The 57671-nt window shown below is 46.3% G+C and carries 45 protein-coding genes (2 of these 45 cut by a window edge); 28 read left to right on the top strand and 17 right to left on the bottom strand.

Going from position 1 to position 57671, the window contains the following annotated elements:
- On the top strand, positions 1-1213 hold the 3' portion of the coding sequence (locus ACYVGO_RS11065; protein WP_142771514.1) for a TolC family protein. 176 nt of this gene lie to the left of the window's left edge; 1213 of the gene's 1389 nt are visible here — the last part of the coding sequence; its start codon lies beyond the left edge, outside the window; it ends in the stop codon at positions 1211-1213.
- A 78-nt stretch (positions 1214-1291) separates the two neighbouring features.
- Here the strand turns inward: ACYVGO_RS11065 and ACYVGO_RS11060 are convergent, their stop codons facing one another.
- Positions 1292-2359, bottom strand: coding sequence for a DNA topoisomerase IB (locus tag ACYVGO_RS11060; protein WP_460969314.1), 1068 nt, complete (start codon positions 2357-2359; stop codon positions 1292-1294).
- Positions 2360-2475: 116 nt separating this feature from the next.
- Positions 2476-3066: a DUF6962 family protein gene (locus ACYVGO_RS11055; RefSeq protein WP_460969313.1), complete on the bottom strand. Its 591-nt coding sequence runs from the start codon at positions 3064-3066 to the stop codon at positions 2476-2478.
- Between the two features lie 144 nt (positions 3067-3210).
- On the opposite strand from ACYVGO_RS11055, the gene sucD reads away from it, so the two are divergent.
- The 9 genes from sucD (at position 3211) to ACYVGO_RS11010 (ending at position 13520) form a co-directional block, all read left to right on the top strand.
- Positions 3211-4089: a succinate--CoA ligase subunit alpha gene (sucD, locus tag ACYVGO_RS11050; protein ID WP_142771517.1), complete on the top strand. Its 879-nt coding sequence runs from the start codon at positions 3211-3213 to the stop codon at positions 4087-4089.
- A gap of 15 nt (positions 4090-4104) precedes the next feature.
- Positions 4105-5367 (top strand): DUF4271 domain-containing protein, encoded by a 1263-nt coding sequence (locus tag ACYVGO_RS11045; protein WP_460969312.1) that lies wholly within the window; start codon positions 4105-4107, stop codon positions 5365-5367.
- A gap of 109 nt (positions 5368-5476) precedes the next feature.
- A complete protein-coding gene (locus ACYVGO_RS11040) occupies positions 5477-6259 on the top strand; it encodes a uroporphyrinogen-III synthase (protein ID WP_142771519.1) in 783 nt (260 codons plus the stop codon).
- A 183-nt stretch (positions 6260-6442) separates the two neighbouring features.
- Positions 6443-7417, top strand: coding sequence for a PorP/SprF family type IX secretion system membrane protein (locus tag ACYVGO_RS11035; protein WP_460969311.1), 975 nt, complete (start codon positions 6443-6445; stop codon positions 7415-7417).
- Positions 7418-7671: 254 nt separating this feature from the next.
- The gene (gene porK, locus ACYVGO_RS11030) at positions 7672-8805 is read left to right on the top strand and encodes a T9SS ring complex lipoprotein PorK/GldK (RefSeq protein WP_460969310.1); all 1134 of its coding nucleotides are present in this window, start codon (positions 7672-7674) and stop codon (positions 8803-8805) included.
- Positions 8806-8844: 39 nt separating this feature from the next.
- Positions 8845-9657 (top strand): type IX secretion system motor protein PorL/GldL, encoded by an 813-nt coding sequence (porL, locus tag ACYVGO_RS11025; protein WP_142771522.1) that lies wholly within the window; start codon positions 8845-8847, stop codon positions 9655-9657.
- A 137-nt stretch (positions 9658-9794) separates the two neighbouring features.
- Positions 9795-11381 (top strand): type IX secretion system motor protein PorM/GldM, encoded by a 1587-nt coding sequence (porM, locus tag ACYVGO_RS11020; protein WP_142771523.1) that lies wholly within the window; start codon positions 9795-9797, stop codon positions 11379-11381.
- Between the two features lie 56 nt (positions 11382-11437).
- Entirely contained in the window at positions 11438-12487 is a 1050-nt protein-coding gene (gene porN / locus ACYVGO_RS11015) for a type IX secretion system ring subunit PorN/GldN (protein WP_142771524.1), read from the top strand.
- A gap of 196 nt (positions 12488-12683) precedes the next feature.
- Entirely contained in the window at positions 12684-13520 is an 837-nt protein-coding gene (locus ACYVGO_RS11010) for a universal stress protein (RefSeq protein WP_460969309.1), read from the top strand.
- A 223-nt stretch (positions 13521-13743) separates the two neighbouring features.
- Here ACYVGO_RS11010 and uvrC read toward each other — a convergent pair whose 3' ends face one another.
- The 3 genes from uvrC to porW all read right to left on the bottom strand — a co-directional run bounded on the left by uvrC (position 13744) and on the right by porW (position 20396).
- A complete protein-coding gene (gene uvrC / locus ACYVGO_RS11005; protein ID WP_460969308.1) occupies positions 13744-15555 on the bottom strand; it encodes an excinuclease ABC subunit UvrC in 1812 nt (603 codons plus the stop codon).
- A 141-nt stretch (positions 15556-15696) separates the two neighbouring features.
- Positions 15697-18054, bottom strand: coding sequence for a penicillin-binding protein 1A (locus ACYVGO_RS11000; protein WP_460969307.1), 2358 nt, complete (start codon positions 18052-18054; stop codon positions 15697-15699).
- Between the two features lie 92 nt (positions 18055-18146).
- Positions 18147-20396: a type IX secretion system periplasmic lipoprotein PorW/SprE gene (gene porW / locus ACYVGO_RS10995; protein ID WP_460969306.1), complete on the bottom strand. Its 2250-nt coding sequence runs from the start codon at positions 20394-20396 to the stop codon at positions 18147-18149.
- A 115-nt stretch (positions 20397-20511) separates the two neighbouring features.
- Here porW and ACYVGO_RS10990 point away from each other — a divergent pair, with 115 nt between their 5' ends.
- From ACYVGO_RS10990 to atpH, 5 genes are all read left to right on the top strand, one after another.
- Positions 20512-20787 carry an AtpZ/AtpI family protein gene (locus ACYVGO_RS10990; RefSeq protein WP_460969305.1) on the top strand — a complete coding sequence of 92 codons (276 nt, stop codon included), beginning with the start codon at positions 20512-20514 and terminating at the stop codon, positions 20785-20787.
- 472 nt (positions 20788-21259) lie between these two features.
- Positions 21260-22375, top strand: a complete 1116-nt coding sequence (gene atpB / locus ACYVGO_RS10985; RefSeq protein ID WP_460969304.1) for a F0F1 ATP synthase subunit A — start codon at positions 21260-21262, stop codon at positions 22373-22375.
- A 122-nt stretch (positions 22376-22497) separates the two neighbouring features.
- Positions 22498-22755 carry an ATP synthase F0 subunit C gene (gene atpE / locus ACYVGO_RS10980; protein WP_082111625.1) on the top strand — a complete coding sequence of 86 codons (258 nt, stop codon included), beginning with the start codon at positions 22498-22500 and terminating at the stop codon, positions 22753-22755.
- Positions 22756-22932: 177 nt separating this feature from the next.
- Entirely contained in the window at positions 22933-23427 is a 495-nt protein-coding gene (atpF, locus tag ACYVGO_RS10975; protein WP_111342721.1) for a F0F1 ATP synthase subunit B, read from the top strand.
- Positions 23428-23434: 7 nt separating this feature from the next.
- Positions 23435-23974, top strand: a complete 540-nt coding sequence (gene atpH / locus ACYVGO_RS10970; protein WP_142771532.1) for an ATP synthase F1 subunit delta — start codon at positions 23435-23437, stop codon at positions 23972-23974.
- Between the two features lie 77 nt (positions 23975-24051).
- Here atpH and ACYVGO_RS10965 read toward each other — a convergent pair whose 3' ends face one another.
- The 3 genes from ACYVGO_RS10965 to ACYVGO_RS10955 form a co-directional block, all read right to left on the bottom strand.
- Positions 24052-24633, bottom strand: a complete 582-nt coding sequence (locus tag ACYVGO_RS10965; protein ID WP_460969303.1) for a Uma2 family endonuclease — start codon at positions 24631-24633, stop codon at positions 24052-24054.
- Between the two features lie 65 nt (positions 24634-24698).
- Complete coding sequence (locus ACYVGO_RS10960) at positions 24699-25613, bottom strand: serine hydrolase (RefSeq protein WP_460969302.1); 915 nt, start codon at positions 25611-25613, stop codon at positions 24699-24701.
- Complete coding sequence (locus ACYVGO_RS10955) at positions 25613-26074, bottom strand: GNAT family N-acetyltransferase (RefSeq protein WP_460969301.1); 462 nt, start codon at positions 26072-26074, stop codon at positions 25613-25615. The genes ACYVGO_RS10960 and ACYVGO_RS10955 overlap by 1 nt, the downstream gene beginning before the upstream one ends.
- Positions 26075-26152: 78 nt before the next feature.
- On the opposite strand from ACYVGO_RS10955, the gene ACYVGO_RS10950 reads away from it, so the two are divergent.
- Positions 26153-27376, top strand: a complete 1224-nt coding sequence (locus tag ACYVGO_RS10950; RefSeq protein WP_460969300.1) for a DUF6786 family protein — start codon at positions 26153-26155, stop codon at positions 27374-27376.
- Positions 27377-27515: 139 nt separating this feature from the next.
- Positions 27516-27860, top strand: coding sequence for a hypothetical protein (locus tag ACYVGO_RS10945; protein WP_142771537.1), 345 nt, complete (start codon positions 27516-27518; stop codon positions 27858-27860).
- A gap of 19 nt (positions 27861-27879) precedes the next feature.
- On the opposite strand, the gene ACYVGO_RS10940 is transcribed toward ACYVGO_RS10945, so the two are convergent.
- The gene (locus ACYVGO_RS10940) at positions 27880-28530 is read right to left on the bottom strand and encodes an oxidoreductase (RefSeq protein ID WP_460969299.1); all 651 of its coding nucleotides are present in this window, start codon (positions 28528-28530) and stop codon (positions 27880-27882) included.
- Between the two features lie 75 nt (positions 28531-28605).
- Here ACYVGO_RS10940 and ACYVGO_RS10935 point away from each other — a divergent pair, with 75 nt between their 5' ends.
- Positions 28606-31107, top strand: a complete 2502-nt coding sequence (locus ACYVGO_RS10935; protein ID WP_460969298.1) for a TonB-dependent receptor plug domain-containing protein — start codon at positions 28606-28608, stop codon at positions 31105-31107.
- A 55-nt stretch (positions 31108-31162) separates the two neighbouring features.
- Here ACYVGO_RS10935 and ACYVGO_RS10930 read toward each other — a convergent pair whose 3' ends face one another.
- Together ACYVGO_RS10930 and ACYVGO_RS10925 are read right to left on the bottom strand one after the other, a co-directional pair.
- Positions 31163-32587, bottom strand: a complete 1425-nt coding sequence (locus ACYVGO_RS10930) for a Gfo/Idh/MocA family protein (protein ID WP_460969297.1) — start codon at positions 32585-32587, stop codon at positions 31163-31165.
- 56 nt (positions 32588-32643) lie between these two features.
- Positions 32644-33084, bottom strand: a complete 441-nt coding sequence (locus ACYVGO_RS10925; protein ID WP_142771541.1) for a DUF5990 family protein — start codon at positions 33082-33084, stop codon at positions 32644-32646.
- 146 nt (positions 33085-33230) lie between these two features.
- Between ACYVGO_RS10925 and ACYVGO_RS10920 the strand changes: the two genes are divergently transcribed.
- The 4 genes from ACYVGO_RS10920 to ACYVGO_RS10905 all read left to right on the top strand — a co-directional run bounded on the left by ACYVGO_RS10920 (position 33231) and on the right by ACYVGO_RS10905 (position 39340).
- A complete protein-coding gene (locus tag ACYVGO_RS10920) occupies positions 33231-34274 on the top strand; it encodes an SMP-30/gluconolactonase/LRE family protein (RefSeq protein ID WP_460969296.1) in 1044 nt (347 codons plus the stop codon).
- Positions 34275-34432: 158 nt separating this feature from the next.
- Positions 34433-36385, top strand: a complete 1953-nt coding sequence (locus ACYVGO_RS10915; RefSeq protein WP_142771543.1) for a penicillin-binding transpeptidase domain-containing protein — start codon at positions 34433-34435, stop codon at positions 36383-36385.
- Between the two features lie 123 nt (positions 36386-36508).
- Positions 36509-37789: a rod shape-determining protein RodA gene (gene rodA, locus ACYVGO_RS10910; RefSeq protein WP_142771544.1), complete on the top strand. Its 1281-nt coding sequence runs from the start codon at positions 36509-36511 to the stop codon at positions 37787-37789.
- Positions 37790-37984: 195 nt separating this feature from the next.
- Entirely contained in the window at positions 37985-39340 is a 1356-nt protein-coding gene (locus ACYVGO_RS10905; RefSeq protein WP_460969295.1) for a DUF418 domain-containing protein, read from the top strand.
- Here ACYVGO_RS10905 and ACYVGO_RS10900 read toward each other — a convergent pair.
- The 4 genes from ACYVGO_RS10900 to ACYVGO_RS10885 form a co-directional block, all read right to left on the bottom strand.
- On the bottom strand, positions 39329-39814 hold the full coding sequence (locus ACYVGO_RS10900) for a DUF1440 domain-containing protein (protein WP_460969294.1): 486 nt from the start codon (positions 39812-39814) through the stop codon (positions 39329-39331). The genes ACYVGO_RS10905 and ACYVGO_RS10900 overlap by 12 nt on opposite strands.
- 181 nt (positions 39815-39995) lie before the next feature.
- The gene (locus ACYVGO_RS10895; protein ID WP_460969293.1) at positions 39996-40466 is read right to left on the bottom strand and encodes a lipocalin family protein; all 471 of its coding nucleotides are present in this window, start codon (positions 40464-40466) and stop codon (positions 39996-39998) included.
- A gap of 138 nt (positions 40467-40604) precedes the next feature.
- Complete coding sequence (locus tag ACYVGO_RS10890; RefSeq protein WP_460969292.1) at positions 40605-42890, bottom strand: NADP-dependent malic enzyme; 2286 nt, start codon at positions 42888-42890, stop codon at positions 40605-40607.
- A 159-nt stretch (positions 42891-43049) separates the two neighbouring features.
- Positions 43050-43277, bottom strand: a complete 228-nt coding sequence (locus tag ACYVGO_RS10885; RefSeq protein WP_460969291.1) for a hypothetical protein — start codon at positions 43275-43277, stop codon at positions 43050-43052.
- Between the two features lie 636 nt (positions 43278-43913).
- Here ACYVGO_RS10885 and ACYVGO_RS10880 point away from each other — a divergent pair.
- Positions 43914-46733 (top strand): hybrid sensor histidine kinase/response regulator transcription factor, encoded by a 2820-nt coding sequence (locus tag ACYVGO_RS10880; RefSeq protein ID WP_460969290.1) that lies wholly within the window; start codon positions 43914-43916, stop codon positions 46731-46733.
- Between the two features lie 167 nt (positions 46734-46900).
- Here the strand turns inward: ACYVGO_RS10880 and ACYVGO_RS10875 are convergent, their stop codons facing one another.
- A complete protein-coding gene (locus ACYVGO_RS10875) occupies positions 46901-48949 on the bottom strand; it encodes an alpha/beta hydrolase domain-containing protein (RefSeq protein ID WP_460969289.1) in 2049 nt (682 codons plus the stop codon).
- Between the two features lie 186 nt (positions 48950-49135).
- Entirely contained in the window at positions 49136-50380 is a 1245-nt protein-coding gene (gene fabF / locus ACYVGO_RS10870; protein ID WP_460969288.1) for a beta-ketoacyl-ACP synthase II, read from the bottom strand.
- A 120-nt stretch (positions 50381-50500) separates the two neighbouring features.
- Here fabF and ACYVGO_RS10865 point away from each other — a divergent pair, with 120 nt between their 5' ends.
- From ACYVGO_RS10865 to ACYVGO_RS10845, 5 genes are all read left to right on the top strand, one after another.
- The gene (locus ACYVGO_RS10865) at positions 50501-51103 is read left to right on the top strand and encodes a TetR/AcrR family transcriptional regulator (RefSeq protein ID WP_460969287.1); all 603 of its coding nucleotides are present in this window, start codon (positions 50501-50503) and stop codon (positions 51101-51103) included.
- Between the two features lie 118 nt (positions 51104-51221).
- Positions 51222-51959, top strand: a complete 738-nt coding sequence (locus ACYVGO_RS10860; protein ID WP_460969286.1) for an SDR family oxidoreductase — start codon at positions 51222-51224, stop codon at positions 51957-51959.
- A gap of 237 nt (positions 51960-52196) precedes the next feature.
- Positions 52197-56204: a hybrid sensor histidine kinase/response regulator transcription factor gene (locus ACYVGO_RS10855; protein WP_460969285.1), complete on the top strand. Its 4008-nt coding sequence runs from the start codon at positions 52197-52199 to the stop codon at positions 56202-56204.
- Between the two features lie 280 nt (positions 56205-56484).
- Positions 56485-56700: a S1 domain-containing protein gene (locus ACYVGO_RS10850; protein ID WP_460969284.1), complete on the top strand. Its 216-nt coding sequence runs from the start codon at positions 56485-56487 to the stop codon at positions 56698-56700.
- A gap of 382 nt (positions 56701-57082) precedes the next feature.
- Positions 57083-57671, top strand: partial view of a GMC oxidoreductase gene (locus ACYVGO_RS10845; RefSeq protein ID WP_460969283.1) — the beginning only. It continues 1754 nt past the right edge of the window; 589 of the gene's 2343 nt are visible here — the first part of the coding sequence; it begins with the start codon at positions 57083-57085; its stop codon lies beyond the right edge, outside the window.

Genomic DNA, 57671 nt, shown 5'->3' with positions numbered 1-57671 from the left:
TCAAATCCATATTAACCGTTCGCTGGAGGAGATTGCCAAAAACAACTACACAAAAGGTAACGCAGGGTATTTGCCTTCCTTAACATTTAATGGTAATTCAAATGGCGGGGTTCAAAATTTTCGGCAAACATTCATTGGAGGATCGCCAGCGCCCAGAGAGGGGCGAGGTATTTTTAACCGTACGTCTAATTTGGGCCTAAACCTAAATTACACCATCTTCAATGGCTATTCTCGCCGGACAGTCTATACGCAGCTTCAACAGTTGCTACAGATAAGTACTGTGAATACCCGCGCGAACATAGAAGCTACCTTGGCCAGTGTAGCAACCAGCTATTATGATGTTGTTCGCCAATTGCAACGGCTGATAGCCTTTAGCCAGGCACTCGATATTTCACGTGAACGGCTGGAACTGGCCAAGGCGAATTACGAAGTTGGTACACGCTCGAAAGTTGATTTTTTGAGTGCTCAAGTTGATTATAATACCGATAGTGCGGCTCTACTTTCGCAGGAACAGGCGTTACGAAACGCAAAGATTGTTCTAAATAATGTGCTGATTCGTGATCCACAAACGGAGTTTGCCGTTCGGGACACAATCATTGCCCGGCCAAACTTGCAATTGCTTCCACTTCAACAATCGCTAACAACAAATAACCCATTACTTGCAGCGGCTGTCCTTAACCGCACAGTGGTTGGTCTTAATGTAGAATTAGCCAATGCAGCACAATTACCGCTCGTTACAGCCACGGCAGGATATAGTTACCAGTTTCAGGATAACCAGGGAGGATTTGGGGTGGAAACTGGCCGAACTAGTGCGCTTAACTATAACATAGTTGCCTCAATTCCGATTTTTAATGGCTATAACCTGAAACGCCAGATTCAGAATGCTCGTGTTAATACAATTATTGCTCAGGATCAGGAAGCCAACCAGCGACTCCAACTTCAAACGGCTCTGAGTCAGACCTATCAGGCTTATCAGAATAGTTTACAGCTGTTAAACCTGGAACTATTGAATAACCAATTAGCAAATCAGAACGTCGAGATTGCCTATGACCGTTACCGCATAGGCAATTCCACTTTTGTTGAGTTTCGCGATGTGCAACGTAATGCCATCAACGCACAAACCCGTCTGATTGAGGCCGAATTCAGTGCAAAAGCTGCTGAAATTGAATTGCTCCGTCTTAGTAGTACTATTACCCAGGATCTTGGACAGTAAGTAAGTGAAATGGGTGAACTAAGTGAAGTAGTTGCTAGACGTGAACGCTATCTACTTCACTTAGTTCACCCACTTCACTTACTTCACCAGCTTAATCTGGTCTTTCAGAAATTTCAGGAGCAATTTTTCAACGCCGTCAAGTCCAAAAGGGCTGCTTTGGCGGAATCTGGTTTTTTGTTTGATGTACGGATTCAAATCCTGGCATTCGTAGGCTTCCATAATTTGCGGATGTACATAATGCTTTCGGCAAACAGTACGAGTGTTTCCTAATTGGTGGGCTACTTCGTCCAGCACCGTGTTTACATTTTTCTTCAGATCTTTCTCCGTATCGCAAGGCTCCAGCTCAACTAGAAGCCGTAACGCGTTCACGGTTCCGGCCCATGTACGGAAATCTTTTGCCGAAAAATCATCGCCCATCGTATCGTGTAAATAATCATTCACCATACCCGAGTCGATAGAGTGGCGATCGCCGTTTGGATCAATATATTGAAATAACTCTTTTCCTGGAAGGTCTCTACAGGCTTTCACCAAGCGCGATAATCGCCGATCGTGGAGGGTAATGTCGTGGTAAATACCTTTTTTGCCTTTAAAGCTAAAGCGAGCCTCATTGCCCTCGAGCTTCACATGCCGGTTTTTAAGCGTTGTCAGGCCATAAGACCCATATTCTTTTTCGTAGGCGGCATTTCCTACCCTGATCAATGTTTGTTCCATCACGCTGAGCGCAATAGCAATTACTTTCTCCCGAGAAAGTGTACTGGTTTTCAGGTCTTTGGCCAATCGCTCTCGAAGCAGCGGCAGTGCTTCACCAAAGGCCACCATTCGGAAAAATTTTGTTTCACTCCGAATGGCGTTCCACTTTGTATGGTAGCGGTATTGCTTCCGATTTTTGGTGTCGATGCCCGTAGCCTGTAAATGCCCATTGGCTTTGGGGCTGATCCAGACGCTTTCCCAAGCCGGTGGCAAGGTCATGCTTCGGATACGGGCTAATGTTGTTTCATCCTCAAGCAGGTTGCCTTTGGGATCGACGTAAGTAAAATGATTACCCACGCGCTGACGATGAATACCCGGCATTGTGTCGCTCATGTACACAAGCCGGGCGGCTCGGGCGGTCTGGACCGGATCGTGTGCTAATTCCAATAAATTCACGTTCGTTGAGTAATTAATCGCTTCTTTTTTTTCCTATATGGAAAAGATAGAGTGAGTAACTGATTGCGGAAAGGATTGGTTAGGATAACGCTCCTTTTTTTCGGTGTAATGATAAGTTACACGATGCCAACGCGCCAGTCTGATGCTTTTCCGAAAAACCAGAGGGCAACTGTTGTAGCGTAATGGTAAAAATCGGTGGGATGAATAAGTGAGCTAAAGGCATCTGCTTTCGTAGCTAAGCCCATCATCATTGTCGCCATGACTACCCAGAGGCCACGTTTGTTACGTTGAAGTAAGGAAAATACGGCCATCAGCATCAGAACTAAAATACCTAATGAAGGAACAATAGGTGTAAAAACACGTACGTCGGGTAGTAATAGACTGATAAATAAACACAGCCCAATAAGTATAGTCGTTGTGAACGTTGTCAGGGAAAGTTTTCGCTGATTCAGGAGGGCGTATACGGCGGTTACGACGCACACAACTCCCAGACTATCAGACAGTATAATCATAGATTGATGGAGCGGTTCGAGCGATTCATTACCAGCGAAATAAATTACTCCAATCAAAGCTGCCAGCGATGTTAATAGCAAAAAGAAACCCCATAACAGGCGGTTGAATAAGGAAATGCGTCCGAAAAAGTGCCAGAACACGCCGACGCCCGCCCCGGCCAGAATGGAGCCGGAAAGGATATGCGAAAAAATCATCACGTAATTTACGAAGTTTCGGCTACTTTTGCCCAACTTTTAAAGACGCAAGAAGGATAGATGAACCAGCAGGAAATCCCGCATCCCTTTATCTATTCGTCTTTTCTTACATAACCGTATCGCCAACGATTTCTAAAACCTGTCATGTCTGTTTTAGTCAACAAAGATTCTAAAGTTATCGTCCAGGGCTTTACTGGCTCGGAAGGCAGTTTTCATGCCCAGCAGATGATCGAATATGGTACCAGCGTTGTTGGGGGCGTAACACCTGGAAAAGGTGGCCAAACGCACCTCGACCGGCCCGTATTCAACACCGTTCAGCAGGCTGTTGAACAGGCTGGAGCCAATGTTTCCATCATTTTCGTGCCGCCTGCCTTTGCAGCTGACGCCATTATGGAAGCTGCAGAAGCCGGTATTAAGGTAATCATCTGTATTACTGAAGGTATTCCGACAGAAGACATGGTAGCTGTAAAAAACTACTTAGCCGATAAGGATGTACGGCTCATTGGGCCAAACTGCCCCGGTGTTATGACTGCCGAAGAATGTAAGGTGGGTATCATGCCTGGCTTTATCTTTAAGAAAGGCCGTATTGGTATCGTTTCCAAGTCGGGAACGCTTACCTACGAAGCTGTTGATCAGTTAACTAAAGCAGGTCTTGGGCAATCGACGGCTATTGGTATTGGGGGTGATCCAATCATCGGTACAACAACCAAACAGGCTGTTGAACTGCTCATGAACGACCCAGATACCGATGCAATTGTTATGATTGGCGAAATTGGTGGTGGCATGGAGGCTGAAGCCGCTCGCTGGATTAAAGCTGATGGCAATCGTAAACCTGTGGTTGGCTTCATTGCTGGTCAGACTGCCCCAAAAGGCCGCCGGATGGGGCACGCTGGTGCTATTGTTGGCGGAGCCGATGATACAGCAGCCGCTAAAATGGCCATCATGCGTGAATGTGGTATCCATGTTGTTGAGTCTCCTGCCCTTATTGGCGACACAATGCTGAAAGCGTTGGGAAAAAATTAATGAGTGAATGAGCGAATGAGTGAATTAGTGACGGTCCGACGCTTCGGTAATCGAATTCAAGATGAGTCAAGAGCGCTCCATGCGTTTTTTAGTGCACTCATTTACTCACCGAAGCGTTGGACCGTCACTAATTCACTCATTCTTCTCTTAATAGCTGACATCGTTATTGCTCAGCCTCGTACAACGGGCATTGGACCGGGGGGAGGTTATTATCCGGTCCACGATTTCCACGATGATTTTCAGGTATACGATGAACGGGCAAAAGCTTATGTTCCTTACATCATTGAACAACATGCCGATCAGACGGCCGTAAGCGTTTACGTAGATCTGGAAAGTAATCGACATTATCATTTGCTAGTATCTACCCGGCAAGACGGGTATCTATTTCTCAACGCAGCACTTAAGCGAAAACTCCGTGCTGGTAGTTGGCAGGTATTAAGTATCGATAGCCTATACCGAATCTATCATCAGCCTGAACTATTTCTGACTATTTATGGAAGTCCAGGGCTTGCCGATAAGGAATTATTCATTGGTTACCCCAAATCTGCTACGCAGAAACCCGTTGTTCTGCGCGATGATAACCTAAGCGTACGGCCCCGTCCCCGAACTATATATGAAAATTTTCTGGGCCTGGGGTTATTGTTTCTACTGGCTTCGCATGCTTTTTTGTTTACGTTTTACCACCGCGCTTTTCAGCGCTTTTATAGTTTACGTGATTTAGTCTCCATGCGGGCTCAGGATGACTCATTTCTCATCAATAGGCCTCTGAGCAGCACCAATACGTTGTTCGCTCTTAATTTAAGCTTTGTTATTGCCTATCTGATTGTTTTTGTTCAAAGCCGTAATTTAGATGTATTTGCTTCGCGAACATTGTTGCAGGGTGAACAACACCTGGGTTGGCTGGTAGGTGAGTTCTTTTTATTAAGCGGAGTAGCCTTTCTAAGCCTGATCGGTAAATACGTTGCTTTAGAAATAATGGGTGGGCTCTATAAATTACAGGAGGTTGTTAACGTTCATTATTTTAAAATATTACAGTCGTCTTTGTTGTTTTTTACGGCTCTAACCCTTCTTCTGGCCGTATTCGCTTACAATACATCAGCTACTACATGGTCGCAGAATGCACTATTATTACCATTGATCGGATTTTATGCTGCCCGCTTAACACTTTTATACTTCGTCATACGTAGTGTAGACCCTATCAAGAATCTTTATTTATTTTCGTACCTTTGTATCGTTGAATTGATTCCCCTCATCATCGGTTTGCGTTTTGCGCTGTGATGAATGAGTTTTCAGTCATCAGGATGCTGTTGACAGTCAGCAAATAAGTAAAGACTGTCGGCAGAAAACTGTTAGCTGCCAACTGACTATTGACCCGAGTAGAGATTCAATGAACGAGACTAGTATGCAATCCACAGAGGCCCGGCTTACGAAAGTAAACCGGATGTTAGTAACCCAATCCCGACCCGCCGACGAGAAATCTCCGTATTTTGATTTAGTTAGCAAGTACAATCTTCAAATCGACTTTCGCCCTTTCATTCAGATTGAAGGCGTGTCATTTAAAGATTTTCGGCGGCAGAAGATTAATATCCTGGCACACACGGCTATTATCTTTACCAGCCGAAATGCGATCGACCACTTTTTTCGGATTTGCCAGGAAGGCCGGGTTGATGTTCCTGCCGATATGAAATACTTCTGTATTTCGGAGCAGACTGCTAACTATTTGCAGAAATACATCGTCATTCGGAAGCGTAAAATCTTTAACGGGACAAAAACGGCCACCGAACTGTTCGATCTGATCAAGAAACACAAGAATGAAAAATTCCTGTTTCCCTGTTCGAACATCCGGCGGAATGATATTCCTGAATTTATGGATACGAGTAGCCTACATTTTACGGAAGCCGTTATGTATGAGACTGTTCCAACGGATTTATCGGATCTGGATATAAAAAGCTATGACATAATTGCTTTTTTCAGCCCATCAGGTGTTAGTTCGTTATTAAGCAACTTTCCGGATTTTAATCAAAATGGAACCCGGATGGCGGCTTTTGGCCCTACCACTGCCAAAGCAATTACTGAGGCTGGTTTAACCCTTGATATTGAAGCGCCACTACCCAATGCACCTTCTATGACAGGAGCTTTAGATTTGTATCTAAAAAAGGCTAACAATTAATAAATAATTGCCGTTATAGAAAACTGAATGCCGGAACCGAGAAATAACCTCATTTCCGGCATTTAGCCTTTATTAACAGGCCAATAATTTGTCTTTACACGCGTTTAGTTGTAAACTGTGATGTTGTTTAAGAGAACGCTGTCATCGTTGATCAATAGCCGTTCTGAATTTTGTTTAGGCCGTATGATTCGCACACTCTACGTTTACGCCTTGTTATTGCTGACGATTGCTGTTCCAACCGCCCAAGCGCAGCAGGACCCTCAATTTAGTTTGTACATGTACAACCCGCTCTACTACAATCCGGCTGCCGCCGGGTCGGAGGGCGTAACCCGATTACAACTTACACACCGAACGCAGTATCTGGGTTATCAGACAATTGGTAATGGAGATGGAAGTGCTGCGCAAAGCAGCCAGTTACTTTCGTTCAATATGCCATTGGCAAAAATTAAGAGCGGAATTGGTATTTATGCGCTGAATGATAAATATGGCCCTTCCATTAATCAGGCCGTGCAAGTTTCATACGCTTACCGGTTGGCACTGAAAAATGGAACACTGGCGTTGGGTGTGCAGGCAGGCATGTTTAATCGTGGGCTAGACTTTAGCCAGTTTCGAGCTACAGATCCTAATGATCCTCTTATCCCTACCGGACGTATTAACCAGTTTAAACCTGATATTGGTGCAGGGGTCTATTATAACACAACTGATTATTGGATAGGTGTAAGCATGACGCACTTGAATCAGGCTACATACAGCTATGTTAGCGGGTACTCGACTGATGTTTCTGAACCTAAAGCGTATATATCGGCAGGATACCGTTTGGGATTAGGGTATAATATTGATATACAGCCCTCTGTGCTCGTTCAATATAGTACGAAACAGGGGATGACAGGGTCGGTAGCATCAGTTAATATCGTTGGAACCTATGATAACCGGATATGGGCAGGCATTGGCTATCGCTTAAAGGATGCTGCTATGGCTACTGTTGGTATTAATCTGATGCGTAACAACGCCCTGCGTGTTGGCTATTCATTAGATGTAACAACCAGTGGAACACAAATAAAAAGCCCGACCTCGCATGAAATTATAGTAGGCTATGCACTACCAGCACCTGATGCCCGTAAAAAACCAATTGTGAGGACACCACGGTTTCGCTATTGATTTTAGACCGGGAAATAGGTTAATTTTAGGTATTCAGATCGTTTTGGCAATATTCTTGTTAGGCAGTTTGCAGCTAGTGCCTTATTTTTGGGGAATAGCCTGATCTGATGGTAAGTCAGTTTGTGCAAAATAGGAATACAGTTGAGTAAGAATACGGATAGAAAATAATTCTGAACTCGATTTTACATACAATAACCAAACAGATTTTCGTTTTTAGTCTGGTCTCGCACAAGAAGAAGAAGAAAAGGTCTACGATGATGAAGTATAACTGGTTAACAGTCAACGCAACCCGGGTAGTGATGGTCGCAGCAGTGGTACTGCTTATGCAAGGTTGTGGCTTTCTGAAGTCAAAATTTGGAGGCAAAGGCGGCAAAGGAGGAGAAGTCGGCGTTACAAACGGGGAAATTACAGCCACCGGGCGTAAAGGCTGGAAACAACCTACCCCCTATGGCATGGTTTTAGTTCCTTCAGGTTCATTTATTATGGGGCAGGCTGATGAAGATGTAGCTGCTACTCAAATTAACATGAATCGGCAGGTAACAATCAGCTCATTCTATATGGATGATGCCGAAATTTCAAACCACGAGTATCGGCAGTATGTCAATGCCTTACTGGCGGATTCGGTGTCGACATTGGGTGAAGAGGAAATTATGTCCAAGTATTATCCAGACACAACTGTTTGGAAAAACGATTTCACCTATCACAACGGTGACCCAATGCTGGAGCATTATTATGCACACCCCGCTTTTGATACCTACCCTGTAGTAGGCGTAAGCTGGATTGCAGCCAAGCACTTCTGCAAGTGGCGTACAAATACGCTTGACGATTTTCGTACTAAAGATGGCGCTTATCGTTCGTTCGGTTTCCGTCTCCCATCGGAGGCAGAATGGGAATGGGCGGCCCGTGGTGGTAAAAGCGGAGCTAAGTATCCATGGGGGAATCCATATGTGGCTAACGGCAAGGGTTGTTACCTGGCTAATTTCAAACCACAACGTGGTAACTTCGATGCCGATGGCTACCCATATACAGCCCCAGCAACTGCATATAGTCCGAACGATTACGGTCTGTATAACATGGCTGGAAACGTTGCTGAATGGTGCCGCGACGCTTACGCCGATAATACAAACGCTATTGTATGGGATATGAACCCCGATAATCAGAATGCAGATGAACCTCGTAAAGTGGTTCGCGGAGGTTCCTGGAAGGATATCGCTTACTACCTGGAAACGGGTACACGCTCTTATGAATATGAAGACCAGAAACGCTCTTATATTGGATTCCGTTGTGTAATGGATAATCTGGAAGGACGCACTGCATCGGCTCGTGGAGGTAAGGTAGGAGGTAGCAGCAAGAGTAAAACCAGCAAAAAAGCAGCTAAAAAAGTATAACCAAAGTCAATTACCTATTCCATCCAACAATCGCTTATCATGGCAGCAGAAAAATCCACAAGTTTCTTTTGGGATCGTTTAGTACCAACCATTTATAGTGCCGGGGCGGCAGTCGTTATTTTCGGCGCTTGGGCTAAAATTACGCACAACGAGCAATTTGGCTTTATGTTAACGCTCGGTCTGCTAACGGAAGTAGTTATTTTTGCCTTGTACGCAGTTCAGAGTTTTACAATGCCAGCAACAGCAGGTGATGGATATGCCTGGGAAAAAGTTTATCCTGAGCTGGCTGATGATTTTAAAGGTGAAGCCCGTAAACCAGCTCCACAAGCTAACGGTCTGACGGGTAATATGGATCAAATGTTAGCGCAGGCAAAAGTAACGCCTGACGTATTCGAACGCTTAGGATCGGGTTTCCGGAATCTGAACGAAACCGTCTCGAAGCTATCTGATCTGACAGAAGCAACAGTGGCTACAAACGACTATGCCCGGAACGTGAAGTCGGCATCGACTTCAATCTCCGAAATGAACAAATCGTATGGTACAGCAATCACTGCGATGAATTCAATGGCTGATGCAACTACTGAAGCGAAAGATTATCGGGATCAGTTCCAGAAAGTGACCAAAAATATGGGTGCTTTGAATGCAGTTTATGAACTGGAACTGCAGGACACAAACAAGCATTTGAAAGCTATGAACGCTTTCTATGGTAGCCTGACCGCTGCCATGGAAAATATGAGCGATGCCAGCCGCGATACACAGCAGTTTAAAAATGAACTGGCTAAGCTAACGGGTAATCTAGCGTCCCTCAATGGTGTTTACGGCAGCATGCTAACAGCCATGCGGGGCAATTAAAACCGGTTTACGATTGTAGCATAAGATTTTGTAATTCAGAATCTTATGCTATTCTCAGAATGTAAACTTTTCTCTTCTTAATACGATAACCGCTACGGCGGCCTGTTCCACTTTTTTTATTCTCACTACCATAGTTTATGGCAGGCACAAAAGAGACACCCCGTCAGAAAATGATCGGGATGATGTATCTGGTTTTGACCGCTTTACTGGCTCTGCAAGTCACGTCGGCCATTCTGGAGAAATTCGTTTTAATTAATAATAGCTTAGAGCAATCTACGGGAGCCGTTGGTAAAATTAATCAGGGCACATTTGACAATATTCGGGCGACCGTTGAAAAATCAGGCAATCGGGCTACTGACTTAGCCATTGTTAAACAAGCTGATGAAGTACGGAAGATAACGTCGGATGTAATTGGTGAAATTGATAAGCTCAAAGAGCAATTAGTTGTAGCTGGTGGTGGTCGCGATGAGTCGGGCAATATTAAGAACCTGAGCGAAGAAGAAAAAGTAGCTCAGCTCATGATCGGTACAAACCGTAATGGAGCTGCCTTTAAGCTGAAAGATCAACTGAATGGTTATGTTGATAATCTTTCAAAGTACTCAGGCATAAAATATAGCCCTATGGCTCTTGATGGGAAAGATGATCCCATTGCTAGTAACTCACCAGATCAAAAAAGAAAGGATTTTGCTGAACTGAACTTTGCTCAAACGCCTGTACCTGCAGCACTGGCCGTATTAAGTCAGAAACAAGCAGATGTACGCCGTATTGAAGGTGAAGTCCTTGATGTACTAGCTAGTAAAGTGGGTGCACAAGACGTGAAATTCGATAAAATCATTGCCATGCTTAGCATGGACTCTAAAGTCGTTGTAGCGGGCACGAAGTTTAAAGGACAAATGTTCCTGGCTGCTTCATCGTCAGGTATTCAACCTCGTATGAGTTTGAACGGTGGTGCCGTTCGGATGCAGGATGGTCAGGGTATTGTTGAATTTACAGCGCAGGGTGGTGCTTATGACAAAAACGGTTTGGCTCGTCGAGTACTAACCGGCTCGATTGCTTACCAAACTCCAGCGGGTTTGAAAACAGTGCCTTTATCGGCCGAGTATTTCGTTGCGAAGCCTTCCTATCAAATTGAAACAGGTACGTTACCGCCTTTGTATCTTGGTTGCGCTAATAAACTGAGCATTCAAAGCCCACAACTAGGCGCCTTATGGAACCCAACGATTACAGCTAACGGTGCTGCAGTAATTGCATCGGGAGAAAAAGGGAAAGTAACGGTTGTGCCGAATTCAGCTAGTGTTGCTTTAAATATTAGTAACGCTGGTAGTCTGTTAGGTACAGAGCCATTCCGAGTGAATAAAGTGCCACGTCCAACTTTGCAGATTTCGGTTGGCGGAACGCCAACAACGGATCCCCGTGGCGTACCAGCGTCATCAGCACGTAGCGTGAAGATACAGGCGGTTCCTGATCCTAGTTTTGCTGCATTCTCACCTGAGGATGCTAACTTCCGGACAACAGGGGCTACCATATCGTTAGTACGCGGTACCAGACGGGTTAAAACTGCCGAAGTAGGAGCTGGTGGAGGTTCAATTGGTGAGATTGCTGCCGAAGCGCAGCCCGGTGATCGACTAGTTATTGAAGTAAATGGAGTACAGCGCCGAAATTTCAAGGGGGATATAAGTGACGTACCCATGGGTAATACGCTAGCACAGATTTCGCTCTATTGATGTACTAAAGCGGTTTCTTAACCGTTAACTTACTGAATTGACAACAAGTAGTAGCCATGACACAGATTAAAACGATACGATTTGCTGGTGTGCTAGCTGTAGCTGCGCTGGCATTGGCAGGGGGGAAAGCCTTGGCCCAGGAGAAGGCGAGCAGTGGCGTAAATGCAAATTCGGTTCGTGGAATCAATGAGAATGATATTATGATGAAGAAGACCCTTTGGCGTCGAATCGACCTGAAGGAGAAACAGAATCAGTCTATGTTCTCAAAGAACAATGAGATTTCAAAATATTTGATGGAAGCTGTGAAAGCTGGCCTTATTGACGCCTACACCAATGATTCGTGTACGACGAAGATAACACCTGAGAAATTTCACGAAAACCTGCTGATTCCGAATACAGGTGGTGGCCTATCTGCAGAAGAAAAAGCGGCTGGTTTTACAGAAGATGGTAAAGGCGGAGCTAAGAATGATGGCTGGGATACACCGAAAAAGGATGACAAGAAAAAGCCTGATGACGGTTGGGGAACGCCTAAGAAAGCCGCTGAGCCTGTTGATGATGGCTGGGGAGCACCTAAGAAAAAATCAGCAGTTGCTAAAAATGCAAAGGGTAAAAAAGGAAAGAAAGTAGTTGAGCCCGTTGTAGAGCCTAAAAAGGATACGGTAGCCGTTGCTCAGGCACCTGTTTTGTCTGGCGATGAGTATTTCCCTAAAGAGTTAAATATCCTTGAAGTTAAAGAAGATTGGATTTTTGACAAAAAACGCTCGCGTCTTTACTATGATATGCAGACAATAACGCTTCTCCTGCCAGCTGATAAGAATGCTGCTGGCTATGAAAAACCTATTGCTTCATTCAAGTATAAAGATTTAGATAAGTTATTCCGTAGTGATCCGAAGAAATTTATCTGGTATAACCCACAAAATCAGGCTCAGCACAAAAACTTGGCTGACGCATTTGATCTACGGTTATTCTATGGACGGATTACGAAAGTAGCTAATCCAGGAGATACAGACTTAGTGGGTATGTATGGCGACCGTGAAGGTTTGCTAAAATCCTATCAAACAGAATACGAATTGATGGAAACCGAACACGGTCTCTGGGAATATTAAGAATATCTTTATATCATAAAAAAAGCGGCTTAAAAGCCGCTTTTTTTATGATATAAAGATATGGTGGATAATATGAGCCATACTGGTAAAGGATAAGAAAAAGAAAGCAATCTCAGGTCGATTACTGACGAAGATCAGCCCTACTTATTGCCCCTGACGTAGCTTTACGACGAATTAATCAGTACTCGGTAAAATCATGAAAACAATTTTAGTCCCAGTCGATTTTTCGAAAACCGCAGAAAACGCACTGATTTTTGCCATCAACTTATCGCAAAAACTCCAAGCCCATATTATTCTTTTTCACTCTTTCCACACCTATCATACGAACGCCTATGTATCTGCCAAAGCATTAGAGCAAGAATCACTTACAGCAAAGCTGCATGCTGACCAGAAACTAAAAGAACTTTACGATAACATCAGTGTCAGCGCCTTTTCTCCGCCTGAATATATCAGCAGTAAAAACGAGTTGCGCGAGGAACTATTGCAACTGCTGGCAGAAAGAAGTGTTGAGCTTATTGTGATGGGAACCCAGGGCTTAGGTAATAAACTGGAAGGACGGCTCTTTGGTACAAATACCTCCTGGGTAGTAGAAAAAGCCACGTGCCCCGTAATAGTCATCCCTGAGAATCTGCAACTGGAAACGCTCGAAGAAATCGTGTATGCCAGCGATTATATGCCAGACGATATTGTCAATCTGGAAAACCTGTCGAAAATTGCTCAATCTTTCCAGGCAAACATCACAGTTATCCATGTAATAAAAGAAGAATCGACTGCTGCTGTAAATGCACTAAAGAGTTTTGAGCAACAAGTAAAAGTAAGAACTCAGCTTTCCGGGATTAATTTCAGACTACTAACAGGCAACAACGTAGAAAATAGGTTGGAACAGTATCTGGAAGAGAATAAAGTTAATCTATTGGTAATGTCTGCTCATTACCGCAGCTTACCCGACAAACTCTTTGGCAAAAGCCTTACAAAAAGTATGACGCTATATGCCGGCGTCCCCCTGATGATCTTCCACCATAAACTCCACTAAAACAGGAGAATGGTATGAACTGTTTCATATTTGAATAAGGAGTATTGCACTGACGAGAACACTACTTTAGTAAGCATGGAATTACCCCGGTCGATTTATAGATTACGATTAGCTATTGCCAATGCCCTGTTGAGCGCTTATTGTTCTGGCTCAAAATTCGGGATGGCTCATGTTTATAGGATAATGGTATTGGTTTATAAGCGGCTGAAAAGCCACTTTACTGTTATCCATTTTCAATAGTATCAAAATATTCCTTCAATTTATGTGCTCTGTCCTGTCCCACTACTTCAGCGACTTCGTCAAATGAAGCCTCTCGAATTTTTGTTACACCTTTAAAGTGTTTCAGAAGTTTAGCTGCTGTTTTTTTACCAACACCTTCCACATTTTCCAGTTCACTGATAAGGCTATTACGACTACGTTTGTCACGGTGATACGTAATCGCAAAGCGGTGGGCTTCGTCGCGAATACGCTGGATTAGCTTGAGCGATTCTGATTTCTTATCGATGTAAAGGGGCAGATTATCTTCGGGGAAATAAATCTCTTCCAGGCGTTTAGCAATACCAATAATGGGCACTTTACCGTAGAGGTCGAGGGCTTTTAAGGCATCGCAGGCTGCGCTAAGTTGCCCTTTGCCACCATCAATAACAATCAAGTCAGGCATATCGCTACCTTCTGTAATCACACGTGTATACCGGCGGGTAACAACCTCAAACATACTGGCAAAATCATTCGGACCGATAACGGTTTTGATGGAAAAATGCCTGTATTCTTTATTCGCAGGCTTACCGCCAATAAAACACACCATAGCCGATACGGGATTGGTACCCTGAATGTTCGAGTTATCGAAACACTCGATGCGATTTGGCAGTGATTTTAGTTGTAAATCTTGCTTTAATCGAATTAAAACACGGTCTTTTTTACTGGCACTGGCCGTAGCTTCAGCGGCTGCCCGTTCCTGTCGTTCTCGCCGGAAATACAGTACGTTCTTTAGTGACATGTCCAGCAATTTTTTCTTATCGCCAATTTGCGGAACTGTCACTTCAGCTTTCAAATCCACATCCAGCGGAATGTTTGAAATTATCTCTTTCGCCTGGCTACCGTATTGCTCCCGGAACTCAATAATCATCATAGCCAGAAGATCAATATCAGCTTCGTCGAGTTTCTTCTTAACTTCTACCGTATGGGTTTGAACAATCGTACCATTCACAACCTTCATAAAGTTGATGTAAGCAGATACTTCATCGGAAGCGATCGAAAATACATCCGCATCAGCAATCTTGGGGTTTACAACAGTCGACTTACTCTGGAACCGCTGTAAAATATCCATCTTTTCCTTGTGCTTGTGAGCCTGCTCAAATGCCAGATCGTTGGCGGCCTCCACCATCCGAGCTTTAAAATAGTCCTGCGCTGGCTTCAGGTTTCCCTTCAAAATGTGATGAACCTGTTCAATATCGTTGTTGTAATCGGCTTCGCTTTGTTTGCCTTCACAAGGGCCTTTACAATTGCCGATATGGTATTCCAGGCAAACTTTATATTTACCCGCTTCAATGTTTTCCTGAGCGAGATTAAAATTACAGGTCCGAATCGTAAACAGCTGACTAAACATGTCAAGCACTGTGTACATAGGTTTTAGATTGGCGAAAGGGCCGTAAAACGTACCTAATTTACGATCAATACGTCGGGTTGTTAATACACGAGGAAAATGCTCGTTCGTGACGCAGACAAAGGGATACGTTTTATCATCGCGCAAGAGAATGTTGAACTTTGGCTGGTATCGCTTGATGAGCTGATTCTCCAGTAAAAGCGCGTCGAATTCGGTATGAACAATGGTGAACTCAATCTTCCGAATCTGACTTACTAAGCGCAGGGTTTTTCGGTCGTGTCCTTTGGAATTGGTGAAATAGCTGCTGACCCGGTTTTTTAGATCTTTTGCTTTCCCAACATAAATGACCTCGCCCGTATGATCGAAGTAGCGATAAACTCCCGGCTCGTGTGGTACTTTGGCTAGTTCTTGTTTGTAGTCGAATTCAGGCATAGTATAGGATCGATCGGCTTGGTCAGGTTCTTACCATTTATCCAACCGGGAAGGTCGGTATTACAAAACAACCAATATTCGTGAAAGGTTGCTTATAATTTATCGACTAAAAAGGCCAGCATGTTTGCTGGCCCAGGTGAGTTACTGTAATATCTCATCTTCATCTTCTGGTACCACTTTAGGTGGAATATACCGTTGCGACGAATCTATATTGTAGCCACCACAATCAATTTTAAAGTTATTGGGTTTTCGGAAAGGTTCAGGACGATACGTTGTTAAGGTTGGGTCTTTGTAAATTTTCTGCATATACATCCCCCAGGCAGGCATGGCCACTCGGCCACCCTGACCCAATTCGATAGTACGAAAGTGAATAGACCGATCGTCGCCACCTACCCACAAGCCCGATACAAGGTGCTGGGTCATGCCCATGAACCAACCATCTGAATAGTTCGAGGTGGTACCCGTTTTTGCAGCAATCTCATTACCACCTTCCAGTAGTTTATATTGCGTTTCCAGACGTTTAGCTGTACCATTTGGCTCTTCAACAGCTCCACGCATCAGGTGCAGCATTTCATAAGCTCGATTAGCACTAATTACCTGCTTGGCATCGGGCGTAAAGTTCTTTAACACATTGCCATTCTTATCCTGAATCTGGACCAGCATCATGGGCCGGACACGCATGCCGCCATTGGCAAATGCACAGTAAGCCGCTACCATTTCATAGACGGCAACATCGCCCGTTCCCAGGCAAAGTGTGGGATTTTCGGGCAAATCGGTACTTTCGATCCCCATATCATGGGCATATTTAATAACCTCAGCAGCGCGCGTTTTCTTGATCAATTGGGCACTGACTGTGTTTATCGACTGACCTAGTGCTTCCCGTAGCGAGAGGCTCTGATAACTATATTTCCCATTCGAATTATGAGGAGTCCAGGCTGGTCCGCCGTTGTTATCTTCACCATGCGCAAACGTAGTTGGCTGGTCGGTGATATGGCTACAAGGTGTTACAAAGCCTTGATCCATAGCTGTGAGGTAAACAAATGGCTTAAAGGTCGAACCAGGCTGGCGACGGCTCTGGCGAACGTGGTCGAACTTCATATGTTTAAAACTGACGCCACCTACCCATGCTTTCACATACCCATTACGTGGGTCCATTGACATAAATCCAGTGCTAAGCAGCCGTTTATAGTAGCGAATAGAATCCAGTGGACTCATGGTCGTGTCTTTCTCATTGCGTTTACCTCCATAGACGAATACTTTCATCTTGATAGGTTTTCGCATGTTCTCCCAGATCGCTTTCTCATCGTTTCCATAGGCCGCTTTGAGCTGCTTATACCGTGTAGTTCGTTTGGCTCGCTCTTCAATAAAGCCTGGAATTTCAATGTATTTTTTGGTTCGGGGATCTTTTTTTACCCAGGGATTCCGGCCACGCCAGTGTTCGTAGAACTTCTTTTGCTGATCGCGCATGTTAGTCATTATAGCCTCTTCGGCATAGGCCTGCATGCGTGAGTCGATAGTAGTGAAGATTTTCAGACCACTCGTGTAGAGATCTAGGTCTGCGCCGGGGTTTTCTTCATTGTATTGTCTAATCCATTTTTTGATATCGTCTTTGATGACCGAGCGGAAATAGGCAGCCATACCTGTATTCTGATTCTCAACGCTAAAGTCAAGCTTTAGTGGCTTACGTTTGTAGGTGAAATACTGCTCGTCGGTCAGGAACTTGTATTTTTTCATCTGCCCCAACACCACGTTTCGGCGCTCTTTGGTGCGTTCTTCTGACAAACGGGGATTATAAAACGTAGGGTTTTTAAGCATACCAACCAACATAGCGGCTTCCTCAACATTCAGATTCCAGGGTTCCTTACTGAAATAGGTTTTGGCTGCGGTTTTTATGCCATAGGTATTATTTCCGAATGATACCGTGTTGAGGTACATCATCATGACCTCCTGCTTGGTATAATTACGTTCTAGACGCACTGCCAAAATCCATTCTTTCGTTTTAGCGATCACCAGACCAATTACAGGAATATTGCCTAGTAAGCCCCGTAATTCTTCCTGACGGGTATCGAAGAGATTCTTAGCCGTTTGTTGGGTGAGTGTGCTGCCTCCTCCTGAACTCGACGCGTCCTTGAACGTAAGGAACCCACTTACAGCCCGGAAAAGTGAGCGAGGGTCAATGCCAGAGTGCTTAATAAAACGGGCATCTTCAGTTGCCAATAAGGCAGATGTAACATTGGGCGACACCTGTGAGATTTCTATGGGAGTACGGTTTTCAACATAGTACTTACCCAGTAGCTGATGGTCGTATGTGTACACTTCTGATGCTTCTTCGCTTTTGGGGTTTTCGAGCGTTTTTAAGCTCGGCATACCACCAAAAAGCCATAGAAAGTTATAACTGACTGCAAGCACGTATAAAATTAACAGTATTATGCCAATCAGCGAGTATCGCCAGAGATTTCGGATTATAGTCCGGTAAGGTCCGGGTGCAAATTGAATCATTCGTATTTTGGTTTGCGGGTTACGGTTTACCGTTTACAGTAGCGCGAAGCATTTGTGCGTCTGCCACCGAAAACAGTAAACGGTAAACTTTCTTATTTTCGTTTCACGGATGCCTGTTCGGCAGCGGTCTGCATTTCCTTCACACGAGGCAGCAATTGACTGCCCGGATAATCGCGAATAAATTCGTTGAGTGCCTGCCGGTAGGCATCTATCGTCTTTGTCTTGCCAACCAGAATAACCCGAAGTAACGCTAGTTTATCTTCCAGTTGAGTCCCAGAAAAGCTTCCCATGGCTGTTTCTGCACGGGCTAATGCCTCCGTGGGGTTCGTTTGGTAGAGTTCATAAATAGCCGTGTAAGCTTTCAGCGCCTGAGCCTCGGAGTCACTAGTCTGAACGGCAGCTTTTCCAGTTAGACGAGCGTAAGAGGTGTTCGGGTACTCTGCCAGTAATTTGTCTTTCCAAGGCGAGGCTTTTCCTAACTGATCGTTTGATAAATACAGTAAATAATACACCTCTGGTTTCTGAAGTGTATTTGGGTAACGGGTCAATAATTGTTCAAACGTTGGAATGGCGTCGGCAGGCTGATTAAGTTGAAACTTATACAGTTTTCCTAGCTTGTACAGTGCATTTTCAACCCGTTGGTTCGCTGCGAGCTGTGCTTCCTTTGCGAACGGAATCTTGGTCATCATAGCATCTTTCTTCGCTTTCCGACCAGCTGCCGGGCTGGTTAGGTTGGCCGCTGGATTCGATGCATCGACGGGAAGCAAGGGCGCGTTTGGATTCACTGAATTCGCGGGTGAGCTACCAACAACGGGGCTATTTGTAGAGGCAATTGCTACTGATGCTTCTTTGTTCGTGCGTCGCCAGTTATCTTCAAGAGGTCGGTTTCCCCAACGTATCGAAAACTCCTGTCGACCCTGACTTAGCGTGATGGGATTATATAAAGCCCAGCGTTCGCCAGGTTGCAGATTGGAGTTGGTAGCTCCTGGTACAGAGCCCCCAGTGCCATTAGTTGCCTTATCTATAATTTGTTGGGCCAATGCAGCTTGAGCTTTGTCTTCTTTTTCCTGTTGGGCAATGGTATTATCCAGCAGTTTATCGAGAGCAGCAGGCTCCATTTGGGCTAAATGCAATAGACTGTCGTCGGTGCGGATGGTTGTTTGGTAAAGAACAAACTCATCAAGCGTCTTTTTTCGATTCAGCAGAGCCGCATAATCGGCTGATTGCTTGGGCAGTAGTGCCAATGCGCTATCGTAATATACTTTTGCATGGGCGTAGTCGGCTTTCTTCTCAAAATAGAGTTTACCGATTTCCAGATAGGTGTAAGGCACCTGCAACGTATTGGAACCTGCCGCCTGAATCGATTGACTATACAACTTAATGGCTTTGTCGATTCGGCCACTACGAGCTTCAAGCAGCCCCATCGTGAAATAAATTTTGTCTTTCAGATCAGTATTTTTTCGGTCATTCAGCAATTGCTCAAACGTTTCGGTCGACTGCGCCATTCGCTTTTGGTCGCCCGTAAGGCCATTGCTCTGAATGGCGTACAGATTCGCATAGAAAGACTGATCATAACTAGGCCGTGATTTGAGCACCTGCCTGTAGTGGTCAACAGCTTTGGTCGGTTGACCAATGAGATCGTACAATTGTCCTGCTATAAGATGAAGGCGGGCTGTTGACTCTCCTTTCTTCAAGACTGGAAACGTTGCATCCAGAATACCTGCTGCGGTGGCATATTCGCCTTGCCGTTCGTGGAGATAAGCTTTCGTCAGGTAAAAATCTCGGGTGTTGACTTTGTTAAGGGGTTGATTCCTTAGGAATTCAGCTACGTTTAAGGCGTTAGTATAATCACTAGCTTCTGTATAAGCTCGCATAAGCCCTACTAATGCTGTATGTTTATCATCCTCATTCGTACCTTTTGTATTCACATACTTGAACACCTCAATAGCATTTGGTAAATCCTGTTTTAGCAACCGTGCCCGACCAATTAATATATAGGCGTTATCAAGCCATTTACTGTTCTGATGGCGTTCGGGAATAAGTGATGCTTTTTTGATGGCATCATCCAACTGTGGTTTTACCGGTTGAATTAGCATCGAGTCAACTGGCAACAAGATGGGCAATAACTGGTTATAATTTTCCTGCCTCTTTTTGAACAACTCTTGTTCAGCCTGAGCAATCTCATCGCGGGCAATCACGTAGGCGTTGAAATGGGAGGTCAGGTTATGATACCCTTTGCTGATTGGCTTCGTGCTATATTGCGAACACGAAACCAGTCCGCCGGTCAGTACAGTAAGGACCGTTATTACTAAAAAAAGGTGATTACGAAAATAGCGGGACATTCGAAAATAACACGTGGTCACTCGTATTAAAACGTTGCAGGACGTTTAGTCAATATGGAACGTTAGGCCAAATTAACGAATTTTGTACGGCATATTGTGTTTCAACCTTAATTCTATGGAAAACCACCCCGAACAACCCAATCCGAATGACTCACATAAGCCAGTTCGGGGCAATGAGCCACTGAAGAAAGCGACCGAAAAAACAACGTCGTTTGTGCAATTCAGTGGTATTGCCTTTCAAATGCTTGGCACGATCGGGCTAGGCGTTTGGGTTGGCATGAAACTAGATGCCTGGCAGCAAAATCATCGGCCCATCTGGACAATTGTACTGTCTTTGACCGCTATTGGTGCTTCTCTTTATTTATTTATTCGCCAATTAACAAATAAGTAGTAGCATGGGGCGTGGTGCATAGAGCAGGGAATAAATGTCATCTGCTTTTTGTTTAAACTACCCAGCTCCCTGCGCCTTCCTCCTTGCCCCATGCTCCGCACAATCCTATTTACCATCATATTAGCAATTGTATTTTTCGTAGCCGAACGATATTCTGTTTCGCCCTGGCTACACCCTAACTGGAAAATTCTGCTAGTCTTTTTTTTTAGTGTCTCCTTCTTAACTCAACGGCTGGTAGAGACTGGTTTACAAGGTAATCAGGAACGATTGATACCACTTTACTTAGCGGCAACCGTTGCGCGTCTTATACTGGGACTTGCCTTTGTTGGTTTTTTTCTATTCCAGCATATTGAGCAACGCCGTGCCTTTGTTTTGGACTTTCTTGTACTATATATATGTTACACAGGCTTTGAGATTTGGACGCTTACTCGTAACTTGCGACGCGATTCGTAAAAAGGATCTGTCACATCATATGATGCGTTTGTCAATTAATAAGTTCTTGTTAGCAACGGCTCTCATTTTGAGTTCGTTAGTGGGCGCTAAGGCGCAGGAGCATAATCAGGAGGGCGAGGCACACGCTCAGCACGAAGGCGAAGCAGCCGCTCCTAAAGGGAAATTTAATGTGGGTGAAATGATCATGCACCACATTAAAGATGATCACGGCTGGGAGTTTGCTCACGGCGTCACATTGCCATTACCCGTAATTCTTTACTCGAAAGATCGGGGCCTGGAAGTATTTTCTTCGTCACGGCTGGCTCACGGGCAAGTGTACGAGGGGTATAAAAATGAGCACGGTAAAATCCACCGCGTTGAGGCCGATGGGAAAGTCGATCACGAAGCTAAATTCTACAACTTCTCGATCACCAAGAACGTAGCGTCGTTATTATTAAGCGCGGTTATCATGATACTGGTGTTTTCGGCAGTTAGTAGTGGCTACACAAAGAACAAGGGTAAGGCCCCAAAAGGTCTTCAATCGTTTCTGGAGCCAATCATCCTGTTTGTACGCGATGAAATAGCCAAGCCGAGCATTGGTCCTAAATACACCAAGTTTTTGCCTTACCTGCTGACGCTGTTTTTCTTCATTCTGATCAACAATTTGCTGGGTCTGCTGCCAGGTGCTGCTAACCTGACGGGTAACATCGCTGTCACGCTGGTATTATCTGTTATTACATTCCTGATTGTTACCTTCAGTGGTAACAAACATTACTGGCTACACATTCTGAAGCCAACGGGTGTTCCGGTTGCGTTGCTGCCCATTATGATTCCCGTTGAGATCGTAGGCGTGTTCATGAAGCCGTTATCGCTCATGATCCGGTTATTTGCCAACATTACCGCCGGTCACATTATCATCCTGAGTTTGCTGGGGCTGATTTTCATGGCCAATCACATGGGTGGTATGGGTACTAGCCTTGCCATCAGCCCGGTTGTACTGTTTTTTACCCTGTTTTTGAATTTAATCGAATTGCTGGTAGCCTTCCTGCAAGCGTTCATCTTCACACTGCTGACGGCTATGTACATTGGTAGTGCGGTAGAAGAACACCATGAGGCCGACCACGGTATCGGTTACGAAGGCGCGGAAGCGCACTAGTTAATAATGAATAATGTAAAATGAGTAATTGCAGCCATTGAGTCATTATCAACTGTTCAGTTTACATTATCCATTTTATAAATAGCAATCTTTTGTTTCACTAATAAATCTGTTGTAAGGTTATGTTCGCAATGTTGTTTTCAATGCTGTTAGAAGCTACGGGTAGTGTTTCAGTTATGGGTGCTGCTATTGGTGCTGGTCTGGCCGCTATTGGTGCTGGTCTTGGTATCGGTAAAATTGGTGGTAGTGCTATGGAAGGTATTGCTCGTCAGCCAGAAGCGGCTGGTCGTATCCAAACCGCCATGCTGATCATTGCCGCTCTGATCGAGGCCGTTGCTCTGTTCGCAGCCGTTATTTGTCTTCTGGTTGCTACAGCCTAATTCGGTTGAGCCCAGTAGACACCAAGTTTGAGTAGGCTGGTTGCATTAGGCACTGGCACAACTGCTCGCCAATTTCTCAGAGAATATTTGCCCGTTTGGGATTGCCGACGGGCGAATGTTCTCTAACAAAAGATTGATTACACGATTACTAACATTGACTTTCCATAATTAACACTCATGGATTTACTGACTCCCGATCTCGGTCTTTTATTCTGGCAGGTAGTGGTTTTCCTCGGCCTGTTTCTGATTCTTCGCGCCTTTGCCTGGAAACCCATTACGGAAAGCCTGAACGAGCGCGAAAACAATATTCAAAGTGCCCTTGATCTGGCCGAGAAAACTCGCCTGGAAATGACTGCACTGAAAGCTGATAATGAAAAATTATTAGCCCAAGCCCGCTCTGAGCGGGAAGCTATTCTGCGCGGTGCTAAAGAAACCGCCGACAAAATGATGGCCGACACTCGTGAAAAAGCGGAGTCGGAAGGTAAGCGGATTCTGGAGCAGGCTCGTGAGTCGATGCAGAACGAGCGTCAGGCGTTGGTTATGCAGATGAAAAAGGAAGTCGTTACACTGTCGCTTGATATTGCGGAGAAAGTTCTTCGGAAAGAACTCAGCGATAAATCGGCTCAGGAGAAATTGGTGACCGATCTGGTATCAAACTCACGCTTAAACTAATTCGATTATGGCAGTAGCTACTGTAGCCGCCCGCTATGCTAAATCGTTATTAGATTTGGCTCGGGAAAATGGCCTGACGGAGACAATGTACAAAGACATGCTGTTCTTTAAGAACACCGTGGCGCAAAGTCGGCCGCTGTTGCTGATGTTGAAGAATCCCATTGTTCGGGCTGAAAAGAAAAATGCTATCCTGAAAGCTGTTTTCGCTACCCGAGTTGATCCCGTGACGATGTCATTTTTTGAAATCATTGCGAAAAAGAACCGGGAGCCTATTATGGATGCCATAGCTGATGAGTTCATCAATCAATATGATCGTCAGAAAGGTGTAGATCGGGCCACTGTAATTACAACAGTACCCCTCACGGATGCATTACGTGAGAAGTTCAAGGCAATGGTTATGAAAACAACGGGTAGTAAACTGGTTGAACTGGAAGAAAAAATTGATCCAAGACTGATTGGTGGCTACGTTTTACGCGTTGGCGACCAGCAAGTTGATGGTTCTATCCGTAGTCAGTTGAATGACTTGCGGTTGCAGTTCCTGAATTAAGCTTTTAACTTTTGGATATAAAAAAGCCACTTCTCTTTACGGGAGGTGGCTTTTTCTTGTTTAATAAAACCGAATACCTAGTCGCTAGCCAGAGATATACCTTCGTAAAGGTCTTTTAGTGATAAGGTTATTGCTAATAGTGGTAAGTTAACAATGGCATCAGCCCCCTCAATGACCTGATATTTCCAGAAGTCGACATTACGCTCAAATACTTCCACCCGATAGTCGGTTTGAGAGACGAGTAAGTAGTAAAGCAATGAAGGGAGTTTTGTGTAGTGAGGCCGTTTTTCGTGAAAATCCTTACTCTGCGTTGAGTTGGAGACTACTTCAACCAGCAAACTCGGTGAACTGACCCAAACGCCCATGTCATTTTCCAGATCGGCAGAATCGCAGGTATAAATAATGTCAGGATATACGTATCGCTGACCTGTTTTAAGCTTCTGACGGACGTTTTCGGCGTAAACATCACACCCGTTTCGCTGTGCAAATGGATAAAGAATTCTCGACAAAGATTGTACAATACGGTTATGCCGTTTAGTTGTTCCGGCCATTGCGATAACCTGGCCATCCCAATATTCATAACGAATACCCTCTGATTGTTCCAGCGCTACATACTCATCGAATGTATAGATCTTAAGAATAGGTTGGGAAGCAGTCATTATTTTATAAGGTCATGTTATCTATATCAAAGTTACTTGTTCTCAGGCAAATTGTTATGCTGATGCTACCACCATTTTTCATACCCTTCTGCTGGTTTCCAGGTCGATTTGGGCTCGAAATGATGCCACAAAGTTGCCGCCACTGCACGTAAAAGCGTATATCCTTCATTTGTGCGCGTCCAGCTTTCGTCTTTCTGATTCTTGGTCATAATGCAATACACGTACTCTCCGTGTGGAGCATGAACGAACACTACTTCTGAACGAGCCTGATTGACAGCCCCATTTTTACTGGCTATCTTGACATCGGGCGGTACTTGCGATAACCCATCATTGTCCCAATATTGGCGACCCAGATTCCGGTACATTTCTTCACTGGCATCGGGACTAATGGCCTTGCCTTGGCGGATATAAGTGAGTAGCTCCGCCATTTCCCGTGGACTAGTCTGCCCCCAGCCGTATTGGGTCCGGTTAGCTTCCCGGCCTGGTGTTCGGGAGTTGACCCGGGTTTGATGAAACCCATTCGTTTCGAGCCATGTGTTGATGCTCGTTCCTCCGCCAGCTAAGGCCTGACACCACAAACTACCTGTGTTATCGCTGACTGTTTCCATCAGCATAACAACCTTACTAAGCGTAATTTTAGCGCCGTCTTTTAGTGAGCCAATAATGCCATCGTCGTAATGGAGAGAGTCTTTGTAAATTAATTCCTGGTCATACGTCAACTCGCCTTTATAGATTTTGTCGAATAAGCCGCATTGAATCGGAATCTTCACCATACTCGCCGTTGGAAACAAAGTGTCGGCGTTGATGGCAACGGTTTTACCCGTGCGAAGATTACGGACATAGATACCCGCATCGCCCTGAAAGTTAGCCATAGCAGCCCGGAGCTTTCGTTCAAGAACGGCATCGTTCCGTATAGATATTTGACCAAATGTGGTTAGCGTATGGATAATGAACAGCAACGAGAAGAAGGTAAATCTCATTAGATTTGAATCGGTTTGACCAGTTTGACGTGTGTTTTTTGGAAGGACTCGCGTTCGTAAAAGCGAACCGTATCCAGCCGTTTCTGATTGGTCGTCACTTCCAGATTGACAAAATTTTCCTGAATAGCCAGTGCACCCAGCTCAGCTACAAGCTTTTGCCCGATATGCTGATTTCGGACGTCAGGCCGGACATATAACTCCTGAATTTCACCTACTTTTCCAGAGTGGTGTAGCAGGTACTGAACATGACAACTCACAAAACCGATGACTTCATCTCGTGATTCAGCTACCAGATAATAGATGAATGGGTTGCTCAGATTTTGCTGGTAAACAGTTTGGAAAGCAGTTGTGTCCAACTCCGTTTGCTCTAAATCGCATAGGAAATCATACACAACTGCTTCGTCGGCTGGAGTCGCAGATCTGATTTGTATTGTATCTGCAAAAGTAGATTGGGATGCCACGGTAATTTATAGAGCTATATGTAGCTGCGAAAATGATTGTTTAAGTTCAGTATTTTCAGATTGTTCGTTGACTTTCTCATGAATAAAATCATAGCCTTGGTTTTTAGTGGTTTACTGATTGCCTGTTCAAGCCGGAAAGCGGCAACAACTGAAGAACAAACGTCGACCAGCGATTCCTCAGAAGCTTCCCCCATGAACATGTACGCCAAAGACCGCCTTTTTTTACAGCAGCATCATGCCGATTTAGTTGAGTTAGAACTGGGAAATGCCCGTGCCCTGATTTGTCCCGCTTATCAGGGGCGTGTAATGACGACCACTGCCGACGGCCAGACCAGCTATGGTTGGATTAACTATGAGCTGATAAAATCCGGAAAGCTTCTGCCCCATATGAATGCGTTCGGGGGCGAAGATCGTTTCTGGTTAGGCCCGGAAGGAGGCCAGTACGCGCTCTATTTCAAAAAAGGCGACCCATTTGATGGCGATCATTGGCAGACACCAGCCGCTATTGATTCAGAACCATTTGACATCACCGATACGTCTAGAACGTCTGCCACATTTGCCCGCACCGTATCGCTGACTAACTACAGCGGTACCCGCTTCGACATTGGCATCGAACGAACGGTTAAATTGCTCGACAAGGCAGAAATTGAGCACCAACTGGCCGTTGATACCCATTCACTCAAGGTAGTTGGAATTCAATCTGATAACGTAATTACCAACAAAGGGAAACAAGCTTGGGTTGCCCAAACAGGCATGCCGTCTATCTGGATTCTGGGCATGATGAACGCATCGCCCGAATCCATGATCATTGTGCCGTACCGGGAAGGGGATGGCCAGCCGGTCAACGATGCTTATTTCGGGAAAGTCCCGGCCGATCGGTTACAAATGGGAAAAACAGCTGCGTTATTTAAAGCCGATGCGAAGTATCGCAGCAAGATCGGGGTTTCGCCAGCACGGGCTACCAATTGGATTGGCAGTTACGACTCCGCTACCAAAACCCTGACGCTCGTTACGTATGATTTTGATCCGAAGGATCATCAATATGTCAATTCGGCCTGGGAACATCAAAAAGATCCCTTTTCTGGCGATGTTATTAATGCCTATAACGACGGCCCAATGAAACCGGGCCAACCGCAAATGGGCCATTTTTATGAATTAGAATCGTCGTCGCCAGCCGCAAATTTGGCTCCGGGAGCCAAACGCCAGCATCGGCATACAACGTTTCACCTGCAAGGTTCAGAACAGCAGCTAAATGAGTTGTCAAAACGATTGTTATTCAAAGACTTAGCGTCGATAAACTAAGCAGATAAAATTTGTTTAACCACAGAGGGACGGAGATCACAGAGAATATGTTGGATAAACTCTCTGTGGTCTCCGTCCCTCTGTGGTTAAATTAGTCATAGCCTTCTCCTGTTTAACCCAGTGGACCCAAACAACTCGTATGAAAACGGAACTGAAAACGAAAATTGTCCTGGCCTGCAAACTAACCGACCATGATCAGATTGCGCGCATGAATGAACTGCATCAAACCATTTTTAAGAAAGTCGATCGGGTTATAGAGCGCGCCAACAGTTATGAGTTGGTCTTTCAACAACCTGATAGTCTTCTTAGTAATGAACTGGCAGAGTTTATCAAGTTTGAACGGTTGTGTTGCCCCTGGTTACTATTCCAACTGACATACCAACCCGAAAACGGGCCAATCTCGTTGACGATGGGGAATTCACCCGAAACCCGCGACATGGTCAAACTGGTTATGGAACTGGATAAGCTGGGTAAGTCAAACTGATACAGCTCAATAAACAAGCCTAAAACTCCTGCAAGACATCAGATTCAAAAACGTGTTTGCCAATTAATCCCTGTTGCATCGTTTCCAGCATGGACTTGGCTACTTTATCCGCTTTAATCCCTTTATATTTAGCAGGAATAAGGGGGCTAAAGAGCCGCATGGCTCCAGAGGCAATCCGTTCGCCCAGGCGGTTTTCGGAGCGGTTGCCGAGTAGGAGAGAGGGACGGAAAATGAGTAGAGTTGGATAGTTCAGCGCCGTTAGGTCGCGCTCTACTTCGCCTTTTACGCGGTTGTAGAAAATGGATGAGTCCTCGTTGGCACCCATAGCTGTAACGATCGCAAATTGTTTGGCACCATTAGCCAGACTCAGCCGGGCAATATCGATTGGATAGTGATAATCTACTTGTCGGAAAGCCTCTTTTGAACCCGCTTTTTTTATGGTTGTCCCCAAACAGCAAAATATATCGTCGGCCTGTGTCAATAAGCCATTGGGATGGTCGAAATCAAACTGAACTTCCTGTAAACGAGGGTGCTGCCAGCTTAACGATTTGCGTACTAACACTTTTACGTTGTTATAGAACGGTGAATCAACAAGTCGATGCGTGAGCAGTTCACCAATTAGACCCGTAGCACCGAGCACTAAGGCCGTTTTATGAGTTGGGTTAGTCATGCTAAAAAGAGGGTATTTCTGCTAATTTAGTTGCTTCGTAGACAAACGAAGGCAGCTAATTCAGAAATCTATTCTATGCGTCTTACTTTTTTTCACCGAGTCAGGCTTATTACTCTCCTTACCATTGGGTCACTATCGGCGATTCACTTTGTTGACGATCCTGATTTTAGTAAACTAGTGATCGAACGATTCCGTGCTTACAACCAGCAGCGGCCTACCGAGAAAGTATATGTCCATACAGATCGGGACGCTTATCTCATAGGTGAAACCATCTGGTTAAAAGGCTACCTGATGAACGGTACTACGCACGAAGCGGATAGTGCCAGTCGGGTAGTATATGTCGATTTGGTAGACCCCGTTGCCCGGCGGGTTCGGTTGCGGACGCAGCTACGGGCAACGGCTGGGTATGCACCTGGTCAGCTTTTCCTGCCCGATTCATTGGCGGCAGGCACCTATCAACTCCGGGGATATACCAATTTCATGCGAAATTACCCCGACGCCTATTTCTTTTCTAAACCGGTAACAATCCTTGGAAACAACGGAGCCAACGTTGGGGCGAATAAGGGATTAACAACTAACCCAGCAACACAAAAGAGTGTAGTGGACCGACCTGACGTGCAATTTTTACCCGAAGGTGGTCAGTTGGTTGAGGGAATCGAGAGCCGGGTGGCGTTTAAGGCCGTTAATGCTGCTGGGCGAAGTATACCCGTAGAAGGCTTTATCCTGAATACGAAAAAAGATACAATTGTTGGGTTTACCAGCACTCATTTGGGCATGGGTTATTTTACCATCAACCCCGAAGCAGGTCAGTCGTATACCGCTACTATACGGCTCGGCGATGGCACAAATTTATCTTATTCGTTGCCCGCCGTGCAACCACAGGGCGTTGTGATGCAGATAGATAATCTGAGTCATAAAGACAATATGAAAGTTTACGTGCGGCATAATAAAGGCAGTTCGGATGCAGCCGCTAAACTGACACTCATTGCACAGACGCGAGGGCAAATCAATCATGTGGTAAGCATTCCGATGACCAAAAAAACGTCGTTGATTCAGATCCCGAGAAACACCTTTCCTGAAGGTATTTCGCAATTGACCTTATTCGATGAGACGCAGAAGCCGGTGAGTGAGCGACTGGTTTTCATCAATAGGAACGAGCAGATTTCGATTGCGCTTACACCCGATAAAAAGACCTATAAGAATCGAGAGAAACTGGATTTGACCATTACCACGACCAATGCGCAGGGTAAACCCGTTGCCGCTAATGTATCGCTGGCGGCTGTGGATGCACGGCTGGCACCCGAAGCAGACTCAAGTGGTTCTACGATTGTATCCCAGGTATTGCTTTCGTCCGATCTGACCGGCACGGTTGAGCAACCCAGCTACTATTTCGATCCATTACATGCCGATCGGTGGATGCAATTAGACCTTTTACTAATGACGCAGGGCTGGCGACGATTCGCCTGGACCGACGTTCTGGGTGGTACTATCCCACCGATCAATCACTTCGTTGAGCGAGGGCTATCGCTAACGGGGCGGGTCGTACGGCCGAACCAGAAAGATATTGGAGGCAAGGTGAAACTAACATTTTTACTGGCGAAGCGAGACAGCACGCGAGATTTCCTGATGGGCGAAACGGATGAGGCTGGCAATTTTGGTGCCTACGACCTCGATTTTACGGATACCACCACCGTGCTAATTCAGGGCATAAAAGGCAGAGCGAACCGTTCGCTGGCTATCTCGCTCGATCAACTGCTGATGCCAACCGTAACCATTACGAAGGTTCCCTATAACCCGCTGGAATTCCGCCAGGATGAGTTGACTGAATTTATTCGTAGAACCAAAGAGTATCAGGAGATTGAACGCCAGATCCGGCGGAATGGCGAGGTATTATTGCAAGCCGTTACGGTAAAGGCAAAAAAATATCAGGAAAGGGATTCCCGAGTGATTTATGGGACACCTGATGCCAGTGTTAAGTTTACTGCACAGAATACATCTGGTCGAATGACAATTCTGGATGTAATTCAAGGGCAAGTTGCCGGTGTTCAGGTAATTGGCAATGGATTTAATGCGCGCGTGCAGATTCGGGGAGCGGCTAATTTTAATGGACCCGTTGATCCGTTATTTGTGCTGGATGGCATGCCGATGGATTTGCAGGCTATAATGGGTATTTCGGTGCAGGATGTAGACCGGGTCGATGTGCTAAAAGGAGCATCGGCAGCTATTTATGGCTCGCGGGCATCGGGAGGGGTTATTTCCATTCTAACAAAACGGGGTGGCCCCAATTATGATTTGACCAAGGAGGTTGTGCCGGGAACGCTGGTGGCCAAACTGCCGGGCTATGCGCCCCTACGGGAGTTTTATGCCCCCCGATACGATGTTAAAAAGCCAGAGCACGTAAGACCCGACTACCGCACAACCTTGTTCTGGGCACCAATGATTCAGACCGATGCGGAGGGGAAAGCGACCGTGTCATTCTTTACGTCGGATGCCAAAACCGATATTCGACTACGGGCGGAAGGAATAACTGTTGGCGGGATGCCGGGTACCGCGAAGGCAATTGTGCGTGTAGACTAAAAAAAGGGTCAGGTTTGAGAACCTGACCCCACGAATATTCACCCCACAACGTCACTTACCCCAGGATCTTCATATTGATCGGGTCCCAGCTTACCGCTTTTTTCTGGAAATAACTCATGTTGCCACACTGGGTTGGTCCACAAGCGCGCAGGCCGAATGTAGCATCTTCAATGTTCGGGGTATTCTGACGTACCGAGCTAAAGAAATTGACAAAGTGCTCGTAGCGGTCGCCTTTATACTCTTTCGGGAAGCTGTATTTAAACTCCTTCGGGCCAACCAATTCAGGGACTTGTGGATATAGCTTGTTGTACTCGGCTATGTACAACTCCTTCTGGTCTTTCGGGAAGTTGTCGATCGACATACCGGGTGCCTTGGGGAATTTGTTCCGGTGAACGGTTAGGGAGTCGAAACCCAGCGATAAATCGCCTTCGGTACCAACAATACGAACCAGGTAATTACCACCGCCACCATCAACGAAGTTTGACCGAGTGGTTAAATTAAACTCTGGGTGTTCAGCTGTTTTTCCGTAATCATAGATACTAAGCTGAATATCGGGTACATCGCGGCCATCTTTCCAGTAACGCGTACCCCCGCTCGAATACACCCGATTTGGCCCTTTCGAACCCGTGATGCAGTGTAAGGAGGTAAGTAAGTGAACATACAGGTCACCAGCAATGCCGGTTCCGTAGTCCTGATAATTCCGCCACCGGAAAAAGCGCAGTGGGTCCCAGGGACGTTTTGGAGCGCTGCCCAGATATGTATCCCAGTCAACCGTTTGGGGCGATGCATCGGGTGGAATCGAATACTGCCAGGCACCCATAGCGCTGTGACGATCGTAGATGGCTTCCGCAAACACAAGTTCGCCAATGTCACCGGCTTTCATCAACTCACGAGCTTTGGCAATAAGCAACGAACTGGCAAACTGACTACCTACCTGAAACACTTTGCCCGTTTCTTTCGATACTTTTATCAGCGTATGGCCATCCTCAACCTTCTGAACCATCGGCTTTTCGCAATACACGTGCTTGCCTTTGCGCATAGCATCCGATGATATTTTTTCGTGCCAGTGATCGGTCGTTGCGTTAATGACGGCATCGACATCTTTCCGTTCCAGAATTTCCCGATAATCCTTCGTTACCGGAAGCTGATCACCCCAAAGTTCTTTGGCACGGCGTAATCGTCCATCATACAAATCACAGGCGGCTACCATTTCGACACCATCGACCATGAGGGCCGTTTGCATATCGCCAATACCCATGCCACCTGTACCAATCAGGGCAATCCGGACTTTATCGTTGGCCGCTGTGCTGGAATGACTACGAACAAGATTTAAATATTGGGGGATCGCAACCGGCGTTTCGGCAAGAGCAGCGGGCGCAGCAGCAGCGGCAGTACCGGCAATGCCCAGGGTCTTCAAAAATGATCGGCGGGAACTGTTTTCAGCATTCGTAGGGGAAGTGGCCCCTTTTTTGTTTTTCATGTACGATTAAGAATTGGGGGAGAAAGAAAAATCGTCTAAAAATAAGCGAATAATTGTTATATCGTCTGCCAGCCCATAAACGGTTTTACCGTTCCGCAGTTGGGGCCTGTATCTTTTCCTGTTCCAGGAACCTGTGTTTCAAGAACCTGGCCTTCCTGTATCGATAGTTGGTTGACCAGTTCCCAGGTAATTCCCGCTAACGGTACTTTTAATCGCCGACTCCATACGGAAGCCATCTGACCGGCACATCTGCCAATATCGAGGTAAACAAAGCGGGCACTCGGAGGGCCTTGCACAAAAGGCCCAAGAATAGTAGGTTGTGGGTCTTTATCCTGATTTCCTTTTACCCGCACGGTAAAATCGAACTCTAAATCCTGAGAATCGAATTGTTGTATTTGGACTGTCTCGTAGTGATTGCCACTCCCTTTTTGCAAGCCGAAGTCGACACCTGCCGGTGGATTTTTCAGGATAATTCGCAGAGGTAACTCTTGATCCATTTTACAATTTTTTAACGTAGTGAGCTTCTAATGACTCAACGCTTTCTGTACATAAGGTACGTTAAAAATAGTTGTTAATCCACTTTCTCTTAGTTGTTACGTCCCAAAATTCATCGTACCATTGAGGTAAATTCCTGACATTCACCATGAACCTAAAATCCTTACTACTGTCGGGCTGGCTAGCCTTCGTACTTCGTCCAGTCATTGCCCAAACAACCCCTTTTCCTACCATCGGTCAGATTGTTAAGGCTGATGCCCGATTGGATAAACTGGTTTCGCCTGATGCCAAAATAGAGGTGTTGGCTAGCGGATTTGATTGGACGGAGGGTCCGATCTGGGTGAAAAATGAAGCCTTCCTGCTTTTTTCCGACGTACCGAAGAATACCATTTTCAAATGGACTGATAAAGAAGGCGTCACCCCATTTTTGAAACCCTCAGGTTATACAGGTCTGGGCCCTTATAGCGATGAGCCCGGTTCCAACGGCCTGACCATCGACCGGCAGGGGCGCTTGATTGCCTGCGAACACGGCGACCGACGCGTTACAGCCATGTCGCTGACTGGTGGTGGAGGTAAACGTACTTTAGCCGATAACTATAATGGCAAGCGCTTTAATAGTCCGAACGATGTGGTGGCCCACTCCAGCGGCAGCTATTATTTTACGGATCCGCCGTATGGAATGCCTAAAAAGGAAAAAGATCCGGGTCGGGAAACCGACGGCTGGGGTGTTTACCGTATTGCCCCTGAACGGGCTGGCGTACCAGGAACCGTGTCTATCGTCGTTGGTGATTTAACGCGTCCCAATGGTATTGCGCTCTCGCCCGATGAAAAAATACTTTTTGTTGCCCAATCGGATCCGATGCGCCCGGTCGTGATGGCCTATCCACTACAACCCGATGGTTCGGTGGGTAAGGGACGGATTGTGTTCGGACCGGAGCAGATGAAGAAGCAGAATCTTGACGGCGGTTTCGATGGAATGAAGGTAGACCGCGACGGCAACCTCTGGGTAACGGGTGGGGGAGGGGTTCTGGTCCTGGCACCAACGCAGGGAACGGGCCCTTATGATTTTCTGGGTCACCTCAAAATTGGTGGCGCTACCGCCAACTGCGCCTGGGGCGACGATGGCTCAACCCTATACATAACCGCCGATATGTACCTCTGCCGAATCCGAACGTTCGCAAAGGGTTGGTGATCGTTAATGGAAAATGTATAATGAACAATGTATAATGACGAGTGGATATTAAAAGTATGGCATTTGCTTTCATTCTTCAGTATACATTGTTCATTATGCATTATAATTCGCCTAACTTTGTATAGAGTACTTCGCTTGATTGAACGGAATTTATTCTCATGTTAGAGAATCGGAAGTGGGTCATCATTGGCCTTTTTTGTATAGTCGGATTAACGTATCTGGCTCGGTTATTTTATCTACAGGTTTTAGACGATACCTACTCGCTGGGGGCATCGAAAAACTCCATTAAGCGGGTTGTCGAAATACCGTATCGCGGTCAGATTTACGACCGAAACAAACAGCTAATCGTTTACAATACACCCGTTTACGATCTTTACGTCACGCCCAAGCAGGTCCGTATTCCAGATACGGCGGCTTTCTGTCGGATGATGGCCATCACGCCCTCTGATTTCGATAGTATCATGGGCCTGGCTAAAAATTATTCGGCCGTGAAACCATCGCTGTTCTTGCGCCAACTTTCTAAGGAAGATTTTGCCCGGATTCAGGACGCACTGGTCGATTACCGGGGGTTTGAGCCCGTAATCAGCTCCATGCGCACCTATCCGGCTCATACCATGGCGAATGCACTAGGCTATGTGAGCGAAATCAGCAAAAAGCAGCTGGAGAATCAGGATATCATCTATTACCGACAAGGCGATTACATTGGCCATAACGGCCTAGAAGAACAGTACGAAGAGCAGTTACGGGGTCGACGGGGCGTTAAATTTATGATGCAGAACGTTCGGGGGGTCAACAAAGGCTCCTGGAAAAATGGCGAGTTCGACACACTGGCGGTAGCGGGGCAAAATCTGATTACGGGTATTGATGTCGAAGTGCAAAAATATGCTGATAGCCTGATGCAGAATAAAGTAGGAGCTGTACTGGCGGTAGAACCTTCGTCGGGTGAAATTCTGGTTTCAGTATCGGCACCTACTTATGACCCTAATTTATTATCGAGCCGATTCTTCTCTAAAAACTATCGGGCTTTAATAAAGAATCCCTATAAGCCACTCATCAACCGGCCGGTTATGGCCAGTTATCGGCCTGGATCAACCTTCAAGCTGATTCAGGCACTGATTGCCCAACAACAGGGCTCCCTTTTTCCCAACACTGTGTATGGACATGGGGGCTCACCCATGCGTTGCCACTGCCGCGGAGGTAATAACTTACGAGGAGCGGTGCAAAACTCCTGTAACCCCTATTTCTATTACGTATTTCGTAAATTTCTCTACTTCAACGGAGACAATAATACGTTTAAGGCCTCGGCAATCGGCTTGAAACAGTGGCACGATATGGCGGAGAAATTTGGGATCGGAAGTCGCCTTGGTGTTGATTTGCCCAGTGAATTAAAAGGTAACCTGCCCACGCCCGAATATTACGACAAAGCCTATCATGGGGCATTACGCTGGAAATTCTCGAACGTTTATTCGCTGAGTATTGGCGAAGGCGAGTTGCTGATTAGTCCGCTTAAGTTAGTCAACCTGGCCGCTACGATTGCCAATCGGGGCTGGTACATTACTCCGCACTATATCAAGGGCTTTGGTAAGCCGGGCGCTGGGTTACCAGCCGAGTATCTTGAACACCACGAAACAGGGATCGACTACAAATACTATTTACCCGTTATTGATGGTATGCGGGGTGCTGTTGCTCACGGTACTGTAACACCATTAGCCAATATTGACGGCATTGACTTGTGCGGCAAAACGGGGACCTCGCAGAATTCCAAATATGGACACAAATATGACCACTCCATTTTCATTGGCTTCGCACCCATGAACAACCCCAAAATTGCGGTTGCCGTGTTTGTTGAAAACGCAGGTTGGGGTGGTAAAGCAGCCGCATCGGTGGCTGCTTTAGTGGCTGAACGTTATCTGAAGCGTAAAACTGAAGCCCTGAAATTAGATGCGCAAGTAAAAGCATCGAATTACCTGCCCCCTGCCCAATTCCTCCCTGGCGCAAAGAAGCCAGTTACTCCTAAAAAAGACACAACGCAAAAAACGCCTGCTCCAAAAGCTCTGATGACGGCTGCCAAGCCTAAGTCGGTAGTTGTTCCAGCGGTAAGCGGAAACTAACAATAAGTTTGAGGTTTGTAGTTTGAGGTTTGTAGTTGGCTGACGCACCAACAATTCGCGTGTCAGCCAACTACAAACCTCAAACTACAAACTACAAACCTCAAACTATAAACTATAACAAACTTGGCTCGCCAAAACGACCCCTTTGCTCAAAATATTGACTGGCTCACACTGCTGCTGTACCTCGGCTGTGTAACAATGGGCTGGCTCAATGTCTATGCCGCTGTATACAGCCCGGAAGACCATACCAGTCTGTTCGACATGTCGACCAATGCCGGGAAACAGTTAATGTGGATTGGTACAACCGTGATACTGATCATTTGTGTTCTGGTTATCAACCACACCTTTTTCGATACGTTTGCCTTTGTCTTCTATGGCTTTATGATTTTGCTGTTGATTCTGGTACTTTTTCTCGGAAGCAACATCAATGGGTCACGGTCGTGGTTTAAGTTCGGATCGTTTACCCTTCAACCGGCCGAGTTTGCTAAAGTGGCAACGGCGCTGGCGCTGGCCAAATACCTGGATGTACCGGGTATCAATCTTACCAAACAAAAAGATCTGCTCTACATCGGCGGAATCATTGTGCTGCCCTGTATTCTGATTCTGGCTTCGAACGAAACCGGCTCAACGCTTGTGTTTGCCTCGTTTGCCATTATGCTTTATCGGGAAGGGTTGCCAGGCTGGATTCCGGCGGTAGGGTTGGCCGCAGCTACTTTATTTATTTTGGCCCTGGTATTTGCGAAGTTGTACATCTTCCTGGGTATTGTTGTTTTGTTGCTACTGGTGATTCTGCTGATGCCGCGCTACAACCGTACTCTGCCTAATCTGCTCGGTATGGGGCTGGTTGGGTTGATGATGATGGGGTATGTGGCGGGGGTTGATTTTTTTGTAAACAACGTTCTGCAAAAACACCAGCGCAACCGGATTAAAGTACTGGTTGATCCAACGATTGATCCGCTTGGTGTAGGCTGGAATGTGACGCAGGCCAAAATTGCCATTGGCTCCGGGCGGCTTCAGGGAAAAGGTTTTCTGGAAGGGACCCAAACTAAATTCGATTTCGTGCCCGAGCAAAGCACCGACTTTATCTTCTGTACCATTGGCGAGGAACACGGCTTTATCGGTAGCCTTGTTGTTGTCGCGCTGTTTATCGGATTGCTGGCCCGCATCGTAATTCTGGCCGAAAAACAACGCACCAAATTTGCCAGGGTTTACGGTTACTGCGTGGCCGGGATTATCTTCTTCCACGTCATGGTCAATATCGGTATGACCATCGGGTTAATGCCTGTTATTGGTATCCCTCTGCCGTTCTTTAGTTATGGCGGCTCCTCACTCTGGTCATTTTCCATACTTCTGTTTATTTTCCTCAAACTCGATTCCCGTCGGGCGGGCGCCATGTGGCGGTAGTGGTTATTGAATTATTTGTTATTGAGTTACTGGTTATTCAACATAATCCAATAACTCAATAACGAATAACCAATTTCCGACCGTTTACGAAAACTCCTTATCCAGGTGAGATAAAAAGGTTTATTTTTAGATAATTGATTTACAGTTGCTTATGTGAGTAGCTACCCTCAATTATAAACCTAACCCTCTTGACGGATGGAGTCTACCGTTACTTTGCCTACTGGGCCTAACAGTCTACTTAGTGAATTGCCCCAACCCATAGCCCTCAGCGAACGGATACAAACCATCGATGTCATTCGGGGTATGGCCTTGCTGGGTATTCTGCTGATGAATATTCCGTTTTTCGGGCGGTCATTTCAGTTGGAAGCCGAACCACTACTCCATCCGGGGACTACCGATCATACGGTCTTCACCTTCATTACCATTCTGTTCGAAGGGAAGATGCGCGCCTTGTTTTCGATGCTGTTTGGGGCGGGCATCCTGATCTTCATAAGCCGCAAAGAAGCCTCTGGAAGTAGTGGGTTCGCTGATTTGTATTACCGCCGACTCCTTTGGATGGTGTTATTTGGGGTAATTCATGAGTATGTGCTCATGTGGGTAGGCGATATCCTGTTCGATTATGCGATCTCTGCCCTGTTTTTGTTTCCCTTCCGAAATCTGAAACCCCGGCAGTTACTAATTTTTGCGCTGGTTTGTATTGCCATTGGGGGAATAAAACAGGAACGTCGCCAACTCGAATTGCGCGATAAACGGGAGAAATACCTGCAAACGGTCGCGCTTGAGAAAACTCATAAAAAACTGACAGACGCCCAAAAGAAAGATAAAGAAGCTTGGGAAAAAGTGGTTAAAAACTCTCGCCCTGATCCTAAGGAGGTTGCCGAGTTTAATCAGAATATGCGCTCAGGCTATGGCACCGTCTATAAAACCCTGGAACCCGAGAATATTCGCTTTCACTCGATGTATCTTTATCTGGGTATCTGGGATATGCTATCGATGATGCTACTGGGCATGGCTTTGTTTAAATGGGGCTTCTTTTCCAATAAATTAACCACCCGAACTTACTGGCTGACCTTATTGGCTGGCTACGGCATTGGTATACCGTTAAGTGCTGTTGATTTGTCCTTGCTTCAACAAGTGGTAACCAACCCGGCTCTCTATGCCGATACTCAATGGATTGCGCCCGCCTTGGGATATGACCTTCAACGAGCGCTGGTCGGAATAGGTCATGCCAGTTTATTGCTACTCCTTTACCGCTCCGGACTCGTATCCTGGTTGATGAAGGCTTTATCGAATGTAGGACAAATGGCTTTTAGTAATTACGTGTTACAAACGCTCTGCTGCACGCTGTATTTTAATGGCTATGGACTGGGGAATTTTGGCAAGCTGCCCTATCATCAGTTGTATTACGTTGTTGGTGTTGTCTGGATTATCAATATGGTATTCAGTGCTATCTGGCTTCAGTTCTTTCGCTTTGGCCCGTTAGAGTGGATCTGGCGAAGCCTGACCTACTGGAAACAACAACCTATGCGTAAACAAGCTTTACCTGCCTGAATAATGCCTGCTCACAATGAGCGAGATGGGTAGCCCAACCATGACCATAATAATTACCATACCGATAGCTGCTCTGGCTGGGTCGAATGGCTGAGCGGGAGCCTTACTTAAGGGGAGCACAATCCGGTTCATGACCAGCCAAATCAATATACCATAGAGTAAACCGATGGCAACTGGACGGCTGGTGTACCGATGTAGTTGCGGATAAATCAGGAAGAAAAAGGCCGCGAACGATAACGCAATAAAGAAATGGAAAGCCAGGCCCCAGACGACCATATCGGTTCCGCCTGCAAGAGCCTCTTTCCCGAAAACCCCGCTGGCAACATACCGCCAAACAGCCGCCGGATCTTTACCCCCCCGGATGATAAGCATCGTCATGGCGGCAACGGCATCTAATAGACCCGCTACTAAACCAGCATAGATAATGGTACGAACAGATTTGTTGACGGCAGAAGATGAGCCCGGTTGGTTCATGGGATGTAGTTTTTTTAGAGGTTTAGGAGGCTTATGATCAGGTTGTTAAGATAGATATAATTTTAGTCAACCACACAGAGTGCCGACGTCTAAAAACGAAGGTCGAAGAGGAACAGCCTTAGCGGCTCATCTTCGACCTTCGTTTCTTAATTTCTTCCCTATTTAAAGAGTAGCCGATCTATTAAACTCGCTGATAAATAAGGGTCATTCGCTTCGCTTTGGTTGGATTAGGGGCTTTCGGGTTGTCACTAAAGTTAAAGACCCATGTCATTGTATCCCCCGTAAAACTAACATCATACGTTGCCGGTGGAATATCCTTCATGGTTGTTGTAATCGTCACTTTTTGACCGCTCATTGACCATTTACCGTTGACACTCATGTCTTCAATGGTTTTTTTCATAGCGCCACAGGCATCAGGAACAATTGTTTTCATCTGGCCATCGCCCAGAAATGTATAGGTAATGTCCTTTGAGCAGGGCATGGAACTGTTCATCAGGGCCATCATATCCGTAGTTTTGCCCGTTGCTTCAACGAGAGACATGCCGGTCCGTTTCCAGGTGCCTGCAATACTGGCAAATTTGGGTGAAAGCGTTGGTCGGAAGGCGGTTCCAATGAGGGTAATCAGGGTGACGAAAAGGAATGAGCGAATCATAAAAAGACGTATTTGTTTGTTTAGGCTCGCAAACTAAACTGCCGTTCAACAGAAAGGACAAACCTTTGATTGAACGGCAGTTAGTAGTTAGGGAAAGGCAATTTGGTAGAGTTGCTTTAGGTATATGAGGCAATGCGTTTAACTCACGCCCTGCGCTTCTACCACGGCAATGGCTACCATATTCACAATCTCCCGTTCTGAGGAGCCAAGCTGCAACACATAAACCGGCTTGCGCAAGCCCAGCAGAATAGGTCCGATAGCATCGAAACCAACCGAACGTGGGCCCGCGGCTTCGCGCATGAGGTTGTAAGCAATATTAGCGGCCGACAAATTGGGGAAAATAAGCGTGTTAGCACCTTCGTCGACCAGTTTGCTGAGCGGGTAATTCTGGCGTAATAGATCCGTATTAAAGGCCAGGTGCGCCTGCATGGACCCATCAACCACCATATCGGGGTGTTTCTGCTGGAGGATTTCCGTTGCCTGCTGCATTTTATCGGCATCTTCGCCCTTAGCACTGCCAAAATTGGAATAGGTGACCAGCGCGATCCGGGGCTTAATGTTAAACCGTTCAACGGCACGGGCTGTCAATTCTGTAATCTCGACAATCTCTTCAGCCGTTGGATTCACATTGACGGTTGTGTCGGAAAAAAACAGCGGGCCACGGTTCGTGAGCAGGATGTACATACCCGCCACTTTTTTAACACCCGACTCTTTGCCAATGATCTGTAACGCCGGTCGAATTGTGTCGGGGTAGTTATGGCTCAAGCCCGAAATCAAGGCATCGGCCTGACCCGTTTCCACCATCATGGCACCGAAGTAGGTACGCGAATACATGCGCTTGCGGGCATCGGAAGCACTGACCCCTTTACGATAACGCTTTTGGTAGAATAACTCACCAAACTGCTCAATCAACCCCTGTTGTTCGGGCGCATGTGGGTTAATAATCACCACGTCGCCCAGATCCAGATTGTTCTGGGTAATCATCGCCTGAACTCGATCCTGGTCGCCCAGTAAAATGGGGTAAGCAATGCCACTGTCTTTCACCTGTTGAGCGGCTTTCAGTACCTTCAGGTTTTCGGCGTCGGCAAAAACGACCCGTTTTGGGTTGGTGCGCGCTTTGTTGTTAATGACCCGTGAGATGCGGGTATCCTGCCCCAGCCGACGGGCCAGTTGGCTTTCATAGACTTCCCAGTCGGTAATTGGGTATTTAGCCACACCAGAATCCATGGCGGCTTTCGCTACGGCGGGTGCTACCGTTTCGAGCAGGCGGGGATCAACCGGTTTGGGAATGATATAACCCTTGCCAAACATCAGATTGTCCGTACCATAGGCCATGTTTACCAAGTCAGGAACTGGCTTCTTAGCCATGTCGGCCAATGCCCGAACAGCCGCTAGTTTCATGGCTTCGTTGATTTCGGTAGCCCGCACGTCAAGCGCACCCCGGAAAATGTAGGGGAAGCCTAGTACATTATTCACCTGGTTCGGATAGTCCGACCGGCCCGTTGCCATGATAATATCGGGGCGGGCAGCCAGGGCATCCTCATAGCTAATTTCGGGAGTAGGGTTCGCCATCGCAAACACAATCGGGTTGTCGGCCATAGAGCGGACCATAGCCTGACTCACTGTATTGCCTTTCGACAAACCGACAAATACATCGGCACCTACAAACGCTTCTTCGAGCGTGTACAAATCGCGGGATGTAGCAAACAGGCTCTTGCGCTCATCGAGATCCGTGCGGTCGGCCCGGATTACGCCCTTGCTATCGCACATGACGATGTTTTCGACGTTTGCGCCCAGCGACACGTATAATTTGGTACACGAAATAGCGGATGCCCCCGCGCCATTAACCAGAATTTTTGCTTCCTGAATCGATTTGCCAACGATTTCGAGGGCATTCAGCAGCGCAGCGGCCGAGATAATAGCCGTACCGTGCTGATCGTCGTGCATGATCGGAATATTGAGTTCAGCCTTGAGCCGTTCCTCAATCTCGAAACATTCCGGTGCTTTGATGTCTTCCAGATTAACACCGCCAAAGGTGGGTTCCAGAATTTTCACCATCCGCACAAACTCATCGACGTTTTTAGTATCCAGTTCAATATCGAACACGTCGATATCGGCGTAAATTTTAAACAGTAGCCCTTTACCTTCCATAACCGGCTTGCTGGCTTCAGGGCCAATATCACCTAAGCCCAAAACGGCGGTTCCGTTGCTGATTACGGCGACCAGATTGCCTTTGGCCGTGTATTTGTAAACGTCTTCGCGGTTTTCGTAGATGGCCATACAAGGCTCGGCTACACCCGGCGAGTAGGCCAGCGATAGGTCGGCCTGGGTACTATGATCTTTAGTCGGAATGACTTCGAGTTTACCGGGACGGCCCTTGGCGTGATACTCAAGGGCGTCTTCACGACGTATTTTTTGTTGCATAAATCCGTGTTTGAATTAGCTTATTCTGTTGGCAATTTAGGCAGAGTTCCTTAATAACCGCAGGGCTAATTCCAACACGTATTAATTTCATAGGCAAATGGGCCGGGTGGGTACCTTAACTATACTCCTTGGGCCGGAGTGAAAAGTAAGTCGGATACTTTACGCACCAACTTGGTCATTGAGCTGTAACTGCCGAAACCGATTGATACCAACGGATGCCGGTTTCGTATGGGCAGTGAGTGTCCCGACAGATTGTTTAGCCTGGGCGTCTGTAATTCTGGCAACAGTTGTCTCAGAGGCAGTCAGGGCAAGCAAAGTGGCCACTTCGGCATTCAGGTGTTCCAGCTTTTGTTGTACGGAAACAAGGTGTTTTTCTAACGCAGTCATGTTGATGATTTTTATCATGTTTAGAGGAGCCCCGGTAAACGTACCCAGGCTCGCAGAATTGATAGTCTAGTAAATTTGAGGGCGTATACTGCCTCCAAATGGAGCCGAAAGGCGAGAATAACTTTCGAAGGCTAACGCATTTTGGCGAATAAAGCTAAGAACGCTTAAACGAGAAAAAGTGCAAATACTGATCCACGTCGCCTTAGCGTTGTTATCGTGTTTTAGCGCGTGTGATAATTTCATAATTCTATTAATTTATTACTAATCAATACCTAAAAGAGATGACCTATATTGGTTCTTCTCAACTATATAACAGATTTGTACGTGAGAATAGTTTAGTTTTATTGGTATAGTACAAATAGTGCTTCTGATTTTTCATCGAAACGGTAAATTGTCCAAGCGATTCTTTAGGAAATAATATGGGTTTTGGCCCCCGATGGCGCTAGGCTCCAGCCTGGTGCCGACTATTCCCCGGCCTCTGGCCGGAATATGAAAAGCTATACAGATTACATCGGCCAGAGGCCGGGGAATAGATGACACCAGGCTGGAGCCTGGCGCTATCAAACCTTGCTTTTGCATTCAATTTCTTATACATTATCTTTGGTCAGTACCCAAACTTTGTCTCCAGCCTGCCTCATGAATGATTTCCGCTCTTGGCTAACAACCATTCGTTCAGTGATGGGGCGTATAGATGTAACTGAGAAATTGAAACGAATCTGTCTGTTCGCATTCCTAACAGGATTGCTGCTCGCCAGTTGTCAGACTGCACCTGAGAAAAAGACTTACCAGATTGGCTTTTCGCAACGTACCGGAACCGACACCTGGCGGAAAACCATGTTGGAGGATATGAGTCGGGAGTTATCGTTTAGTCCCGAAATTGATTTTCTGGTAAAGGACGCGGGTGGGCAGAGTGATAAACAGGTTGAGCAAATTCAGGAATTGATCAATCAGCATGTCGATCTGCTCATTGTATCGCCGAACGCGGCCCGGCCCATTACACCCATCGTTGAGAAAGCATACCAGCAGGGCATTCCGGTTATTATTCTGGACCGACGGACCGACTCCGATCAATACATGGCCTACGTGGGAGCCGACAATGTTGAGGTTGGCCGTACCGCCGGAGCCTACGCCAATACGCTCCTGAATGGGGTGGGTAATGTTATTGAAATCGGCGAGTCACCGGGCTCATCGGCCGATATTGATCGGCACCGTGGCTTTGTCGAAGCCATTAGCCGCCATCCGGGCATTCGGTTGGTGAAAAAGCTGGAAGGCGATTGGGATAAGCAATCGTTTGCCGGAGAACTCACTCAGTTATTGAAGTCCCAGCCTACGATTCAGCTTATTTTCGCCCAAAACGACCGAACAGCCTTAAAAGCGCACGCGATCTGTCAGCACTTGGGGCTTGAACAACGGGTGAAAATTATCGGGGTTGATGGGTTGCCCGGTAAAAATGAAGGCATTGATCTCGTAGAGCGAGGCATTTTGAAAGCCACGGTATTATACCCAACGGGCGGTAAGGAAGCCATTCGGACGGCGTTGGCTATCCTGCAAAAGCAACCCTTCAAACGCGAGAACCGCCTGCCCACCACGCTCATCGATTCGTCGAATGTGCGAATTATGAAACTCCAGAACGATAAGGTAACGGAGCAACAGGCTGATATTGAGAAGCAAAGTCGGCGTATCGATGACTTGAATCAGACGTATACGTCGCAGAAAAACACCTTATACTTCACGCTGGGTAGCCTGATTGTTGCCATTTTACTCGGTGGTTGGGCCTTGTATCTGTTCCGAACGAAGCAGGGAGCTTATCAACTGCTCGAAAAGCAGAACGGAGAGATTCGTGAACAGAAAGACGAAATTGAACGGGTATCGCAACAGGCTCGTTTGGCCACAGAAGAAAAACTGCGGTTCTACTCGTACATCTCGCATGAATTCAATACACCCCTGAGCCTGATCCTGACCCCGACTGAAGATTTGTTGAGCAAGAAGAACGTTAGTCAGCACGACCTTCGGAGTAACTTGTCGCTGGTGCAGAAAAACGCCTATCGACTGTTACGACTGGTTGATCAGATGCTTGATCTGCGGAAATCGGATGCCGGGAAACAGCGGTTACGAACAGCGGAGCAGGATATTGTTACGTTTGTGCGTGACATCGTTCTGGACTTCCGACGGAAAGCTGAGAAGCAACGGATAGACTTACAACTACTCACGAATCTATCTGCTCAACCGGTTTGGTTCGATGCCGAGAAGCTCGATAAGGTGTTGTTCAATCTGTTGTCGAATGCGTTTAAGTACACGCCCAGAGGTGGACTGATTCATGTCTGTCTGGATCGGCTCGATAATCAGGTGCGTATTCAGGTACAGGACAATGGGCAGGGAATGGCACCTGATGAACAGGCTCACGCGTTTGATTTGTTTTATAGCGGTACCAAGTCGTTTAATCTGGCCAAAGGCGTGGGTCTGGCGCTGTCGATGGAGTTTATACAACTGCATCGGGGCGATATCAGTGTTCAATCGGTGCAGGACAAAGGAACCACCTTTACGATTCTGTTGCCTTTGGGTAATCAGCATCTGGAAACGGAGGAAATGGTTGGCTCAACCAGTCGGAATCCCCTATTCCAGCACCAGTTTATGGTAGAAGCAGACGAAGACGTGGAAGCTCAGAAACCCGTTTCATTACCTGCCAAACAGATGGGTACCTTGCTGATTGTTGAAGACAACGATGAGCTGCGAAACTTTCTGGTGAATCGCCTGGGAGCTGAATACGACGTCGTTGCCGAAAGTACTGGCGAAAAAGGATGGGATCGGATACTGGAAATTATTCCTGACCTGATTATTAGTGATGTTATGTTGTCGGGTACGTCTGTCGATGCGATGGATGGTTTGGAATTGACGCAACGGATCAAAACCGATTTGCGAACGTCGCACATTCCGGTTGTACTGCTAACGGCCAACGCACAGATGGAAAATCGAATTGAAGGCACCCGCGCCGGTGCCGATGTCTACCTGACCAAGCCATTCAATACGACTCATCTGCTGGAAACCCTCCGCACAACCCTGATCAATCGCCAAAAATGGCAACAGCGGTTTGCGTCCGATTTCTCGCCACAATCGGGGAATCGACAGGAGAAAAAATTCCTGAACGAACTCACTGCCCTCATTGAGCAGAACCTAACCGATCCAGCTTTTGGGGTTGAAAAGTTAAGTCGGGAAATGGGCCTTTCGCGGGTGCAACTGTACCGGAAAGTGCAAGCCCTGCTGGATATGAACGTGATGGATTACCTGACTGAAATCCGGCTGAAACGCGCTAAATACTTTCTTCGGGAAACCAACAAGCCAATGGCCGAAATTGCGATTGAAACCGGCTTCAACTCAGCCGCCTACTTTACGACCTTCTTTAAACAACATACGAAGAAGACGCCGTCGGAGTATCGGAAATCACCGGTGGGGGCTTAGGGGTTGGTTGTTAAAGCTGTTTGAACGTTTCGTTTTTAGTGTATTTTCTGTTATTCCGACTTTAGCGGGGCGGCTCGTGCCGAGAAATCTCAACGTTTCTCATTAATCAAGCCTGAGATTCCCCCTGGCGTCGGAATGATAGAAAACGAAGCAGCTTCAGTAATTCGCTACTTCAATACCGTACTAGCTTCTGCACTTTTGATGATTTCCTGTGCATCGTTTGGTAGCAGCAAGCGTTGTTTAACCAGGTCGTTAACTGATTTCGTAACAGCCTTAACGTAGCTCATATGCGTATGGTAGCGTTCTTCTAGCGATAGGCGGGGGTCGTTGGCTGCTATGCGTTCAGCTTTGGTTGCTTTGAAGGGGATGTATTGTCCCGCTCCTTCACAGCCCTCATTTTCGCTAAAACCGGCACTACGCAGAGCCCAACCCGTGGTGGTAGCTGTAGGAACAGCCACAGATGGTAAATGGATACCTGCCACTTCATTTCCATCCCGATCAACCCTGGAAACGAAACTTACATAGGTTGGCCGGTTGGTTAGGGTGGGTGGATAATTTGTCAGAATTCCCTGAGCATATGATGGCCCAAAATCGAGCTGGTAGCGCGTTGTGATTAATCCTGTATACGTCACGCCAGGGATAGTAGGCCAACCGAGTTTGGCTTGTGGAACGATGCCCGTTTGCGAGCCGGGTTGAGGAATAGCGATTACGGCAGTGCCATTTGCCTTTCGGGGTACGGCACTTTGGGGCGGTTCGATGCCTTTAGTGACCCAGTCATCGAGGGCGATAAATAGCGCACGCAGGAGCGGATCTGCATTGGTTGGATTCTGTAACTGCTGACATAGTCCGCGCGAGGATGCGTTTCCCGTACCATGCTGGGCCCCCGATACCAGAAAGAAGCGGACATTTTCGGGATCAGGCAGGTCATTTCCTTTTGTGTCTGTATGCAGGAGGGAAGCCGCTTTTACCCAGTACTCATTTGCCGAATTGACCTCGAATACCTTGGGGCAAGTGTTGCTGGCCGAACAGGCAGCGATTCTACCGGCTGTTTTTCCCGTAAGTGGATCGGATATAGCCGGATACGCAAAGGGGAAACTGGATTCCGGGTATAAATGATTTTGACGATTTCGTTCAGTCCGGGAAGGTTGCGCAAACCGAACGTTCAGGCCAATGCCGCTACCACCACCCAGCCAGTTTTCAATGCCGTCGAGAACGCGTTTGCCTTTCTCATCGGCGTTGAAACCAAGCGTTTGGAAATCATTCAGGTAGCGAGCCGGTTGCGAGACAGCAAAGGAGAACGTATACCTTATATCGTTCGCTAATGGATTTGGATTTCCAAAATCATCGGCGGTGGCGTAGCGCAAAAACGAAACAAAATCACGGGTAGCGGCCAAGCCAATCCCAGCAACCATCGGATCACGAGCCGTGTAGCTGAACTCATAAATGGCACTCTGCTTAAACGGTGTTCCGGCAGGGAGCAACCGAATTGTTTGCTCATTCACAAATTCCCAGCCTTCTGCCGGTATAATCGTTGGGGAGTTCTGTAAGTGATCGCGTACCGTAAGTGTTGCCTGAGCTTTAGTCAAGGTTGCGGCAGGGTAGGCAAGGGAATGATTCACCGACGTCGCATTGTCGTACACAATGTATTCGTAAGAAGGCCCCGTAACAGGTGATCCATCAGCGTTTTTGGCTACCGGTACGTTGATGGTCAGGTTGTTATTTGTTGGAGCAGCCGATGGGTCCCAGCCGTTCCAGGCAATTGTGTAGCCCAGATTCATCAGGAACGCATCACCGGCATGTGCGGCTGTGGTTGGGTCATTGCCACCACTACTTTTGTTAAAGCCACCGAAGAGTTTGCCGCCCCGGTTATTGACTTCCAGAAAGAGTCTATGATTGCCATTACTGAGGTTAATCGGTTTGAGAATGTAAATATCCATGGCGTACTCCACCATACCTTTTGCGTTGCGGGGAGCCAGCCGGATATCGGTAATAAGTGCGTTTTGTGGATTGGTTGGATCTAGTTCGCCATAGGCTTTTCCCCGGAGTTTTTCGTAAGCGCCCACTTTCCCGAATACGTTCCCTTCAAACGTTGGCGATTGTCGGCTGGTGATCTCAATGCGAATGATTCGTGCCTGAGCCATTGGACCCGAAATCAGCGTGATGGCAAGTAGGCATACCGATCGATATAAGCGTAGAACAGAAGTGGGTCTATTCATGAGGAAGGTTTCGTTTCGGTAAAAAAACGTTTTGTTGCTTGAGCTACTCTGTTCTCACTCGGCAAAGCCAAGCGAGAACAGAAAAATTATTGTCCACAGAGAACACAGAGTTATCTCTGTGCCTCTGTGGACAATATGGCGGCTACAGTGCATGGCATTTAGGCGATACTTGACGATAGTACTACCTTACACCTTTTGAAAAATAACCGTGCCATTATGCCCACCAAAACCAAACGTATTGCTCATCGTTGTTCGGACCTCTGAAGAAATAGTTTCCTGCAACACAATTGATAGATTCGAAGGAATGGCAGGGTCCAGTTCGGTCGTGTTGATCGTAGGTGGAATGACATTGTCGCGCATGGAGAGCAAACAAATAATTGCTTCAATAGCGCCAGCCGCTCCCAGTAAATGGCCCGTTATAGACTTGGTTGCACTGATCTTTAGCTTTGTTTTTTCGGTCCCGGTTAGTTTCGCTACCGCATTTATTTCAGATAAGTCGCCTACGGGTGTAGACGTAGCGTGGGTATTCAGGTAGTCGACATCAGCAATGGTCAGACCGGCTTCGTCCAGTGCGAGTTGCATGGCTTTGGCGGCTCCTAAGCCTTCTGGATGGGTGGCTGTCATGTGATAGGCATCAGCCGTCATGGCTGCACCCGTGATTTCTCCGTAAATGGTGGCACCCCGTTTAACGGCGTGTTCGTATTCTTCCAGTACCAGCGCCCCGGCACCTTCGGCCATTACAAACCCATCCCGGCTGACATCAAAAGGACGCGAAGCCGTAGCCGGATCATCATTCCGGGTCGACATGGCTTTCAGCGCACTGAATCCACCAAACGAAGCGGGGGTGATTGGGGCTTCGGAACCACCGGTTATAATTATTTTGGCTTTGCCCAATCGGATATACGTAAACGCATCCATGATCGCCGTATTTGAGGTAGCACAGGCCGAAACCGTCGTATAGTTAATACCCATATAGCCATTCCGGATCGAAATCATACCTGAGGCCATGTTGACAATGAGCTTTGGCACAAAGAACGGACTAAACCGGGGTTGTCCATTTCCCTGTACATATTCGGTTACCTGCTGTTCAAACGTTTCCATACCGCCCTGGCCTGATCCCCAAATGACGCCCACATCGAACGGGTCCATTTTGGTAAAGTCAAAGCCCGAATCCTTGATGGCCTGATCGGAGGCAATCAAGGCGTACTGCGTAAAGGGATCCGTTCGCTTGATGTCGGCATGGCTTAAATAGGTAGAGGCATTGTAATTTTTTAGTTCGGCCGCAAAGTGAGTCCGAAATAAAGACGCATCGAAGTGCGTGATGGGCGCGGTTCCACTTCGACCCGCTACTACGTTCTCCCAAAATGTCGGAATGTCGTGGCCCACGGGAGTCAATGCGCCAATACCTGTAATAACAACTCGGTGTAACATGATCGTTGATTCTATGTATGGACTGAGCCACTTGGTAACTCAGTAATCAGATTATTTGGCCCTTGTGAAAAAAAGCAGGCAAAGGTACTAAATAAATATACCGAAAGGTATATTTGTGCTATGAAAAACGATTTGTCTAAAGCGGAACGAACCCGGCAGTTCATTATCGAATCAACGGCGGGTATATTCAATACAAAAGGGTATGCTGGAACGTCGTTATCTGACTTGACAGAAGCTACTGGTTTGACCAAGGGGAGTATTTACGGGAATTTTGGCAGTAAAGAAGAAGTAGCCCTGGCTTGTTTTGATTATAACCTCTCCAAAATTAACCGGGCAGTTCAACAACGGCTCGATCAGGAGACTTCGTTCCATAAAAAGCTGCTCGTGTATACACAGGTCTATCATAGTTTTAATGGAATCTCCTTTCCTGAAGGAGGTTGCCCTATTTTAAATACAGCTGTTGATGCCGACGATACCAATAATCTATTGAAAGATAAAGCCGCCAAGGCGATTCTGGTCTGGAAGAAACGACTGATTGATTTACTACGCGGAGGCATAGCTGCTGGAGAGTTTAAGGCAGACGTTTCGCCTGAGCAAACCGCTTTATCGATGATCGCATTGATTGAAGGAGGGATTATGATTGCCAAAGTAACGAACGACCCGACCAGCTTAGTCAAAATCCTTAAAACTGTAGAACTGTTGATCACTCAATTAAAAACATAAAATTTTTTGAACTAAAATATACCGATTGGTATTTTATGGTCAATCGACTCGCAGCAGATATACATGAAACCAACTTGCTGGCCTGTTATCAACTTCTTATATAGTACAGTCAATACAAATGAAAACGACTCAGAATACGATCCTAATTACCGGTGGAAGTGCCGGCATCGGCTTTGAATTAGCAAAGCAGTTCGATCAAAAAGGCAATCATGTTATCATTACGGGTAGGAGCGAAGAGCGTTTGCAAAAAGCGGCTGCTCAACTGAAGAACGTAACAGCTATCGCCTTTGACGTTACCAATGAGGCAGACGTGAACCGGTTGGTGGATCGTTTGCAAACTGACTTCCCAAAGCTGAACATTCTGATCAATAATGCCGGAAATGCCTTTTATTATAAGCTAGAGGCTGAGGCTAATGCCTTTGAAAAGGCGGGCGAAGAAATGCTCACCAATTATCTGTCGGTAATCCGGCTTACCGAAAAACTGGTGCCTTTGTTAAACAAGCAGGAAGAATCGGCTATTGTCAATGTATCATCTATCGTAGCCTTCGCACCGAATCACAAGTTACCTACCTATGCAGCCAGCAAGGCGGCCTTACATTCGTATACGCAATCGTTGCGAATTACATTGGAACGAAGCTCAACAACCAAAGTTTTTGAACTGATGCCTCCGCTGGTCAATACCGATTTCTCACAGGCAATAGGTGGCGAAAATGGAATTGCTCCCTCGGTGGTTGCCGATGATTTACTTAGTGCGCTGGAAAACGACGACTATGAAATTCACGTGGGCAATACGGCCCAGATCTATGCTTTGTCACTGTCATCGCCAGCGGGCGCTTTAGCTGCCATGAATGCCTGATATTCAGTGAATTTCTGTTGAGAACACCCGTATTTCCTGAAAAAAATAATACCGTAACCGCTAACAAAGCCGTTGCGGTATTATTTTTTCAGGAAATACTAGTACATATTTTGGGCTGATTTATTACTATAAATTTATAGTTACTTAGGGGGGCATTATTTTTGGTATCATCTGGGTATTTTTTCACCTTGCATTGTTTTAGGAGCATTTCCTAGTATACCCACCGAAGAAAAATAAATGAAAAAGGCGGTTCTGACTTACACGTTGCTACTGCTTATCTCCCTTTGTGCAACAGCCCAAAAGGCAACGTTCGAATTTTTTACGACGGCCGACGGACTGTCGGGAAATAACACCTCCTCGGTCACGCAGGATGATCAGGGCTTCATCTGGTTTGTGAATGATGGTAAACTTCATCGTTATGATGGACGGAACTTTGTGGTGTACCCAAGCCCGAAGAAATTAGCCACTAACCAGGAATCCTTGTTGGGTGTAATGTCCTGGCAGGATTCATTGCTATTTGTCTGGAGCGCTCATTTACCATTTCTGTTTAATCCAAAAACAGGAAACTGGCGATCTATAAAATTAGAAAATAGTCTTTCCAAAAATGATGAAATTCGTTTTTGGCAGCGATTCGGGAAAGAGAATATCCTGATGAACAATGTGGTAAAAGGGGAAGGAGGAGAAGGCGTATGGCATTTTCGAAACAATCAATTTGAACGTGTCCTATTCCCGAAGTCTGTTCACTTGCGCAATGCCTATTTTTGGTGTGGTATTGACAACTTCGGTCATACCTACTTAGCCCATCAGGACACGCTGTATAAGTTGAATAAATTGGGTGGTATTATCGCTAAAACACCGCTGAATACTATCTGCAAGGATTGTATTAATCTTTCCTTTCAATTAGGGGCCGATGGTGAGCTAATCCTTCAGGCAGGTGGCCATTTTTATCGATTGGAGAAAGCTCAAAATCGCTTCGTATCACATCCGGCCAACCGTTTCTTACCGCCAGGTCAATATCCGTTAGGGCGATTTATTCTGGAAAAAAATGGCAGTATCTGGGCTTGTGGCCAGGATCGAAATCTCGTTTACTATGATGCTCAGGCAGATACCCTCTATAATTTTCACGATGAGTTGAACATACTGATTCCCAATCGGAATGACTTCAGGAGTGTATTCCAAGACAAAACCGGAATTGTATGGGTCGATACAAGATTAGGGTTACTGAAAGTAAGGCCAAAGATGTACCCATTTGACACATATTTTACTGGGCTTACTAAAGCCAATGCCTACTATAGTTTTAGGGGTTTCACTGAAGATACAAAGGGGCTAATCTACGGGGTGTATTACGATGGGATTGTAGCCGTCGACCCGGCACACAAACAGTCGCAGCGACATTACTCAGCCAGTACTATCCTCAATTTATTCGATCTCTCCACAGAAGGAGATCGAATTTGGGTAAATGGGGGACAACTGCTGGATACAAAATCGGGCGAGCTGAACAATGTACCAAGCCCGTTTTATGAAACCCCGTTTAGAGACAATGGCTATTTCGCAAAAGATAAGCATGGTACCCTCTGTTGGGCTACTCAATACCTGTTATTTCGATTAGATAGATCGGCAACCGGGCTTCGCTGGCGTAAGGAACTTGAACTATCCGAGAAAATTGTCAATAAGACAGAAGCGTTGCAGGCTGGAGAAAAAAGTGGAAAATTATGGCTCAGCTTCAACGGGAAACTGTTGCAATATGATCCGACGACTAAAAAACAGCGCTGGTTTGACCCCAGGACTTGGGGCTTACCCATTTCCCGTATCACAACTATTCAGGAAGATCGAAACGGGAGGCTTTGGCTAGGTACAGATGTTGGACTTGTTCAGGTTGACCCGGCCAAAGGCAACAGCAAACTCTACACCGTTAATGACGGATTGCCCAATAACTTTATTTGCGGTCTTTTGACCGAGGGAGATTCCTGTCTCTGGCTGAGTACCAATCATGGGCTCTCCCGGTTCCATATCCCTACCAGAACGTTCATCAATTTTTTAGAAGAAGATGGCCTGACCCACAACGAGTTTAACCGGAAGTCCTACTTCAAAGCCCGGAACGGCCAGATGTTTTTTGGCGGCATGCGAGGGGTGAATGCCTTTTTTCCAAAAGAGGTAATGCAGGCTTACCGCAACCGGGATCGGGGGGCTCAACTGGTGCTGACTTCGTTTGAGTACACGGATGAAAGGCAGGATTCTGTTATGCGTAAAACCATTTTTGCCAGGAAGCCCGAACTACATCTCAACTACTGGGATTGGTCATACACGTTTGAATATGCGCTGACGGATTATAACAATCCCAAAGAGATCGTTTATAGCTATAGGATGGAAGGCTACAAGGACAGTTGGTCCCCCCCTTCCAAATTTAATTTTACCCGATTCAACAGTTTACCTAGTGGCGAATATGTTTTCCGGGTGAAAGCGCGGGATAGTCGGGGACGGTGGCACCCGAATGAACTGGCTGTGACCGTAGTAGTGCATCCGCCCTGGTGGGCTACCTGGTGGGCCTATCTTATCTATTTTTTGCTGCTTTTAGGAATTGCTTATGGGATCTATTCTTTTTTGAAAAAACGCTTGCTGCTCCAAAATGAATTGAAGCTGGAACAACAGGAGGCCCAGCGACTCAAAGAGCTGGATCAGTTTAAAAGTCGACTTTATACGAATCTCACCCACGAATTTCGCACCCCACTGACCGTTATCCTTGGCATGGTTGGGCAGATTCGGAGCCAACCCGGAAAGTACCTTGACGAAGGAGCCCGGCTTATCGAAAATAATAGCCAAAATCTCCTTCGCCTTGTTAATCAGTTGCTTGACCTCTCCAAACTTGAAAGTAAATCGTTTCAGTTGAATGTACAACTGGCCAACATTGAGCCCTATCTGCGCTACATTACCGAATCATTTCAAACGTTCGCGAATAGCCAAAACTTATCCCTCCGATTTGTAACGACTTCGGAGTCGCTTGTGATGGATTACGATCCTGAACAAATAAAACAAGTGTTAACGAACCTGATTTCCAACGCACTTAAATTCACCCCATCGGGTGGCGACATTAGGGTTCGCATGGTAGAGGCTGGAGATCAGTTGATCATTGAGGTGCAGGACACAGGTATTGGCATTGCTGACAATGATCTGCCTCACGTGTTCGACCGTTTTTATCAGGTAGATGGCTCGCATACCCGTCAGGGCGAGGGCACAGGTATCGGTCTGGCGCATACGCAGGAATTAGTCAAATTGATGGGTGGCCAAATTAACGTGAAAAGCGAGCTTGGCATAGGAACTGAGTTTTCCATTCGCATACCCGTAACAAGAAATGCCCCCGAAAGTGACCGAAGGGCGTCAATACAGGACCCAGTCATAGAGGTGATTGCGTCAAATCACCCACTCTTGTTACCCGACGAGTCTATTCATCATTCATCAATCATCACCCAGCATTCTTCCCTCCCCCATCTTCTTCTAATCGAAGACAATCCCGACATCGTCATTTATCTCAAGTCCTGTCTTGATGGACTGTATCAGGTGGATGTGGCTTATAATGGTAAAATTGGTATCGAAAAAGCCCTTGAAAGTATACCAGATATCATTATAAGCGACGTGATGATGCCCGAAAAAGATGGCTACCAGGTTTGTGATGTCTTGAAGAACGATGAGCGAACGAGCCACATTCCCATCATTTTATTGACTGCCAAAGTAGGTACCGACGCTAGATTAACGGGCTTGAAACGCGGTGCGGATGCTTATCTGACCAAACCATTTCATAAGGAGGAACTGCTGGTGCAACTGGCAATGCTAGTGGAGAAACAAAAGCGATTAATCGCCCATTTCTCCAAAAAACAACTCATAGAGGCACCTGCACCAGTTATTGAACAAGTAGTGGAAGATGCGTTTGCACTGGAGGATGCGTTTGTGCAAAAGGTGACAGAAATTGTGGCAGAGAACTTCGCCGATGACGGATTTGGCTTACTGCAACTCTGCCAAAAAATTGGCATGAGTCGTTCCCAATTGTTTCGAAAAATGAAAGCGTTGATGGATACATCGCCTTCCGATTTCATCCGCTCTTACCGCCTTACCAGAGCCAAATTCCTCCTGGAAACAACCGATCTCAGCGTGTCGGAGGTAGCCTGGCAAACAGGTTACAAAAATCCCAGCCATTTTTCTACCTCATTTCAGGAAGAATTTAGGGCTGCCCCAAGCGAAATTAGAAAGTAACTGATTGCTAGTATATTGTCTCTTCTCTCATTGGTTTTATGACACCAATGAGAGATTTTTTTTTACTTGATGCAACGAATAGAAATGTATTTGGGACGAATAGAGAAGTCGGATTAGGTAGAACATCTGAACTTTGTATTCAGAAGTCAACATATAAAACGACTTCTATAAGAGTACCTACCGTAACTAAAATCAGGATGTGGGCGAGTTTGATTTGACTAGTTAAATTAAGCTCGCCCTATATCCATTTTATCTGTACTCACCTCACCTTTTAATTAGTATGTTTGGCACCGTTGTATTTTGGGACGAAGCTACGGGGCAAGGCCAGATACGCGCCTATGGAGGATCGCCCAAACCACTTTTCTCAGCCTCTACCATTGACCGTGATGATTTTCCTTCTACGTTAGCTGCTGGCCAATTAGTAGCATTCGATTATGATCAGCTTACGGGTCAAGTTACCAATGTAAGGAGTCTCCTGTATCAACTTGCGAGATAAAAAACCGTGTAGTCAGTGTGTTGTCCCTTTTGTAGCTATGAATGCGTACAAATAGGGGATACAAACGGTACAACAGTAGCTTGTTTCGTGTGACAAATTGAAAATTTTACCCATACCAACCGGCTGTTCAGGCGCGACAACCGGTTGGTATGGGTTTTTGTTGTTACTAATCTTAGCGAAATGTAGTTTTTAGTTTTATTACAATATGGCCTTAAACTCTCTATAAATCAGTTGTTTACCGTTCCCTAAAGACCTCATGGTCCTGCGCGAATTTATTGCCTATTTGACTGTGGGTTACGAAGAACACGAATGCCTTGTTGCTGTTTCTATCGATTTCTTCGACTAAATAAAACAGTCACACTTGTTCAACTAAACAGTCGCTATGCAGCTTAAACTATCGAAGGCTATTGCCGATATAAAATCCGCTTATGATGTAGTGGTTATTGGCTCAGGTTACGGTGGAAGCATTGCCGCTTCGCGGATGGCCAGAGCTGGTAAACGAGTTTGTTTACTGGAAAAAGGACGGGAGATTCGTCCTGGTGAATTTCCCAGAACACTCGATGAATCCTCCCCTCAGTTGCAGATTCATTCCAAACAAGGCCATGTTGGTAATCACACCGGCCTTTTCGATGTGTATGTTGGTGATGGCATCAGCGTCGTAAAAGGCTGCGGTTTAGGGGGGACGTCGCTCATCAATGCGAACGTTTCCATTGAACCGGAAATGCGCGTCTTTGAGCGGAGTAGTTGGCCAACTGCTGTAAAAAATGACCTTGATGGCCTGTTTGCCGGAATGGCCAAAGCGAAAGAAATGCTACGACCAACGGGCTACCCAGTTGGTACGCCGGGTTATCCTGAACTGCCGAAAACAGTAGCTCATCAAAAATCGGCCGCGGCTCTGGGCGAAGTTTTTAGTTACGTGCCAATTAACGTCAACTTTGAAAATAAGCCAGAAGGAAACCATGTTGGCGTGG

Source organism: Spirosoma migulaei, assembly GCF_054776855.1.
The sequence above is the reverse complement of the archived record's forward strand: the minus strand, read 5'-3'. Positions and strand labels throughout refer to the sequence as shown.

Coding starts and splice junctions, on each gene's coding strand:
- porM (WP_142771523.1), top strand. CDS start 9,795: ATGGCAGGCACAAAAGAGACACCCCGTCAGAAAATGATCGGGATGATG.
- ACYVGO_RS11000 (WP_460969307.1), bottom strand. CDS start 18,054: ATGATTCAATTTGCACCCGGACCTTACCGGACTATAATCCGAAATCTC.
- ACYVGO_RS10865 (WP_460969287.1), top strand. CDS start 50,501: ATGAAAAACGATTTGTCTAAAGCGGAACGAACCCGGCAGTTCATTATC.
- fabF (WP_460969288.1), bottom strand. CDS start 50,380: ATGTTACACCGAGTTGTTATTACAGGTATTGGCGCATTGACTCCCGTG.
- ACYVGO_RS10930 (WP_460969297.1), bottom strand. CDS start 32,587: ATGAAAAACAAAAAAGGGGCCACTTCCCCTACGAATGCTGAAAACAGT.
- ACYVGO_RS10875 (WP_460969289.1), bottom strand. CDS start 48,949: ATGAATAGACCCACTTCTGTTCTACGCTTATATCGATCGGTATGCCTA.
- ACYVGO_RS11040 (WP_142771519.1), top strand. CDS start 5,477: ATGAACGAGACTAGTATGCAATCCACAGAGGCCCGGCTTACGAAAGTA.
- ACYVGO_RS10940 (WP_460969299.1), bottom strand. CDS start 28,530: ATGACTAACCCAACTCATAAAACGGCCTTAGTGCTCGGTGCTACGGGT.
- ACYVGO_RS10885 (WP_460969291.1), bottom strand. CDS start 43,277: ATGACTGCGTTAGAAAAACACCTTGTTTCCGTACAACAAAAGCTGGAA.
- ACYVGO_RS10950 (WP_460969300.1), top strand. CDS start 26,153: ATGAATAAAATCATAGCCTTGGTTTTTAGTGGTTTACTGATTGCCTGT.
- ACYVGO_RS10880 (WP_460969290.1), top strand. CDS start 43,914: ATGAATGATTTCCGCTCTTGGCTAACAACCATTCGTTCAGTGATGGGG.
- atpH (WP_142771532.1), top strand. CDS start 23,435: ATGGCAGTAGCTACTGTAGCCGCCCGCTATGCTAAATCGTTATTAGAT.
- ACYVGO_RS10895 (WP_460969293.1), bottom strand. CDS start 40,466: ATGATTCGCTCATTCCTTTTCGTCACCCTGATTACCCTCATTGGAACC.
- atpB (WP_460969304.1), top strand. CDS start 21,260: ATGATGCGTTTGTCAATTAATAAGTTCTTGTTAGCAACGGCTCTCATT.
- ACYVGO_RS10920 (WP_460969296.1), top strand. CDS start 33,231: ATGAACCTAAAATCCTTACTACTGTCGGGCTGGCTAGCCTTCGTACTT.
- ACYVGO_RS10990 (WP_460969305.1), top strand. CDS start 20,512: ATGGAAAACCACCCCGAACAACCCAATCCGAATGACTCACATAAGCCA.
- porK (WP_460969310.1), top strand. CDS start 7,672: ATGATGAAGTATAACTGGTTAACAGTCAACGCAACCCGGGTAGTGATG.
- ACYVGO_RS10925 (WP_142771541.1), bottom strand. CDS start 33,084: ATGGATCAAGAGTTACCTCTGCGAATTATCCTGAAAAATCCACCGGCA.
- ACYVGO_RS10850 (WP_460969284.1), top strand. CDS start 56,485: ATGTTTGGCACCGTTGTATTTTGGGACGAAGCTACGGGGCAAGGCCAG.
- ACYVGO_RS10860 (WP_460969286.1), top strand. CDS start 51,222: ATGAAAACGACTCAGAATACGATCCTAATTACCGGTGGAAGTGCCGGC.
- ACYVGO_RS10900 (WP_460969294.1), bottom strand. CDS start 39,814: ATGAACCAACCGGGCTCATCTTCTGCCGTCAACAAATCTGTTCGTACC.
- ACYVGO_RS10905 (WP_460969295.1), top strand. CDS start 37,985: ATGGAGTCTACCGTTACTTTGCCTACTGGGCCTAACAGTCTACTTAGT.
- porW (WP_460969306.1), bottom strand. CDS start 20,396: ATGTCCCGCTATTTTCGTAATCACCTTTTTTTAGTAATAACGGTCCTT.
- ACYVGO_RS10945 (WP_142771537.1), top strand. CDS start 27,516: ATGAAAACGGAACTGAAAACGAAAATTGTCCTGGCCTGCAAACTAACC.
- ACYVGO_RS10960 (WP_460969302.1), bottom strand. CDS start 25,613: ATGAGATTTACCTTCTTCTCGTTGCTGTTCATTATCCATACGCTAACC.
- atpF (WP_111342721.1), top strand. CDS start 22,933: ATGGATTTACTGACTCCCGATCTCGGTCTTTTATTCTGGCAGGTAGTG.
- porN (WP_142771524.1), top strand. CDS start 11,438: ATGACACAGATTAAAACGATACGATTTGCTGGTGTGCTAGCTGTAGCT.
- ACYVGO_RS10855 (WP_460969285.1), top strand. CDS start 52,197: ATGAAAAAGGCGGTTCTGACTTACACGTTGCTACTGCTTATCTCCCTT.
- porL (WP_142771522.1), top strand. CDS start 8,845: ATGGCAGCAGAAAAATCCACAAGTTTCTTTTGGGATCGTTTAGTACCA.
- ACYVGO_RS11010 (WP_460969309.1), top strand. CDS start 12,684: ATGAAAACAATTTTAGTCCCAGTCGATTTTTCGAAAACCGCAGAAAAC.
- atpE (WP_082111625.1), top strand. CDS start 22,498: ATGTTCGCAATGTTGTTTTCAATGCTGTTAGAAGCTACGGGTAGTGTT.
- ACYVGO_RS10915 (WP_142771543.1), top strand. CDS start 34,433: ATGTTAGAGAATCGGAAGTGGGTCATCATTGGCCTTTTTTGTATAGTC.
- uvrC (WP_460969308.1), bottom strand. CDS start 15,555: ATGCCTGAATTCGACTACAAACAAGAACTAGCCAAAGTACCACACGAG.
- ACYVGO_RS10965 (WP_460969303.1), bottom strand. CDS start 24,633: ATGACTGCTTCCCAACCTATTCTTAAGATCTATACATTCGATGAGTAT.
- ACYVGO_RS11035 (WP_460969311.1), top strand. CDS start 6,443: ATGATTCGCACACTCTACGTTTACGCCTTGTTATTGCTGACGATTGCT.
- ACYVGO_RS10890 (WP_460969292.1), bottom strand. CDS start 42,890: ATGCAACAAAAAATACGTCGTGAAGACGCCCTTGAGTATCACGCCAAG.
- sucD (WP_142771517.1), top strand. CDS start 3,211: ATGTCTGTTTTAGTCAACAAAGATTCTAAAGTTATCGTCCAGGGCTTT.
- ACYVGO_RS10935 (WP_460969298.1), top strand. CDS start 28,606: ATGCGTCTTACTTTTTTTCACCGAGTCAGGCTTATTACTCTCCTTACC.
- ACYVGO_RS11045 (WP_460969312.1), top strand. CDS start 4,105: ATGAGTGAATTAGTGACGGTCCGACGCTTCGGTAATCGAATTCAAGAT.
- ACYVGO_RS11055 (WP_460969313.1), bottom strand. CDS start 3,066: ATGATTTTTTCGCATATCCTTTCCGGCTCCATTCTGGCCGGGGCGGGC.